The 57671-nt window shown below is 70.4% G+C and carries 49 protein-coding genes, 1 pseudogene and 1 riboswitch (2 of these 51 only partly in view); of the genes and pseudogenes, 23 read left to right on the plus strand and 27 right to left on the minus strand.

From position 1 onward, the window contains the following. From QF037_RS25940 to QF037_RS25950, 3 genes are all read right to left on the minus strand, one after another. Window positions 1–447: the start of a 1-phosphofructokinase family hexose kinase gene (locus tag QF037_RS25940; protein WP_307029092.1), read on the minus strand. It extends 483 nt beyond the left edge of the window; 447 of the gene's 930 nt are visible here — the first part of the coding sequence; the start codon lies at window positions 445–447; its stop codon lies off the left edge, out of view. A 135-nt stretch (window positions 448–582) separates the two neighbouring features. Then, window positions 583–1821, minus strand: coding sequence for an N-acetylglucosamine-6-phosphate deacetylase (gene nagA, locus QF037_RS25945; RefSeq protein ID WP_307029094.1), 1239 nt, complete (start codon window positions 1819–1821; stop codon window positions 583–585). Continuing rightward, window positions 1821–2765 (minus strand): ROK family protein, encoded by a 945-nt coding sequence (locus QF037_RS25950; RefSeq protein WP_307029095.1) that lies wholly within the window; start codon window positions 2763–2765, stop codon window positions 1821–1823. The genes nagA and QF037_RS25950 overlap by 1 nt, the downstream gene beginning before the upstream one ends. Before the next feature lie 110 nt (window positions 2766–2875). On the opposite strand from QF037_RS25950, the gene QF037_RS25955 reads away from it, so the two are divergent. The 3 genes from QF037_RS25955 to otsB all read left to right on the plus strand — a co-directional run bounded on the left by QF037_RS25955 (window position 2876) and on the right by otsB (window position 5547). Further along, window positions 2876–4144 carry an extracellular solute-binding protein gene (locus tag QF037_RS25955; RefSeq protein ID WP_444972132.1) on the plus strand — a complete coding sequence of 423 codons (1269 nt, stop codon included), beginning with the start codon at window positions 2876–2878 and terminating at the stop codon, window positions 4142–4144. Between the two features lie 33 nt (window positions 4145–4177). Next, window positions 4178–4414: a DUF3263 domain-containing protein gene (locus QF037_RS25960; RefSeq protein ID WP_046258826.1), complete on the plus strand. Its 237-nt coding sequence runs from the start codon at window positions 4178–4180 to the stop codon at window positions 4412–4414. A gap of 272 nt (window positions 4415–4686) precedes the next feature. Beyond that, window positions 4687–5547, plus strand: coding sequence for a trehalose-phosphatase (gene otsB / locus QF037_RS25965; protein WP_307029099.1), 861 nt, complete (start codon window positions 4687–4689; stop codon window positions 5545–5547). Here otsB and QF037_RS25970 read toward each other — a convergent pair. Both QF037_RS25970 and QF037_RS25975 read right to left on the minus strand, forming a co-directional pair. Beyond that, window positions 5535–6995, minus strand: a complete 1461-nt coding sequence (locus tag QF037_RS25970; protein ID WP_307029101.1) for an alpha,alpha-trehalose-phosphate synthase (UDP-forming) — start codon at window positions 6993–6995, stop codon at window positions 5535–5537. The two genes, otsB and QF037_RS25970, sit on opposite strands and share 13 nt — an antisense overlap. An 84-nt stretch (window positions 6996–7079) precedes the next feature. Next, on the minus strand, window positions 7080–8024 hold the full coding sequence (locus QF037_RS25975) for a glucosyl-3-phosphoglycerate synthase (RefSeq protein WP_307029104.1): 945 nt from the start codon (window positions 8022–8024) through the stop codon (window positions 7080–7082). Window positions 8025–8189: 165 nt separating this feature from the next. Next, window positions 8190–8330, plus strand: a riboswitch (SAM riboswitch). Window positions 8331–8348: 18 nt separating this feature from the next. Between QF037_RS25975 and thrC the strand changes: the two genes are divergently transcribed. The 6 genes from thrC to QF037_RS26005 all read left to right on the plus strand — a co-directional run bounded on the left by thrC (window position 8349) and on the right by QF037_RS26005 (window position 14918). Continuing rightward, on the plus strand, window positions 8349–9632 hold the full coding sequence (gene thrC / locus QF037_RS25980) for a threonine synthase (protein ID WP_307029106.1): 1284 nt from the start codon (window positions 8349–8351) through the stop codon (window positions 9630–9632). Window positions 9633–9662: 30 nt separating this feature from the next. After that, the gene (locus QF037_RS25985) at window positions 9663–9938 is read left to right on the plus strand and encodes a MoaD/ThiS family protein (protein ID WP_119103018.1); all 276 of its coding nucleotides are present in this window, start codon (window positions 9663–9665) and stop codon (window positions 9936–9938) included. 441 nt (window positions 9939–10379) lie between these two features. Further along, window positions 10380–10586 (plus strand): cold-shock protein, encoded by a 207-nt coding sequence (locus tag QF037_RS25990; RefSeq protein WP_007493268.1) that lies wholly within the window; start codon window positions 10380–10382, stop codon window positions 10584–10586. A gap of 366 nt (window positions 10587–10952) precedes the next feature. Continuing rightward, window positions 10953–12575 (plus strand): chaperonin GroEL, encoded by a 1623-nt coding sequence (gene groL, locus QF037_RS25995; RefSeq protein ID WP_307029108.1) that lies wholly within the window; start codon window positions 10953–10955, stop codon window positions 12573–12575. A 175-nt stretch (window positions 12576–12750) separates the two neighbouring features. Beyond that, complete coding sequence (locus QF037_RS26000) at window positions 12751–13926, plus strand: NADH:flavin oxidoreductase (protein WP_307029110.1); 1176 nt, start codon at window positions 12751–12753, stop codon at window positions 13924–13926. A 131-nt stretch (window positions 13927–14057) separates the two neighbouring features. After that, the gene (locus tag QF037_RS26005) at window positions 14058–14918 is read left to right on the plus strand and encodes a metallophosphoesterase (protein WP_307029112.1); all 861 of its coding nucleotides are present in this window, start codon (window positions 14058–14060) and stop codon (window positions 14916–14918) included. 335 nt (window positions 14919–15253) lie between these two features. Here the strand turns inward: QF037_RS26005 and QF037_RS26010 are convergent, their stop codons facing one another. The 5 genes from QF037_RS26010 to QF037_RS26030 form a co-directional block, all read right to left on the minus strand. Beyond that, window positions 15254–15820, minus strand: coding sequence for a hypothetical protein (locus tag QF037_RS26010; RefSeq protein WP_307029114.1), 567 nt, complete (start codon window positions 15818–15820; stop codon window positions 15254–15256). Between the two features lie 18 nt (window positions 15821–15838). Next, a complete protein-coding gene (locus QF037_RS26015) occupies window positions 15839–16519 on the minus strand; it encodes a Uma2 family endonuclease (protein WP_307029117.1) in 681 nt (226 codons plus the stop codon). A gap of 410 nt (window positions 16520–16929) precedes the next feature. Continuing rightward, window positions 16930–17901 carry an ankyrin repeat domain-containing protein gene (locus tag QF037_RS26020; RefSeq protein ID WP_307029119.1) on the minus strand — a complete coding sequence of 324 codons (972 nt, stop codon included), beginning with the start codon at window positions 17899–17901 and terminating at the stop codon, window positions 16930–16932. Then, a complete protein-coding gene (locus QF037_RS26025) occupies window positions 17898–18155 on the minus strand; it encodes a DUF397 domain-containing protein (protein ID WP_307029121.1) in 258 nt (85 codons plus the stop codon). The genes QF037_RS26020 and QF037_RS26025 overlap by 4 nt, the downstream gene beginning before the upstream one ends. Further along, window positions 18139–18978 (minus strand): helix-turn-helix domain-containing protein, encoded by an 840-nt coding sequence (locus tag QF037_RS26030; RefSeq protein WP_307029122.1) that lies wholly within the window; start codon window positions 18976–18978, stop codon window positions 18139–18141. Before QF037_RS26030 ends, QF037_RS26025 begins: the two co-directional genes overlap by 17 nt. Before the next feature lie 116 nt (window positions 18979–19094). Between QF037_RS26030 and QF037_RS26035 the strand changes: the two genes are divergently transcribed. Beyond that, on the plus strand, window positions 19095–19487 hold the full coding sequence (locus QF037_RS26035) for a hypothetical protein (protein ID WP_307029124.1): 393 nt from the start codon (window positions 19095–19097) through the stop codon (window positions 19485–19487). Between the two features lie 8 nt (window positions 19488–19495). Next, the gene (locus QF037_RS26040; protein ID WP_307029126.1) at window positions 19496–20149 is read left to right on the plus strand and encodes a class I SAM-dependent methyltransferase; all 654 of its coding nucleotides are present in this window, start codon (window positions 19496–19498) and stop codon (window positions 20147–20149) included. Between the two features lie 100 nt (window positions 20150–20249). Here the strand turns inward: QF037_RS26040 and QF037_RS26045 are convergent. The 3 genes and pseudogenes from QF037_RS26045 to QF037_RS26055 form a co-directional block, all read right to left on the minus strand. After that, window positions 20250–20350 (minus strand): annotated as a pseudogene (locus QF037_RS26045) (PTS transporter subunit EIIB); the annotation flags it as partial. A 16-nt stretch (window positions 20351–20366) separates the two neighbouring features. After that, the gene (gene murQ, locus QF037_RS26050) at window positions 20367–21302 is read right to left on the minus strand and encodes an N-acetylmuramic acid 6-phosphate etherase (RefSeq protein ID WP_307029130.1); all 936 of its coding nucleotides are present in this window, start codon (window positions 21300–21302) and stop codon (window positions 20367–20369) included. Window positions 21303–21347: 45 nt separating this feature from the next. After that, window positions 21348–22271, minus strand: coding sequence for a MurR/RpiR family transcriptional regulator (locus QF037_RS26055; protein WP_307029132.1), 924 nt, complete (start codon window positions 22269–22271; stop codon window positions 21348–21350). Window positions 22272–22326: 55 nt separating this feature from the next. On the opposite strand from QF037_RS26055, the gene QF037_RS26060 reads away from it, so the two are divergent. Both QF037_RS26060 and QF037_RS26065 read left to right on the plus strand, forming a co-directional pair. After that, on the plus strand, window positions 22327–22722 hold the full coding sequence (locus QF037_RS26060; protein WP_307029134.1) for a hypothetical protein: 396 nt from the start codon (window positions 22327–22329) through the stop codon (window positions 22720–22722). Next, window positions 22719–22997, plus strand: coding sequence for a DUF4031 domain-containing protein (locus QF037_RS26065; protein WP_307029135.1), 279 nt, complete (start codon window positions 22719–22721; stop codon window positions 22995–22997). Before QF037_RS26060 ends, QF037_RS26065 begins: the two co-directional genes overlap by 4 nt. A 7-nt stretch (window positions 22998–23004) precedes the next feature. Here QF037_RS26065 and QF037_RS26070 read toward each other — a convergent pair whose 3' ends face one another. Continuing rightward, window positions 23005–24072 carry a GNAT family N-acetyltransferase gene (locus QF037_RS26070; RefSeq protein ID WP_307029137.1) on the minus strand — a complete coding sequence of 356 codons (1068 nt, stop codon included), beginning with the start codon at window positions 24070–24072 and terminating at the stop codon, window positions 23005–23007. Window positions 24073–24098: 26 nt separating this feature from the next. Continuing rightward, window positions 24099–24746 (minus strand): HD domain-containing protein, encoded by a 648-nt coding sequence (locus QF037_RS26075; protein ID WP_307029139.1) that lies wholly within the window; start codon window positions 24744–24746, stop codon window positions 24099–24101. Between the two features lie 63 nt (window positions 24747–24809). Between QF037_RS26075 and QF037_RS26080 the strand changes: the two genes are divergently transcribed. Next, entirely contained in the window at window positions 24810–25475 is a 666-nt protein-coding gene (locus QF037_RS26080) for a maleylpyruvate isomerase family mycothiol-dependent enzyme (RefSeq protein ID WP_307029142.1), read from the plus strand. Window positions 25476–25597: 122 nt separating this feature from the next. Further along, window positions 25598–26308: a copper homeostasis protein CutC gene (locus QF037_RS26085; protein ID WP_307029145.1), complete on the plus strand. Its 711-nt coding sequence runs from the start codon at window positions 25598–25600 to the stop codon at window positions 26306–26308. Window positions 26309–26436: 128 nt separating this feature from the next. Here QF037_RS26085 and QF037_RS26090 read toward each other — a convergent pair whose 3' ends face one another. Further along, window positions 26437–28527 (minus strand): HelD family protein, encoded by a 2091-nt coding sequence (locus QF037_RS26090; protein WP_307029147.1) that lies wholly within the window; start codon window positions 28525–28527, stop codon window positions 26437–26439. Between the two features lie 269 nt (window positions 28528–28796). Between QF037_RS26090 and QF037_RS26095 the strand changes: the two genes are divergently transcribed. Then, entirely contained in the window at window positions 28797–28979 is a 183-nt protein-coding gene (locus QF037_RS26095; protein ID WP_307029149.1) for a hypothetical protein, read from the plus strand. Between the two features lie 15 nt (window positions 28980–28994). On the opposite strand, the gene QF037_RS26100 is transcribed toward QF037_RS26095, so the two are convergent. After that, window positions 28995–30653 (minus strand): DNA repair helicase XPB, encoded by a 1659-nt coding sequence (locus QF037_RS26100; protein WP_307029151.1) that lies wholly within the window; start codon window positions 30651–30653, stop codon window positions 28995–28997. 147 nt (window positions 30654–30800) lie between these two features. On the opposite strand from QF037_RS26100, the gene QF037_RS26105 reads away from it, so the two are divergent. Further along, the gene (locus tag QF037_RS26105) at window positions 30801–31352 is read left to right on the plus strand and encodes a hypothetical protein (RefSeq protein WP_307029153.1); all 552 of its coding nucleotides are present in this window, start codon (window positions 30801–30803) and stop codon (window positions 31350–31352) included. Between the two features lie 54 nt (window positions 31353–31406). Here the strand turns inward: QF037_RS26105 and QF037_RS26110 are convergent, their stop codons facing one another. From QF037_RS26110 to QF037_RS26150, 9 genes are all read right to left on the minus strand, one after another. After that, window positions 31407–32855 (minus strand): aminotransferase-like domain-containing protein, encoded by a 1449-nt coding sequence (locus tag QF037_RS26110; RefSeq protein WP_307029154.1) that lies wholly within the window; start codon window positions 32853–32855, stop codon window positions 31407–31409. Between the two features lie 63 nt (window positions 32856–32918). Further along, window positions 32919–34286: a serine hydroxymethyltransferase gene (gene glyA / locus QF037_RS26115; RefSeq protein WP_307029155.1), complete on the minus strand. Its 1368-nt coding sequence runs from the start codon at window positions 34284–34286 to the stop codon at window positions 32919–32921. Between the two features lie 16 nt (window positions 34287–34302). Further along, window positions 34303–35910 carry a condensation domain-containing protein gene (locus QF037_RS26120; protein ID WP_307029157.1) on the minus strand — a complete coding sequence of 536 codons (1608 nt, stop codon included), beginning with the start codon at window positions 35908–35910 and terminating at the stop codon, window positions 34303–34305. Between the two features lie 43 nt (window positions 35911–35953). Next, window positions 35954–37231: an ATP-grasp domain-containing protein gene (locus QF037_RS26125; protein ID WP_307029159.1), complete on the minus strand. Its 1278-nt coding sequence runs from the start codon at window positions 37229–37231 to the stop codon at window positions 35954–35956. Beyond that, on the minus strand, window positions 37228–37998 hold the full coding sequence (locus tag QF037_RS26130) for a thioesterase II family protein (RefSeq protein WP_307029161.1): 771 nt from the start codon (window positions 37996–37998) through the stop codon (window positions 37228–37230). Before QF037_RS26130 ends, QF037_RS26125 begins: the two co-directional genes overlap by 4 nt. Then, the gene (locus tag QF037_RS26135) at window positions 37995–38174 is read right to left on the minus strand and encodes an MbtH family protein (protein WP_171144099.1); all 180 of its coding nucleotides are present in this window, start codon (window positions 38172–38174) and stop codon (window positions 37995–37997) included. Before QF037_RS26135 ends, QF037_RS26130 begins: the two co-directional genes overlap by 4 nt. Then, on the minus strand, window positions 38171–42100 hold the full coding sequence (locus QF037_RS26140) for an amino acid adenylation domain-containing protein (protein WP_307029166.1): 3930 nt from the start codon (window positions 42098–42100) through the stop codon (window positions 38171–38173). The genes QF037_RS26135 and QF037_RS26140 overlap by 4 nt, the downstream gene beginning before the upstream one ends. Before the next feature lie 35 nt (window positions 42101–42135). Continuing rightward, the gene (locus tag QF037_RS26145) at window positions 42136–46074 is read right to left on the minus strand and encodes a condensation domain-containing protein (protein ID WP_307029167.1); all 3939 of its coding nucleotides are present in this window, start codon (window positions 46072–46074) and stop codon (window positions 42136–42138) included. 8 nt (window positions 46075–46082) lie between these two features. Next, on the minus strand, window positions 46083–47912 hold the full coding sequence (locus QF037_RS26150; RefSeq protein ID WP_307029169.1) for a non-ribosomal peptide synthetase: 1830 nt from the start codon (window positions 47910–47912) through the stop codon (window positions 46083–46085). A 741-nt stretch (window positions 47913–48653) separates the two neighbouring features. Between QF037_RS26150 and QF037_RS26155 the strand changes: the two genes are divergently transcribed. The 6 genes from QF037_RS26155 (at window position 48654) to rsgA (ending at window position 55931) form a co-directional block, all read left to right on the plus strand. After that, window positions 48654–49241 (plus strand): hypothetical protein, encoded by a 588-nt coding sequence (locus tag QF037_RS26155; RefSeq protein ID WP_307029171.1) that lies wholly within the window; start codon window positions 48654–48656, stop codon window positions 49239–49241. Window positions 49242–49331: 90 nt separating this feature from the next. Next, window positions 49332–51116, plus strand: a complete 1785-nt coding sequence (locus tag QF037_RS26160) for a non-ribosomal peptide synthetase (protein ID WP_307029173.1) — start codon at window positions 49332–49334, stop codon at window positions 51114–51116. Window positions 51117–51135: 19 nt separating this feature from the next. Next, a complete protein-coding gene (locus tag QF037_RS26165; protein ID WP_307029175.1) occupies window positions 51136–52437 on the plus strand; it encodes a cytochrome P450 in 1302 nt (433 codons plus the stop codon). A gap of 46 nt (window positions 52438–52483) precedes the next feature. Continuing rightward, a complete protein-coding gene (locus tag QF037_RS26170; RefSeq protein WP_307029177.1) occupies window positions 52484–53242 on the plus strand; it encodes a thioesterase II family protein in 759 nt (252 codons plus the stop codon). 56 nt (window positions 53243–53298) lie between these two features. Next, on the plus strand, window positions 53299–54564 hold the full coding sequence (locus QF037_RS26175) for an MFS transporter (RefSeq protein WP_307029180.1): 1266 nt from the start codon (window positions 53299–53301) through the stop codon (window positions 54562–54564). A 239-nt stretch (window positions 54565–54803) separates the two neighbouring features. Further along, window positions 54804–55931: a ribosome small subunit-dependent GTPase A gene (gene rsgA / locus QF037_RS26180; RefSeq protein WP_307029182.1), complete on the plus strand. Its 1128-nt coding sequence runs from the start codon at window positions 54804–54806 to the stop codon at window positions 55929–55931. Window positions 55932–55962: 31 nt separating this feature from the next. On the opposite strand, the gene QF037_RS26185 is transcribed toward rsgA, so the two are convergent. Next, on the minus strand, window positions 55963–57671 hold the 3' portion of the coding sequence (locus QF037_RS26185; protein WP_307029185.1) for a helicase C-terminal domain-containing protein. The gene runs 811 nt beyond the window's last position; 1709 of the gene's 2520 nt are visible here — the last part of the coding sequence; its start codon lies off the right edge, out of view; its stop codon occupies window positions 55963–55965.

Raw genomic sequence — 57671 nt, forward strand, 5'->3', positions numbered from 1 at the left:
GTACGCCCCCACCGGCACCCCCGGCGGCAGGCTGCCGCACAGGGCGACCGCGGCCATCGACGGGAGCAGATCCTCGTACGCCTCCTGGAAGGCGGACCACTCGGCGGGCGTGACGGTCGGGCCGGGCTCGTTCAACTGGGTGGTGTCGCCGCTCTGTTCGTCCACCACCGCTATCGTGCGCCGGGTCGCGCCGGTGACCGGGACGAGCGCGTCCACCACGCCGGGTGCCGCCGTGAGCTGCTCCTGGACGACCCTGCCCGTGGCGCCGCCCGCGAAGCCGGTGACCGTCACCTCGTGACCGAGGGCCGCGAGCACCCGGGCCACGTTCAGGCCCTTGCCGCCCGGGCGTTCCGTCACCTCGGAGACCCGGTGGGAGGCGTGCGGCCTGAGGTCCCGCACGCGATAGGTGATGTCGAGAGCGGTGTTCAGCGTGACCGTGAGGATCACCTGGATCGACCTCCCCCGAGGAAAGAAATTCAGAACGGGCTTGCTGTCACCGTCCGTCCGAAGAGCTGATCACGCCAAACGGACGGCGGCCCTCCCAGTCTCCCAGGACGGCCGCCGCCTCAACAGGTGGACACATCAGCCCAGTTGGGGATCGACCACCCATTCACCGCGTCGCATCACGCCTTTGAGGGCGAATTGATGGTCAAGAAGTACCAGGTCGGCGTACTTGCCCGGCTCCAGCGAGCCGATCGTGTCGTACATCCCCAGCAGCCGGGCCGGGTTGGCGGACAGCGCCGCCACGGTGTCCTCGACGGACAGCCGGTCGACCGTCACCGCCCGCTGGAACGCGCGGTCCTGGGTGAGCGTGGAGCCCGCGATCGAACCGCCCTCCACGAGCCGCGCCACGCCCTCGCTGACCTCGACCTCCAGCGGGCCGAGCATGTAGCGGCCGTCGCCGAAACCGGCCGCGTCCATCGCGTCCGTGATGAACGCGACCCGGTCCGCACCCGCGTGATGGAACGCCAGCTGGAGGGCGGCCGGGTGGAGGTGGGTGCCGTCGTTGATCAGCTCGACCGTGATGCGCTCGTCCTCCAGGAGGGCGGCGATCGGGCCCGGGGTGCGGTGGCCGAGCGTGGGCATCGCGTTGAACAGGTGCGTCGCGACGGTCGCGCCCGCGTCGATCGCCTGCACCGTCTGCTCGTACGTCGCGTCCGTGTGGCCGATCGCCGCGATGACGCCGTGTTCGGCGAGCAGGCGTACGGAGTCGATGCCGCCGGGAAGTTCGGTGGCGAGGGTGACCATCTTGGCCTTGCCGCGCGCCGCGTCGATCAGCTTGCGGACCTCCGCCGGGTCCGGGTCGCGCAGCAGTTCCTCGGAGTGGGCGCCCTTGCGGCAGGGGGAGATGAAGGGGCCCTCGAAGTGGATGCCGGCGATGTCGCCCTGCTCGGCGAGCTCGGACAGCAGGCCCGCCCGCTGGGCCAGGAAGTCCATGTCGCCGGTGACGGTGGAGGCGACGAGGGTGGTGGTGCCGTGGAGGCGGTGGGTGTGGATGCCGTGGAGTACGTCATCGGTGGCGCCCGAGGTGAACGAGGCACCGCCGCCGCCGTGGTTGTGGAGGTCCACGAAGCCGGGGACCAGGGTGTAGCCGGTGACGTCGATGACCTGGGCGTTGTCCGGGGCGCTGCCGGCGATCCGGACGCCGTCGATGATCACTCGGCCGTCTGTGACGGTTCCGGTGGGGAGGACGACCGTTGCGCCGGACAGGACGAGGGGGGACTTGTCCGTCGCGGGGTGCGGGCTCGTCGTGGCTGGTCGCGCCCGCGCGGCGGTAGCCGCAAATTCAGCGCTGTCCCGAGCCCCTAGCGGCGTTGCCATCAGGGGGTTACCTCCGTACGGTCCGTTGTGTCGAGGAGATCCCAGGCCAGCAGGCCTGCGCCCAGGCAACCCGCCGTGTCGCCCAGGGCAGCCGGGACGATCGTCGGCAGCTTCTGGAAAGTGATCCGCCGCCGGACGGCGTCCCGCAGTGGTGTGAACAAGGTTTCCCCCGCCTCGGCCAGGCCGCCACCGATGATCAGGGTGCGGGGGTCCAGGAGGGTGAGGGCGGTGACCAGGCCGTCGGCGAGGGCGTCGACCGCGTTCTGCCAGACCTGTGCGGCTCGGGGGTCCCCGGAGCGCACCGCCTTCGCGCAGTCCGCCGCGTCCGCGTCCGGGTCCCCGCAGGCGGCGGCCCATGCCTCGCTGACGGCCGCCGCGGAGGCGTACCGCTCCAGACAGCCGTGCTGGCCGCAGGGGCAGGGGGTGCCGCCGGGGCGTACGACGATGTGGCCGATCTCGCCCGCGAAGCCGTGCGCACCCGCCTCCACCCGGCCGGCGATGCCGATGGCGCCCGCGATGCCGGTGCCCAGGGGGACGAAGAGGAAGCGGTCGGCGCCCCGGCCGGCGCCGATGCGGCCCTCGGCGAGACCGCCGGTGCGGACGTCGTGGCCGAGGGCGACGGGGACGCCCGCGAGCCTTTGGGTGAGCAGCGCGCGCAGCGGTACGTCGCGCCAGCCGAGGTTGGCGGCGTAGGCGGCGATGCCGTGCTCGGCGTCGACGATGCCGGGGACGGCGACGCCGGCGGCGGACGCGGGCTCGCCGAGGTGCTCGGCGCCGTACGCGCGCAGCTCGGCGGCGAAGTCGAGGATGCCCTCGACGACCGCGTCCGGGCCGCGCTCACGGCCGGTCGCCCGGCGGGCCTGGTGGAGCAGCTCGCCGGAGGCGCCGACGAGGGCGGCCTTCATTCCGGTGCCGCCCACATCGAGGGCGATGACATGTCTCACGGGGGTAGTGTGGCCCGGCGACCCGTGAGAGGTCTAGTCCACTTACGTGGTGTAGACCTTATGTCTGACCTTTCGAAAGTTTCGACGATCACGATGTGGGGTTCTCGGCAGTGCAGCGGCGTAGGACAGGAACGATCGCGGTGGTGTCCGCACTGGGCATGACGGCGGTACTCGGCGGCTGCGGAGCCGGGGCGGACTCCGACGAGGTGACGCTGAGGCTGGTCGCCGCCGACTACGGAGACAGCGAGGCCAACAGCTCGCAGAAGTACTGGGACGGGCTCGTCGAGCAGTACGAGAAGAAGCACCCGAACGTGACGGTCGACGTCAGCGTCTACTCCTGGAACGACGTCGACCGCAAGGTCAAGGAGATGGTCGCCGCCGGGGACGCGCCCGACATGGCGCAGATCGGCGCGTACGCCGACTACGCCGCCGACGACCTCCTCTACTCGGCCGACGAACTGCTCTCCATCTCCACGCAGGCCGACTTCGCCGCGCAGTTCGCCTCCGCGGGGGAGGTGGACGGGACGCAGTACGGCATGCCGTTCGCGGCCTCCACCCGGCTGCTCTTCTACAACAAGACCCTCTTCGCCGAGGCCGGCCTCAGCGCGCCCAAGACCTGGGACCAGCTCGCCGCGGACGCCGCCGCGCTCAAGGCGGACGGGGTGAAGTACCCGTACGCCCTCCCGCTCGGGTCGGAGGAGGCGCAGGCCGAGACCATGCAGTGGCTGCTGAGCGGCGGGGGCGGCTACACCGAGAACCTCGGCACGTCGTACGGCATCGACTCCGCCGAGAACGTCGCCACCCTCACCTGGCTCAAGGACGACCTCGTCGGCAAGGGACTGACCGGGCCCGTCGCGCCGGGGAAGCTGAACCGGGCCGACGCGTTCGCCGCGTTCGCGAACGGGCAGGTCGGGATGCTCAACGGACATCCCACCCTGATGCAGATGGCCGCCAAGAAGGGCGTGAAGTTCGGCATGGTGCCGATGCCCGGGGTCGACGGCCAGACCAAGGTCTCCATGGGGGTCGCCGACTGGATGACGGCCTTCAAACAGAACGGCCACGCCGAGCAGGTCGGGGACTTCCTCGACTTCGTCTACGACGAGAAGAACGTCCTCGCCTTCTCGCGCGAGTACGACCTGCTGCCGGTCACCGCGTCCGCGTCCGACGTCATGAGCACGGCCGCGCGGGACAAGGACCTGCGGCCGTTCCTGGAGGAGCTTCCGCTGTCCGAGCTGTATCCGGTCGGGCGGACGTCCTGGGCCACGGTGAGCGCGGCGGTGAAGAAGCGGATCGGGGGCGCGGTGGTGTCCGGCGGCAGCCCTACGGCGGTCCTCGCCGGGCTTCAGTCGACGGCGTTGCGGGCGGAGAGCGGGGAGTAGGCGTTGTCGGTGGCGGCGGCTACCGTGCGGGGCATGGACGACCAGGACGGGCTCGGGGCCCGGGAGCGGGCGATCCTCGTCCTCGAGCGGCGGGGGTTCGCCGGGCCGGGGGCGAAGGAGCGGGCGATACGGGAGGAACTGGGCCTGGTGCCGGTTCGCTACTACCAGCTCCTGAACGCCCTGCTCGACGACCCACGAGCCCTCGCCTTCGACCCGGTCACGGTGAACCGCCTGCGCCGCGTAAGGGACTCCCGCAGATCGGAGAGGTGACCCTCGGGTTTCCTCGCCCCCGCCGCCCCTACCCGTTCCCATCCCCAGGGGCATGCCGCCCCTTCGACCCCGCTCCCAGGGGGCGCCGCCCCCTGGACCCCCGCTCCTCAAACGCCGGAGGGGCTGAATTCACTGACGCCGGTCCGTACAACTCAGCCCGTCCGGCGTTTGAGGACGAGGCCCTTTCGGGGCCGAAGCGGGGGTCTGGGGGCGGCAGCCCCCAGGGGCGGGACGGGTAGGGGCGGCGGGGGCGAAGACATTAGGGTCGGCGTATGGGCAGCCCTACGCACGTCATGGACGAGTCAATGCCGACGCCGGTCACTCAGGTCGGGCGGGACGGACTGGACGCCATCGTCAGCCGGCCCGGCAGAGCCGTTGTCGCGTTCGACTTCGACGGGACGCTCGCGCCGATCGTGGCGGACCCCGAGCAGGCCCGCGCGCACCCGGAGGCCGCGGCCGCGCTCGCCGCACTCGCCCCGAAGGTCGCCTCCGTCGCGGTGATCACCGGACGCCCACCCGGCGTGGCCGTACGGCTCGGCGGGTTCGACGGGACGCCGGGACTCGACCACCTCGTCGTCCTCGGCCACTACGGCGCCGAACGCTGGGACGCCGCCACCGGCGACATCACCGCCCCGCCGCCCCACCCCGGCGTCGCCCACGCCCGCGCCGAGCTGCCCGGGTTCCTCGATCGGATCGGCGCCTGGCAGGGCACGTGGATCGAGGAGAAGGGCCGCGCCCTCGCCGTCCACACCCGCCGCGCCGTAGACCCCCAGGCCGCCTTCGAGGCACTGCGCGCACCCCTCACCGACCTCGCCACCCGCCACGGCCTCATCGTCGAACCCGGCCGGCTGGTGCTGGAACTGCGGCCGCCCGGCATGGACAAGGGCGTGGCCCTGACGGAGTACGTCCGTGAACTGGGCGCCGAGGCCGTGCTGTACGCGGGCGACGACCTGGGCGACCTCCCCGCCTACTCCGCCGTCGACAAGCTCCGCTCCGACGGCGTGCCCGGCCTGCTGGTGTGCAGCGCCGGCAGCGAGGAGGTTCCCGAGCTGAAGGACCGGGCCGATCTCGTCGTCGACGGTCCGCAGGGTGTCGTAGGGCTGCTGAGGGCGCTCGCCGCTCAGCTGGGCTGATCGGCGTCGAGCGCGTGCAGCTGGTCCAGGAACCACTGGGCCGGCGGCAGCGCCGTCGCCGCCGCGGCCAGCCTCTTGGTCCGCGCGGCCCGCTCCTCCACCGGCAGGGTCAAGGCCTCGTGCAGGGCTGCCGCCGTACCGACCACGTCGTACGGGTTGACCACGATCGCGTCCTCGCCGAGTTCCTCGTACGCCCCCGCCTCCCGCGACAGCACCAGCACGCATCCTTCGTCCGACACGACCGGCACCTCCTTCGCGACCAGGTTCATACCGTCCCGGATCGGGTTCACCAGCGCCACGTCGGCCAGCCGGTACGCCGCCAGCGAGCGCGCGAAGTCGTCCTTCACATGCAGGACGACCGGCGTCCAGCCGGGCGTGCCGTACACCGAGTTGATCTCCTCCGCGACCCGCTGGACCTCCGCCGTGTACTCCCGGTACACCGCGAGGTCCTGCCGCGATGGGTAGGCGAACGCCACGTGGACGACCCGCTCCCGCCACTCGGGGTGGTCGTCGAGCAGCTGCCGGTACGCCAGCAGGCCCCGGACGATGTTCTTGGACAGTTCGGTCCGGTCGACCCGGACGATCGTCCTGCGGCCCTCGCCGACCTCCGCCCGCAGCGCCGCCAGCCGTTCGTCCACGTCCGCCTCGTGCGAGCGCTTGCGCAGGAAGTCCGCGTCCGCCCCGAGCCCGTGCACACCGATCCGGGTGTCCCCGAGGCCACCGACGAGCTGCGCCGCGCACGCCTCGAACGCCGACGCCCACCGCCGGGTCAAAAACCCCAGCCGGTCCGCGCCCAGCATGCCCCGCAGCACCTGTTCGGCGATGTCGTCCGGGAGCATCCGGAAGTACTCCGGGGGCGCCCACGGAGTGTGCGAGAAGTGGCCGATCCGGAGGTCGGGGCGCAGCTCGCGCAGCATCCCGGGCACCAGCGTCAGGTGGTAGTCCTGCACCACGACCGCCGCGCCCTGCCCCGCCTCCTCGGCCAGTGCTTCGGCGAAGGCGCGGTTGTACGTCTCGTACGACGCCCACTGGCGCCGGAACTCCGCGTCGAAGACCGGCTCCAGCGGGGTCTGGTACAGCATGTGGTGGACGAACCACAGCGCCGAGTTCGCGATGCCGTTGTACGCGTCCGCGTGCACGTCCGCCGGGATGTCGAGCATCCGTACGCCTTGCTCTCCCTCCCGTCGCCCGCCACCACCCCTCTGCGGAGGGGCCTCCGGCCCCGCCCCTACGATTCCGCGCCGCACGGCCTCGCGGTCGCCGTCGGAGAGTGCCGAGCACACCCACAGCGAGTCCGCGTCCGACCCGATCGCGGAGAGGCCGGAGACCAGCCCGCCGCCACCGCGCTTCGCGGACAGCGAGCCGTTCTCCTGCACCTCGTACGAGACCGGGCCGCGGTTGGACGCGACGAGCACCCGGGCACCCTGGTCAGACTGCGTGGAAGCCATACGCCTCAACTTAGCCCGACCCGGAAACGCTCAAACGTGCGGTTCGCTGTATACGGGCTTGTGGGCGCCGTAATACGGCCTTCCTCAGGCGACCTTCCGGGACGCGTACTCCACGATCTCCACCATCGGCGGCCGCTCCTCCGTGTCCACCGAGTACGTCCGCGGCTCGAAGCCGTCCGCGCCCCGCTCGAACTGGGTGAGAGAGGGGCGGATGAGGTGGCCGCGGGCCAGCCGCAGCTGGGCCGTGCGGTAGATCGCGGCGGACATCCGGCCCAGGGCCTGCCCGTCCTGGTGGCGGTGCTTGCGGACGCCCACGTCGACCTGGGCCAGCGCGTCCAGGCCCACCAGATGCAGCGCGTCGACCAGCATCCCGAGCTCGACGCCGTAGCCCACCGGGAACGGCAGCTGTTCCAGCAGGGAGCGGCGGGCCGCGTACTCGCCGCCCAGCGGCTGGACGAAGCCGGCCAGCTGGGGCCAGTGCATGTTCAGCAGCGGGCGCGCCATCAGCTCGGTCACCCGGCCGCCCTGGCCCGCCGCACCGCCGAGCGGACGGTCGTACATGCCCTTGACGAGGTCGACGCCGGGGTCGGTGAGCAGCGGGCCCACGATCCCGGAGACGAAGTCGGAGGAGAACTCCTTCAGGTCGGCGTCGATGAAGCAGACGATGTCACCGCGGGTCACCAGCAGCGAGCGCCACAGCACCTCGCCCTTGCCGGGCACGGCAGGGAGACGGGGCAGGATGTCGTCGCGGTGGACGACGGTCGCCCCGGCCGCGGCGGCGACCTGCGATGTACCGTCGGTGGAGCCCGAGTCGACGACGACTATCTCGTCGACGAGGGGGACCTGCTGCATGAGGTCGTGACGGATCACGGAGACGATGTCACCGACCGTCTCCTCCTCGTTGAGTGCGGGCAGTACGACGCTGACCGACTGGTTCGTGCGTTGCTTGGCGGCCAGGAGCTGGTGGAGCGGGCGATCGGTCAGGGACCAGGACCGGGTGGCCAGCCAGCGCTCGACTTCGTTCAGCACAGTGCGCGGCTCCTCTGCGTTCTTCGGCGAGTATGCGTATCAGCATGTGATCCATCTCGCGGACCGGACGACTATCTCAACTGTCCTGGTCGTCGGTTACAGTCTTGAACAACGCGGATGACCATCGCATGTCGAGGGTGGCCCGCCGTTCACACAACTTCATACCGCTCATCCAGAGGGGCAGAGGGATACGGCCCGATGAAGCCCCGGCAACCCTCCAGTCGGTTTCTCACGCGCGTGAGGCTCCCGACTCGGGAAGGTGCCAAATCCGTCTCACGGCGAGATGCGTCGTGAGGAAGATGAGGAGAAAGGGCCTCGCCTCTCATGGCTGCGCAGACTGTTGCAAGCACCACCGAAACCACCGTAGACCTCGGCCCGGCCGCGGCGCTCAGCTGCCGCGAGTGCGGTCACCGCGTCCCCCTCGGCCCGGTCTTCGCGTGCGAGGAGTGTTTCGGCCCGCTCGAGATCGCCTATGACTTCTCGGCCTACGACACCGAAGAGCTCCGTAAGCAGATCGAGGCGGGACCCGCGAACATCTGGCGCTACGCGCCGTTGCTGCCCGTCCCCGCGGACGTGGCCGACAAGCCCAACATCAACCCGGGCTGGACCCAGCTCGTCAAGGCCGACAACCTGGCCCGCGAACTCGGTGTCACCGGCGGTCTGTATGTGAAGGACGACTCCGGCAACCCGACGCACTCCTTCAAGGACCGCGTCGTCGCCCAGGCCCTGGAGGCCGCGCGCGCCTTCGGCTTCACGACCCTCTCCTGCTCCTCCACGGGCAACCTGGCCGGTGCCGTCGGCGCCGCCGCCGCCCGCGCCGGCTTCCGGTCCTGCGTGTTCATCCCGCACGACCTGGAGCAGGGCAAGATCGTCATGGCCGCGATCTACGGCGGCGAGCTCGTCGGCATCGAGGGCAACTACGACGACGTGAACCGCTTCTGCTCCGAGCTGATCGGCGACCCGGCCGGCGAGGGCTGGGGCTTCGTCAACGTCAACCTGCGGCCCTACTACGCCGAGGGCTCCAAGACCCTGGCGTACGAGATCTGCGAGCAGCTCGGCTGGCGGCTCCCCGATCAGCTGGTCGTGCCGATCGCCTCCGGCTCGCAGCTCACGAAGATCGACAAGGGGCTCCAGGAGCTGATCAGGCTCGGGCTCGTCGAGGACAGGCCGTACCGGATCTTCGGCGCCCAGGCCGAGGGCTGCTCGCCGGTCTCCGTCGCCTACAAGGCGGGCCACGACGTGGTGCGGCCGCAGAAGCCGAACACCATCGCCAAGTCCCTCGCCATCGGCAACCCGGCGGACGGGCCGTACGTCCTGGACATCGCGCGCCGTACCGGCGGTGCGGTGGAGGACGTCAACGACGAGCAGGTCGTGGACGCGATCAAGCTGCTGGCGCGGACCGAAGGCATCTTCGCGGAGACCGCGGGCGGTGTGACGGTCGGTGTCACCAAGAAGCTGATCGAGAACGGCCTGCTGGACCCGACACTGACCACCGTTGTGCTGAACACGGGCGACGGACTGAAGACTCTGGATGCGGTGGCGGGTACGGGGCTCACCGCGACCATCCGCCCCAATCTCGACTCGTTCCGCGAGGCCGGCCTCGTCTAGGCCCCCGCAACCCCGACCGGAGGTTCAACCGTGAGCGTCAACGTCCGCATCCCCACCATCCTGCGCACCTACACCGGCGGACAGGCCGAGGTCGCCGCCGAGGGCGCGACCCTCGCCGAGGTCATCGCCGACCTCGAGAAGAACCACACCGGTATCGCGGCCCGCGTTCTGGACGACCAGGGCAAGCTGCGCCGCTTCGTCAACGTGTACGTCAACGACGACGACGTCCGCTTCGAGCAGGGCCTGGAAACGGCCACTCCGGACGGGGCCGGAGTCTCGATCATTCCGGCCGTCGCCGGAGGCTGACAGAGCCCCGGTCGTTACCCTCGGTAAGGCCGATTACCAAGAGTTCATCGAATTGCCCCCTCCGTGAGAGAAGCGGAGGGGGCAATTCTCTATGGTTGAGCGCGGTACAGTTGGGGAACCCGCTTCACCCTTCATGCCACCCGCATATGAGTTCTTGCTCCGGATGCGGCGAGAAGTAGCCAAAGTGTGCGGTTCTTTTGTGAACTTTGCTCCTTTTGTGGAGCCCGACTTGCCCACAATTCGGGCGAATTCTCACTACATTCCGGACCCTTCGCGTCCAGAATTCTCGTCCGATTGACCTGTTGCAGACGGCAGTTGGACAGATACATTCAGCCGCGGTCGACGCGTTCCGGCGCACGCCCCCAATCCGTGGGGGGTGAGGTCTGACCCGGATCCGCGAAGTGTGGATCCGTGCAAGGGCCAGTAATAGGGGAGTTAGGCATGGCTCAGGGCACCGTCAAGTGGTTCAACGCGGAGAAGGGGTACGGCTTCATCGCGGTCGACGGTGGTGCGGATGTATTCGTCCACTACAGCGCGATTCAGATGGACGGCTACCGCACCCTCGAGGAAGGTCAGCGGGTCGATTTCGAGATCTCGCAGGGCCAGAAGGGGCCGCAGGCGGACATGGTTCGCCTTGCGACAGGCTGAAGCACGCGCCGGGTAACTGCAGCGTCGTTCTTCGTTCTTTTTCGGAGGGCTCGTACCCCATGGGGAGTCATGGGTACGGGCCCTCCGGCATGTCCCGGACCCCCTCCGGCACCTGCTCGGAGCCCGTGCGGGACCTGCCCGGAACCCGTGCGGGACCTGGACGATCCCGGAGAGGCGCTTGCACTCGCAGGGGTCGAGTGCTAATCATTGGCGTTAGCACTCTGAAGGTGAGAGTGACAAGAAGGACCGGGTCGGTGAGGCCCGCAGGCCAGGTGGGGCAAGGAACCACGAGGTGTGCGAGCCGTCCGTCGCGGGCGCGGGCGCGGTCCGAAGGAATCACCCCCAGTCCTGGAGGGACCACTTCACATGGCCAAGATCATCGCGTTCGACGAGGAGGCGCGGCGCGGCCTCGAGCGCGGCATGAACCAGCTCGCGGACGCCGTCAAGGTGACGCTCGGCCCCAAGGGCCGCAACGTCGTCCTCGAGAAGAAGTGGGGCGCCCCCACGATCACCAACGATGGTGTCTCCATCGCCAAGGAGATCGAGCTCGAGGACCCGTACGAGAAGATCGGCGCCGAGCTGGTCAAGGAAGTCGCGAAGAAGACGGACGACGTAGCCGGCGACGGCACGACGACCGCGACCGTCCTGGCCCAGGCCCTGGTGCGCGAGGGTCTGCGCAACGTGGCCGCCGGTGCCAACCCGATGGCTCTCAAGCGCGGTATCGAGAAGGCCGTCGAGGCCGTTTCCGGTGCTCTGCTCGAGCAGGCGAAGGATGTCGAGACCAAGGAGCAGATCGCTTCGACGGCCTCCATCTCCGCCGCCGACACCCAGATCGGCGAGCTCATCGCCGAGGCGATGGACAAGGTCGGCAAGGAAGGCGTCATCACCGTCGAGGAGTCCCAGACCTTCGGTCTGGAGCTCGAGCTCACCGAGGGTATGCGCTTCGACAAGGGCTACATCTCGGCGTACTTCGCCACCGACATGGAGCGGATGGAGGCGTCGCTCGACGACCCCTACATCCTCATCGCCAACTCCAAGATCGGCTCCGTCAAGGACCTGCTCCCGCTCCTGGAGAAGGTCATGCAGTCGGGCAAGCCGCTGCTGATCATCGCCGAGGACGTCGAGGGCGAGGCCCTGTCGACCCTGGTCGTCAACAAGATCCGCGGCACCTTCAAGTCCGTCGCCGTCAAGGCTCCGGGCTTCGGTGACCGTCGCAAGGCCATGCTCGGCGACATCGCCATCCTCACCGGCGGCGAGGTCATCTCCGAGGAGGTCGGCCTCAAGCTGGAGAACGCGACCCTGGACCTCCTGGGCCGCGCCCGCAAGGTCGTCATCACCAAGGACGAGACCACGATCGTGGACGGCGCCGGCTCCGCCGACCAGGTCCAGGGCCGGGTCAACCAGATCCGCGCCGAGATCGAGAACAGCGACTCGGACTACGACCGCGAGAAGCTCCAGGAGCGCCTGGCCAAGCTCGCCGGTGGCGTCGCCGTCATCAAGGCCGGTGCCGCGACCGAGGTCGAGCTCAAGGAGCGCAAGCACCGCATCGAGGACGCCGTGCGCAACGCCAAGGCGGCCGTCGAGGAGGGCATCGTCGCCGGTGGTGGCGTGGCCCTGCTCCAGGCCTCCGCGGTGTTCGAGAAGCTCGAGCTGACGGGTGACGAGGCGACCGGCGCCAACGCCGTGAAGCTCGCCCTGGAGGCCCCGCTCAAGCAGATCGCCGTCAACGGTGGTCTCGAGGGCGGCGTCGTGGTCGAGAAGGTCCGCAACCTGACCGTGGGCTGGGGCCTCAACGCGGCCACCGGTGAGTACGTCGACATGATCGCCGAGGGCATCATCGACCCGGCGAAGGTCACGCGCTCTGCCCTGCAGAACGCCGCGTCCATCGCCGCGCTCTTCCTCACCACCGAGGCCGTCATCGCCGACAAGCCGGAGAAGGCCGCCGCGCCTGCCGGTGGCGGCATGCCGGGCGGTGACATGGACTTCTGATCGACCTGACGGTTGATCAACGTCCTTACCGTGGGCGGCACTCCCTGCACAGGGGGTGCCGCCCACGGGCTTTTTGCCGAGGTGCGGGCCTTGCCCCGCGTGTCCGGGATCACAGGGCTCGCGGAATGTCTGCGGCGAACGAGGTGGTTGACTCCTACATGCGTATCCCATGCGCATGCACATACCGACCGGTACCGGTGCCGGACGGACCGTCCCCGAGGAGTGCCCCCACGTGACCGCCCCCGCCTCCCGCGCCGCCGAGGTCCTCTCGCGGCCGATCACGATCAACGGCCTGACCGTCCCGAATCGCATCGTCATGGCGCCGATGACCCGCAACTTCTCCCCGGGCGGCATCCCGGGCGCGGACGTGGCGTCGTACTACGCGCGCCGCGCGGCCGCGGGCGTCGGTCTGATCGTCACCGAGGGCACCTACGTCGGCCACGAGTCGGCGGGGGAGAGCACCCGCGTCCCGCGCTTCCACGGCGAGGAGCAGCTCGCCGGCTGGGCGAAGGTCGCCGCGGACGTGCACGCGGCGGGCGGCACCATCGTCCCGCAGCTCTGGCACATCGGCATGACCCGTACGCCGGGCAAGGGCCCCGTCCCGGACGCCCCCGTCGTCGGCCCCTCCGGTCTGCGCCCCGGCGCCGACGAGCCCACCGGCGTGACGATGACCCAGCGCGACCTGGACGACGTCATCGGCGCCTTCGCCGAGGCCGCGGCCGCCGCCGAGCGCATCGGCTTCGACGGTGTGGAGATCCACGGCGCCCACGGCTATCTCGTCGACCAGTTCCTGTGGTCGGGGACCAACCGCCGCAGCGACGCCTACGGCGGTGACCTCGTCGCCCGCACGAAGTTCGCGGCCGAGATCGTGGCGGCCGTACGGGAGACGGTCTCCGCGGAGTTCCCGATCATCTTCCGCTACTCGCAGTGGAAGCAGGAGGCCTACGACGCCCGCCTCGCCGAGACCCCGGAGGAGCTGGAGGCCATCCTGAGCCCGCTCGCCGCCGCCGGTGTCGACGCCTTCCACGCCTCCACCCGCCGCTACTGGCTCCCCGAGTTCGCGGACTCCGACCTCAACCTCGCCGGCTGGACCAAGAAGCTCACCGGCAAGCAGGTCATCACGGTCGGCTCGGTCGGTCTCGACGGCGACTTCATCAAGGGCTTCATGGGCGAGGGCTCCCCGCTCCGCGGCATCGACGACCTCCTCGACCGCCTCGAGCGCGAGGAGTACGACCTCGTCGCCGTCGGCCGCGCGCTGCTCCAGGACCCGGAGTGGGCGGCGAAGGTGCTGGCGGGCCGCACGGACGAGCTGAAGGCCTACGACGCGGTGGCGCTGCGCTCGCTGAGCTGAGTCTGCTGCGGGCCGGTGGGGGTGCACGTCCCTGGGGGCTGCGCCCCCAGACCCCCATCGGCCCGAAGGGCCTCGTCCTCAAACGCCGGACAGGCTGAAACACTCCCTCAACTCGCGCTAGCTTGCGAGAGATGAGGATCCTTCATCTGTCCGACACCCATCTCGAACGCACCGACGCCCCCAACAAGCACGGCGTCAACGCCCACGACTCCCTGCGTCTGATGCTCGCCGAACTCCGGCACGTACAGGGCGTCGACGTGATCGTCGTCACCGGTGACCTCGCCGACGACGGAACGGTGGAGGCGTATACGGCCGTCAGGGAAATGTTCGGGGAGTTCGCGCAAAGGCTCGGCGGGGCGCCTGTCTTCTACACGACCGGCAATCACGACGAGCGCGAGGCCTTCGCCGAGGTGCTGGGCAGCGGGCATCCCGAGCCCGGCCGGGTGCTGGAGTCCCCGGAGGGGGAGCGGGCCGCGGTGAGCGTGGTGGCGGGGTGGCGGTTCGTGACGCTGGACTCGCTGGTGCCGGGGAAAGTGCACGGGCAGCTCGGCGCTGCCCAACTCGACTGGCTGCGGGGCGTGTTGGCGACCCCGTCCCCGAACGGCACGGTCCTCGCCTTCCATCACCCGCCCGTCGCGCTGGACAACCCCCTCCAGCAGCTCTTCGGTCTGCGCAACCCCGCCGACCTGGCGGCGGCGGTCCGCGGCACCGACGTCAAGGTGATCCTCACCGGCCACTTCCACCTCCAGCTCTGCGGCCTCCTGGAGTCCGTCCCGGTGTGGGTCACCCCCGGCGTGGTCAACCGCATCGACCTGACGACCGCGCCGGGGACCGAGCGCGCGGTGCGCGGCGCCTCCGCTTCCCTGATCGTCCTCGGGGGAGCCGCCGGCCCGCTCTTCCACACCTTCCACGCACGCGACCCCCGGGCCCACGAGACGGTCTACGAGCTGGACGAGGGGACGGTCCGGTCCTTCGTGGAGCGCCACGGCTGACCTGCTGCTCTTGGTTAAGTCAAGCAACTGACTTAATGTATTGACCGAAAGTTGCCTAGGTCAATCACCAGCGCATCGCTACGGAGGCCCCGCCTGGCGCCGTCCCCGCCTCGGAGACGGCCGCGGCGAACAGCCTCAACACCCGGTCCTGGCGGTGGGCGCCGGGGCGGCACTGCGTTCGCGGTGGCCTCGTTCATCCCGCGCCAGAAGCCGGCGGGGGAGACGGCGGCGCCGGTGTCCCAGGACGCCTCCGAGGGGGCCGAGGCCGCGGCCAAGTCGTAGACCCGGTGCGCCGGTCGGGCCCGTCACCGTGGAGGTGGCGGGCCCTTCGCCGGTTACAGGTTGCCGAGGGGCTCGATGTCGACTTTGACGGGGGTGCCCCACACCCGCAGCACCTCGTAGTCGGTGAACTCATGGACGAGCCGGTACGCCATGGCGGCCCGGGGGGCGCGCCGCTGGGCGGCGAGATACAGCTCGGCCTCCCTTCGGTCCCGCCTCGGTGTGCCGCACAGCTGCCACTCCTGCCCGTTCCACATCTCGGGCAGCCAGCGCTGCTGCGGCTGCGGGCGGTCCTCGCGCACGCCGTAGCGGGAGGGGGCGGAGGCGGCCTGCGCCGGTGCGGAGGGGCCGTTGATCTGGGAGCGCCGGGCGGTACGGCGGCGGGTCTCGCACAGCAGACACAGGTCAGGCGCGTTCTCGTCGACCGGACCGTTGGGATGTTCGGCGCAGCGGGTGCTGGGAGCGGCGGCGTTGGTGCTGTCGTCCAGCAGGTCCAGGGCCCGCTTGATGTCGGCCTTGACCTCGTACAGCTTGGTGTCCGGGGCGTCGCCGGTCAGGGCCTCGCCATGCTCGCCGAGAAGGCGCAGGGCTCGGCCCAGGGCGGTGAGCTGGGCGTGGTTCATGGTTACCAGTGTGTGCTATCAGTCCGTGTAGTCCTTGAGCTTCTCGGTATCCAGGGTGACGTTCACGGGGGAGGGGATCTCGACGGTGGCGCCCCAGGGATAGGACGGGGACCGGTGGTAGCGGCCGTCCTTCGGTTCGCTGTAGACGGTGATGGTGTTGTTGTCGCGGTCGATGAGGAGATAGACGGGGATGTCGGCTTCGGCATAGCCGATGGGCTCGTCGACGCGGTCGCGTTGGTCGGTATCGCGGTCGTGGGAGGTGATCTCTACGGCCATGAGGGAGCCGTCGGCGTCGGACCACTCGCCGTCTCCCTTGAAGTGGTCCACAGGGACGAGGGTGCCGTCCGTGCGGGCACGGCCTTTGCGGTAGGCCTCGGCCTTGACTCCCGATTCGGGTACGAGGTCCAGATCCGGCCGGTGCTGCATGCACTGGCGCAGCAGCCACATGAAGATCGACCGGTGGTTGCCGTCCGGCATGGCCTTGACTACTACCTTTCCGTTGATGTACTCGAGCCGCACGGTTTCCGGAGCTACGGCGGCCAGCTCCTCGAATTCGTCGACGTCGAGCGGGCCATGCCGGATGCAGAGCCTTCCGCCGAGGAACTCCAGCCGGTTCTTCAGCTCCCTCGGGGCCCTGCGGACGAGTTCGTCGAAGTCCTCGACGGACATCTGCGGGCGTTCAGTGGTGTCAGGGGTCATGGCGTCGCCTCCTTCCTCCCATCGTGTCCCGGGGTGGTGTCGGCGGACCGTAGGAGCGGTCATACGAGTGTCCTCTCTTGTCGCTTCAGGAACATGGCAGCGCGGATCTCCGCCGCGCGGGCGTGGATCACCGGGGCGGGCGGGAGCGCGGTGGGGCGTGCGGAGGCGCGTTCGCCCCGACAACCGCCGCACACGCCGCCCGGCAGCGCCTCCGGATGGCCCAGGACCCCGCACTCCGCGCACTCCAGGATCCGAAGGGCCGGACGTGGAGCGGGCCGTTCCGGTGGGAGTTTGCTGGTCAGGCGGTTGTGGACCAGGGCGGCCGGGCTGTGGACGGGGACGGGAAGACCGATTCCTTGAAAAGAGGGCTCGGGGCTGAGGACTTGAGCTTCGGAAAGCCTTCGGAGCCCTCACATCGCCCAGTAGTCCCTCTCCGGCAACTCCACCCACGCGTCCGGCGGGCCCGTCACGGCCCTGGCGTCTGTCGGGCGCAGTCCCACGTACGCGATCGAGAAGGTGACCGCGCTGTAGTGGTGGACGTACGAGAACAGGGTCTCTTCCGGGGTGTCCTCCTCGTACGGGCCGCCGCCCGGGTGGAGGTCCCAGCCCTCGTTCGTGGCGTCGCGGTAGACGCTGCCCTGGTTGCCGCTCTTGGGGTTGGCATAGAGGCCGTAGCAGACCGTGCCGGGGGAGAGGAGCTTCTCTACGCCCGGGCGGCTCAGGGCGTAGCCCCAGGGCTGGGTGAGGATGCAGCCGCCCGGCACCGTCGTGACGCCGACGAGGTGGAGGATCTCGTCCACGTCGTAGTCGTACGGGTCCTCCAGGATCTCGGCTGTCCGCTCCGGGTCCGCCGGTGTCGCCGACAGACGGCGGATCGCCTCCTCTGCGTCGATTCCGGCCACGCAGGCCAGGCTGTAGCCGTCGTGGTCGAGGGTGCCGAGTGCCTCGTGAAGACGTCGGGCCTCGTCGGCCACCGCCCGTTCCGCCGGGGTCAGTTCGGGGACGCCCTCCGGCAGCGGGCGGAACAGGTCCGGGTCCGGTCCGGCGAGGCTGAGTCTGCCCGGGGACCAGCCGCCGAAGCCGGTCCGCCAGGGGTCGGCGCCGGCGGCGGCCAGGGTGCGGGCGTTGTCCGTACGGTCCGACACCACCGCGTCCCACAACGCCGTCGTGCCGTTCTCCAGCGCGTCGACGTCCGCGACCCGCCGGGCCAGTTCCGCGACGACCTCCGGTGAACCGGACAGCGCCGCTCGGTGCAGGGGACGTGACCCGCCCACCCCCCAACGCTCGGGATCGGCACCCGCGTCGAGACGCCGCCGTACGTCGTCGTAGTCCTGCCAGCCCCGGTAGTCCATGCCGGTCCAGCCGCCACCCCGAGCAGTCACGCCTTCATGCCCTCGATGAAGGCGGTCCAACTCGACGCCCGGAACGCGAGCTTCGGGCCGTGGGGGTTCTTGGAGTCGCGGACGGGGACGGTGGTGGGGTGGCCGTCGGCTACTTCGAGGCAGTCGCCGCCGTCACCGCCGCTGTACGTGGACTTGCGCCAGCGGGCGACTTCCAGGCAGTCGCTGCCACCCTGGCTGTAGCTGGACTTGTGCCAGGCGGCCGTGTTCAGGTCGTAGTCAGGGATGTTCCTCATGGGCGTAATCCTGCGCCAACGCGTCGATCAGGGCCAGGGACTTCTCCTGCGAGAGCGCAGAGGCCACGAGGAGATCGAACATGAACCTCAGTTGGGCGACCGTGGCCGGGTCGTCCTCCAGACGCCCGATGCCGACCCCCTCGAAGTAGACCAGTGGAGGCGCGTCCTCGAGCTCCATCAGCTTCAGGGCGCCCTGCATCGCCGAGTGCGCTCCCGCACTTAGCGGCAGTACCTGCACGATGGCCCGGTTCCGGCGGGCCAGACCCGCGATGTGGCGCAGGGCCTCCTCCATGACCGCCCGGCCGCCGGTCTCCCGGCGCAGCGCCGCCTCGTCAAGTACCACCCACAACACCGGCTTTGTTGGGTTGTCGAGCAGCCGGATCCGCTCCAGTCGGCCGTGCACCCATTTGTCGACGGTTTCCTTCGGTGTCGTCGGGTCGTACGCGCGGATCACGGCCCGTGCATACGCAGGTGTCTGAAGGAGTCCTGGGATCAAGAGCGGCGCGTACTGCCTGATCGCCGTGGCCTGAGCCTCCGCCTCCGCAGCCTCCGCGAAGTGCTCCGGATACTTCGACTTGGCCGCCGCCCCGCAGTTCCGCTGGAAGAAGCCCCCCGTCCCCAGCACCTCATCCAGCAGCCGCGCGTAATCCGGCTGCATCCGCCGCGTCCCCGCCTCCAGCTGCCCGATGAACGACCCGCTCACGAACAGCCGTTGGCCCAGTTCCTCCTGGCTGAGCCCCGCCTTCTCTCTCGAGTGCCGTAACTCCGCACCCAGCAGCGCGCGCGGCGACGACGACGGATCGAGGTCCTTCGGTCCCGACATGTGCGACTCCCTGTCCACCAACGGAGATTGTTGGGGCGTCCCGTATAGCCAGGCTAGAGGCCTGACGGACACGCTGTGTTGCGAATTGCAAACTCAGCGTGCAAGTGGAGGCAAGCGTGCGGTCGACCGAGGAAATCGTGGCGTCCCTGCAGGAGGCGCTCGTGGGCGCCGGGGTCGTGCTGCCGTCCCTGTGTGTGGACCCCGTGACCGCCGCCACCGGCGAACCCTTCGCCCTCGTGGAGCTCGGCCGCTGCAATGTCCGTACGGCGGAACGGCTGGCGTCGGTGCTGCGAGGGGAGGAGCCGGCCGTCGGGACGTACGTGCTCGACGGCCGGGACGGGCGGATCGGCGAGGTCGTGGGACATGTGGGCGGTGTGGTGCGGTTGCGCCCCGTCGGCGGCGGCCGGGAGTGGGACTGTCCGCCGGGGTCGGTGGGGTCCGCGCCGCAGGAGGAGGTGCTGCGGGCGCGGGTGCGCGGGATCAACAGGCAGGGCCGGCTGCCCTGTTGACTGGGCCCATGCAGATCCTCACCCCTCGGGTCCTCGAAGCCCTGGAACGCTTCAACTCCGCCCACCCCTGGGACCACAACGCCCACTACCACCCTTGGCTCCTACGGCGGCTGCCCCGACGTTTCGATCGCGCCCTGGATGTCGGGTGCGGGAGCGGTGACCTGGCCCGGTTGCTCGCATCGCGCGCGAGGGAGGTGCACGGGATCGACTCGGACCGGGAGATCGTGCAGCGGGCACGGGAGTCGACCCCGCCGAGAGCCCCCGTCACCTTCGCCGTCACCGACGCGTCCGACCGGCTGCCCCCAGGTCCGTACGACGTCATCACCTGTGCCGCCGTACTCCACCACCTCCCCCTCAGTGAGACCCTCGCCGCCTTCCGGCAGCGGCTCGCCGCCGGCGGCACCCTGGTCGTGATCGGGCTCGCCCGTGAAGAGACCCTCGTCGAGCGTCTGCTCGGCTCTGTGTCCATTCCTCTCAACGCCGCCACGGGCTGGGTCAAGAACAGGGGCCGTACGGCGTCCCGGCCGGTTTCCATGACCGCCGTCACCCGGGTTCCGGGAGCTACGTTCGCCGAGATCGTTCGCGAAGCCCGCCGCATCCTTCCCGGCGCCCGGATCCGGCGGCGGCTCTTCTGGCGGTACACACTCGTCTGGCGTGCATGAGGACTCGGGGTGCGGGCGCAACGGGTGAGTCTGTTCCACTGGCGGGCCGTAAAAGCGCAGGTGGCTGTAGGCCTGGGTGAAGCAGATCCACCAATTGTCATCCCAGGCGGAGGCGCGTCACGCAGTGGGCGACGGAGGTGATGTTCCCGGGGCCGCCACGAGGGGGAGGATCGCCGCGGCGGTGTCGCAGGAGGTGTTCACGCACCGAGCGTGCTGGTCAGCCGCCCGCCGCCGCCAGCGCGGCGCGCAGATGGCCGCCGGACTCCTCCAGAAGGCGGCCGGCCGTGGGGCCGTCCACGCCGGTGAGGAGCGTCAGGACGGCGTTCTTCACCTCGCCGCCGGTGGCCGCCAGGGCCCGCTCGATCTCCTCGTCCGTCGCGCCGGTGGCCAGGGCGACGATCCGGTGGGAGCGGGCGCGCAGTTTCTCGTTGGAGGCGCGTACGTCGACCATGAGGTTCCCGTACGTCTTGCCCAGGCGGATCATCGTGATCGTCGAGAGCATGTTGAGGACCAGCTTCTGGGCGGTGCCGGCCTTGAGACGGGTGGAGCCGGTGAGCAGCTCCGGTCCCACGACGATCTCGATGCCGTGGTCGGCGGCGGCCGCCAGCGCGCTGTGCGCGTTGCAGGACAGGCCGACCGTCAACGCGCCCCGGGCGCGCGCGTGTTCCACGGCGCCGACCGCGTACGGGGTGCGGCCGGAGGCCGAGACTCCGACCACCGTGTCGGAGGCCCGCAGCTCCAGTGCGTCGAGGTCCGCCCGCGCCAGCTCCCTGGAGTCCTCGGCGCCCTCGACCGAGGTGACCATGGCCTCGGGGCCGCCCGCGATGAGGCCGACGACCTGCGCGGGGTCGGTGTTGAAGGTGGGCGGGCACTCGGAGGCGTCCAGCACACCGAGGCGCCCCGCGGTACCGGCACCGGCGTAGACGAGACGGCCGCCGCGGCTCATCCGGGCGGCGATGTCCTCGATGGCGGCGGCGATGGCGGGCAGTCCCGCGGCGACGGCGGCGGCCACGGTGGCGTCCTCCGCGTTCATCAGCCGCGCGATGTCGAGGGTGGGGAGCCGGTCGATCTCGGCCAGCTCGGGGCGGAAGGCCTCGGTGGTCAGGGTCTCCAACTCGGCGCGGACGGCCCGGGGGCGGGAGGTGGAAGTCATGGGGGGTGGCTCTTTCAGGTGGCGATCCGATGGCGTGCCTACGGCTTATGGCTTACCGCGGTGTCGATGTGCCAATGCCTCGTACGACGCGGCGAGCGCGGGAGCCGCGGTCTCGTAGGTCCTCTGCGCCACCCCCACGAACAGACAGTCCACCACCAGCAGCTGGCTGGTCCGTGACGACATGGCCGCGGGCCGCAGTTCACTCTCGCGCGCCGTCGACGTCGTCAGTACGTGGTCGGCGTACTGCGTGACCGGGCTGTTCGGCCGGCCCGTGATCGCCACCGTCGTCGCCCCGTGCTCGAAGGCGGCCCGCAGTGGCTCGATGACATCGCCCGTGGCGCCCGAGTGCGTGATCGCGATCGCCACGTCGCCCGCCCGCAACTGCACCGCGTTGGTCACGGCGAGGTGGGGGTCGTTGTGGGCGTGGGCTATGAGGCCTATGCGCAGCAGTTTCTGGGTGAGGTCCTGGGCGACGAGACCGGAGGCGCCGACGCCGTACACGTCGATGCGGCGGGCGGTCGCGGCCGCCGTCACCGCCGCGGCCAGCTGGACCGTGTCGAGACCGGCCGCGGTGTCCGCGAGGGTCTGCTGCTCGTCGTAGGCGAGTTTGGCGACGACGTCCGCGAGGGGATCGTCCACCGCGATGTCCGTCGTGATCGCGGGCGCGCGCCCCGACTGCTGCTGGGCGGCGAGGCCGGCGAGGGCGAGGCGCAGGTCGCGGTAGCCCGGGTAGCCGAGAATGCGGGCGGTGCGCACGACCGTCGCCTCGCTGGTGCCGGTGAGTTCGGCGAGGCCGGTGACCGTGAGGGCCGCGCAGCCCGCGGGGTCGCCGGCGACCGCCTCGGCGACGCGCTGCATGGAGCGGGTCATGGAAGGGGCGAGGGTGCGCACCTTGGCGGCGAGCGCGGCGGGGGCCGGCGGTGCGCCTCCCGAACCGCTCCCGAAAATTTCCTTCACTTCCTGGGTCACCCATGAAAGATATTTTCGGCTCGGTGTTGCGGTCAAGAGTGCGCACAATGGGTGCATGGATCCCTCCGGCCACCCCATCAGCCCCCTGGAGCAGGCGTTGCACGCGGCACGCGCCCTCGTGCTCGCCGATCTGGTCGCGGGCGAGGTCGCCGAGGCGGACGTCGTGTCGCTGGTCGAGGACTCCGTCGTACAGCGGCGCTGGTGGGTGGAGCAGTGGCCGGACGGGGTGGAGTTCGTGGCCGGGCTGATCGCGCAGGACGTCCAGGACGCGCTGCTGGAGCGGTACGGACGGTGGCCGCTGTGCCCGGTGTGCGAGGCGGGCGATCCGCATGCCCTCGACGTCGAGCCGGAACTGGGGCCCGATCCGCACTGGGTGTGTCACCAGGCGGGGGTGAAGGTCGCCGCGGTGGGCTCGCTGCGTCCCGCGACGGGCGGGGCGGCGTCCTCGTGACCGTCTACATCGACCCGCCCGACTGGCCCGGGCACGGCCGCATGTGGTCGCACCTCGTGAGCGATGTGTCCTACGACGAACTGCACACGTTCGCCGACGGGTTGGGCGTTCCGCGGCGGGCCTTCGAGCGGGACCACTACGACATCCCCTCGCACCGGTACGCCGACGTCGTGGCAGCCGGGGCCGTGGAGGTCAGCAGCCGTGAGGTGGTACGGCTGCTGACGGCGTCGGGTCTGCGCAGGCCCAAGGGGCGGGCACCGCAGTCCGGTTCGTGACCGGGACTCAGCGGCCCAGTTCGTAGGCGAGGACCTCCGCGTCCTCGCTCGCCCTGGTGAACCCCGCGCGGGAGACCACCCCTTGGGAGGGCACGTTGGCCCGCTCGACCGTCGCGAAAAGGGTGTTCACGTCGTCCCGCGCCAGCGACCACCGCGCCAGCTCGCGCAGCGCCTCCGTCGCATACCCCCTGCCGCGGGCCCCCTCCACGAGGTCGTAGCCGATCTCCACTCGGCCCTCCTCGTCGGGCGCGCCGTGGAAGCCCATGCCGCCGATCGCGAGGTCGTCCTCCCGGCGCACGAGGACGAACAGGCCGAACTCCGGCCGGTGCACGCCCGCTTCATACGCCTTCAGTACCATCCCGGCCGCCTCCCGCGTCCCCTGGAACGGCCCGCCCACGACCCAGTCGAACCCGCCGGAACCCCCCGCGGCCAGGTCGGCGGCGGCGGCCGGCGAGACGCCCTCCAGGGTGAGCCGGTCCGTGTCGAGGACGAGGTTGTTGTTCCAGCGCCACGCGGTGACCGGGGCACGCCCGGGCAGGTCCCCGCGACCGGTGGCCCACAGCAGGGTGCGCCAGTGGTCGGGGCCGGGCTGGACGTGCGGGAAGATCCGCGTCAGGACGTACTCGGGGAGATGCGCGGGCGGCTCGTACGCCAGTCCCAGGCCCTCCGCGATGTCGTGCGCGTGCAGCAGCGCCTCGGCGATGCCCATCGCGGCGAAGCCCTCGCGCCCCGCGCTGCGGAAGGGGTAGGGGTGGAAGGCGCGGACCTCGCGCGGGGTGGTGCGCAGGGTGGTCGCGAAGAGCGCGCCGGTCGTCTCGATGACCTGGATGACGCCGGCGTTGTCGGTGCCCTCTTCGAGGGTGATCTCGAAGGGCACGTAGGCGTCCTTCGCCCGGCCCGCCAACTGCCCCGCGTACGCGATGAGATCCTCCGCGATGTGTGTCGCCGTCGTCCGGCAGCTCCACTCCACCCGGCCGGCCGGCACCCCCTCCCAGTCCCGGTCCACCGCCGTCCGCAGCAGCGCCACGGCGCTCTCGACGGCCTCGGTCACGCGTTCCCCACCCATGTCGGTCATGCGGGCAGGCTAAGCGGCCGGACCCGTCAGGGCGACAGCATTTCCAGCTCCGCGGCGAGGTTGTAGCGGGCCGTGGCCTCCCACTCCGCCTGTCCGTACGGCGTCCTGAACAGCCGCGGCAGCTCCAGGAGTTGCCGCAGCACCGCGGCCCGGCCCGCGCGGAAGGCGTCGCTCGGCACGAAGCCGTACTCCTCACGTACGGCGGCCGTGTAGGCGGCGTAGGTCCTCGGCGGTGCCGCCAGGATCGCGAGGTCCGCGTCGCACAGCACCTGGCCGTCGCGGTCGCCGTCGGCCGGGTCGTGGGTGACGGTGAGACGGACGAGCCGGGCGACCTCGGCGGTCCGCGTCGGCGGCAAACCGGCCTCGGACAGGGCGCGTTCGGCGATCCGGGCCGACCGCTCCTCGTTCTCCGAGCGCTCGGGCAGATACACCGCGTCGTGGAACCAGGCCGCGAGCCGGACCACGTCCGGGTCCTCGGCGTACTTCTCCAGTACGTCGATGTGGTCGAGGACCGCGGTGAGGTGCGCGAGCGTGTGGTACCGCCGCTGCGGCTCCTGCCAGCGGGCGAGGAGGTCGTCGGCGTACGGGGCGGGGTCGGGTCCGGTGGATCCGGCGCCCCTGGCTGTTTCCAGGGCGTGGACGAAACGGGTGCGCAGGGCGTCGAGATCGGCCATGGGTCCATTCTCTCCCGCCCGTCCCCTGCGCGGCCGGGACGTCGGCGTCTAGCGTGTGGGGTCATGACTTCTGCTGACGTACGCGACCCCGAACTGCCCGGACTCCTCCTCACCACCGAGCGCGACGCGCTGATCCCGCTGCTGCGGTCCCGGCCCGACAAGGACTTCGCCCTGCCGACCGCCGGGTGTCCGGGCTGGACCGTGCGGGACGTGCTCGCGCACTGTTCGTCCGCGCTGATGCGGGTGGTGGAGAGCCGGTTCGAGAAGGGCGTGTTCTCGCCCGAGTGCAACGACCGGGACATCGCCGAGCGCGCCGACTGGACCAACGCGCGGGTCGTCGACGAGCTGGAGCGCGGCATGACCGAGGCGGGCCCGGCGATCGCGAAGGCGGGCGGGGTGCTGGACCTGGTCGCCGTGGGCGAGTGGGTGCACGGCGGGGACGTACGGGACGTCCTCGGGGAGCTGGGCGCGTACGCCGGCCCCGGGCTGCCGCACGCCCTCACGCTGCTCACCCGGATCACCCGGGAGCAGGGGCGGCTGCCGCTGCACGCCGACCTCGACGACGTGGACGAGCCGCTCACGCTGGGAGCGGTGTCGGGGGAGCGGACGCCGGCGCGGTTCATCGGGGACGCGGCCACGCTCGTACGGCTGTACGCGGGGCGGCCGGTGGCGGGGAGGACGTTCGAGCTGGCCGGGGCGGAGGCGGCGGAGCTGAACATCTTCGGCTGAGTTCTCCCCCGGGCGGGGCCGATCTTGTCGCGGGCGCGGCGGCCGCGGGCGTAGTCTGAGATTGGACTAGACCTGTAGCCGCCGTTTTTTCCTGCCCTGCCACCGCCGACGAATGGGGTCCCATGAGCAAGCGTGCAGTCCTGGAGGTGATCGCCCTCGACGTCGAGGACGCCGTCGCCGCCCAGGCCGGAGGCGCGGACCGCCTTGAGCTGGTCACCGACATGGCGGCCGACGGGCTGACCCCGCCGGCCGGGACGTTCGCCGGGATCCGCGGGGCTGTCGACATCGCGCTGCGGGTGATGCTGCGGCTCGCGGACGGCTTCGACGCGGGGGACGTCTCCCGGGTGGTCCGGGCCGCGCGCGAGCTGCGGGAGGCCGGGGCGCAGGAGTTCGTCCTCGGCTTCCTCGACGCCGACGGCGGTGTGGACCTGGGGGCCGTGGAGCGCGTGGTCGCCGAGCTGGGCGGGTGCCGCTGGACCTTCCACCGCGCCATCGACCACGCCACCGACCGGGACGCCCTGCGCAAACAGCTGGCGGATCTCCCCGGCCTGGACACCTACCTCACGGCCGGGTCCGCGTCCGGCGTGGACACCGGACTCCCCACGCTGCTCGCCGAGGCGCAGCGCCGCGGGGAGCCCGGATACGAGCAGCGACTCCTGGTCGGCGGCGGCCTGACCCTCCACCACGTACCGACCCTCCGCACCGCCGGCATCGACGCCTTCCACATCGGCGGAGCGGCAAGACCGGACGGCTGGCAGCACCCGGTGTCGACGGAGGCGGTGGCGGAGTGGCGCCGGGCGGTGGACGGCGAGGCCGGCCAGGACCGCCTCTGAGCGGGCACCGACGCGAACTGTTGAACGAACGCTGCCGACACCCGCCTAGGGGCGCGGGGAACTGCGCGACAAGCCCCCACGCACCCGCACCCGGCGACGCACCCCGAGCGGCACCCGGTACCCCGTGATCACCCCGCGAGCTCCCGCGGCAGCGGCCCCGCATGGGTCACGATCAGCCCCGACACCGCTCGCGTGAGCCCGACGTACAGGCGTCGCAGACCCGTGCGCTCGTCCGGCTCGCCGTCGACCACCGCCTGCGGCTCGTCCAGGACCACGTAGTCGTACTCCAGACCCTTGGCGAGGGAGGCGGGGACCAGGGTGAGGCGGGTCTCCTCGGTCGTCTCCTCGCCCGGCGCCAGATATCCGATGCCCGCCGCCGCCAGCGCCTCCGCCAGCACCGGGATCCGGGCATCCGCCGCGATCAGACCGGTCGAGCCCTCGTTGGCCAGCAACTCCTCGCAGGCGGCGACGACCTCGCAGGCGGCGACGACTTCCGCCGTGCCCCCGATCTCACGCACCTCGAAGAACCCCGGGTTCTCACGCACCGACGCCACCGGAGTCAGCCCCGGCGCGATGTGCGGGAGCAGCCGGGAGGCGTACGTGATGACGTCCGTCGGCACCCGGAAACCGGCCGTCAGCTCCTCGATGACCCCGTCCGCCTTCCCCAGATGCGCGAGCGCCTCGTCCCAACTCCGGGTCGCCCAGGGCGTGGTGCCCTGCGCGAGATCGCCGAGGACCGTCGCGGAGCCGGTGGTGCAGCGGCGGCCGACCGCCCGGTACTGCATCGGGGAGAGGTCCTGTGCCTCGTCCAGCACCACATGGCCGAGCGAGTGCGTGCGCTCGACGACGTCCGTCGCCTCGTCGATCAGCACCGCGTCGGCGGCCGACCACTTGGCCGACTTCACGGACCGGGCGGCCCTTTTACCAGATCCAGGCAGTGCCGCGAGGATCGTCTTCTGCTCGTCCTCGTCGAGGACCCCGTCCGCGTGTACGGCGAGGAAGTCCGCGTCCGTCAGCAGCCGCAGCACCAGCCTGGCCGGGTCGACGGGCGGCCAGATCTCCTTCACGGCCGCCTTCACCGCGCTGTTGCGGGCCACCGCGTCCTGCACCCGGTCGTCCGGGGCCTCCCCGGAACGCTCCATCTGCACCAGCACGGCGTGCGCGATGCGCTGCGGGAGGGCGTCGCGGGCGGCGCCGTAGCGGATGTCGCGGTCCAGCAGCTCACGGACGATGTCCTCGAGTTCGTACGCCGGGACCCGCCACCGCCGCGACCCGCGCACGACGACGACCGGCTCGGTGGGCAGGGTGACGTGCGAGTACACGGCCCGCCGGAGCACTTCCGCCATCCGGGCGTCGCCCTTGATGACCGCCGCGGCCGCCTCGTCGGTGCCCCGCACCTCGACCTTTCCGGCGACCAGGTCGTCGACGGTGGCCTGCTTGACCGCCAGCTCGCCGAGCGCCGGCAGGACCTGCTCGATGTAGTGCAGGAAGGACCGGTTCGGCCCGATGACGAGGGTGCCGGTACGGGCCAGCCGCTCGCGATGGGCGTAGAGGAGATAGGCGACCCGGTGCAGTCCGACGGCGGTCTTCCCGGTCCCCGGACCCCCCTGCACGCACACGGTCCCGCCGAGCCCGGACCGCACGATCTCGTCCTGCTCGGGCTGGATCGTGGCGACGATGTCGCGCATCGGGCCGACGCGGGGCCGCTCGATCTCCTGCTGGAGGAGCTTGCTGGTGGTGGCGGCCCCCGACGGCTCCGTGGGGTCGGAGAGGTGCTCGTCCTCGTACGCGGTGATGTCGCCGCGGGTGTACCCGAAGCGGCGGCGCAGCGCGATGTCCATCGGGTCCTTCTTGGACGCCCGGTAGAACGGCTGCGAGACCGGCGCCCGCCAGTCGATCACCATGGGGTCGCCGCCCTGGTCGTGCACATGGCGGCGCCCGATGTAGAAGCGCTCGCCCTCCGCGCCCTCGGCCAGATCGACACCGGGCGCGTGCAGATAGTCGAGGCGGCCGAAGAACAGGGGGGTGTCACTGAGATCGGCCAGCGCCTTGATGCGCTCCCCGATCTGGCGCTCCAGGATCTGGGCGTTGACCCAGTTCGCGGTCACGTCGCTGATGTCGAGGGACTCGGCGTCCTCACGCATGGCGCGCAGGGCGGCTCGGGACTGGGCGAGGTGGGAGCGTTCGCGGCCGAGGGGGTCGTCGACGGGCGTGGACAAGGGGGTGCCTCCGAAGGTGCTGCGGGCTGAGATGCTGCGGCATGCCGACCGGTTTCCGTCCGGTCGGCGGCACTCCGGGTGGGAGGCGGGCAAGAGCGGGGATTCTAGAGGGACGGCGGGTGCGAGGGCCAACCGTTTTCCGCGCCCCCTAGGGGATCGCCCCTCGGTCCGCTGGGGGAGACTCCACCCCCAGGGTGTACCCAGGTAGCACGGGAAGTGGGGACTTGGGGCCGATGCCCTCCCTATGCCCCGGGAGCCACCATGGGGACATGAGTGCAGCGACCTTCACCCCAGCCCCCGGTCGCCCTTCCGGAGCGACCTCCCTTTCCGACGGCCACGCCGGCCACCGCCTCGGCGACGCCCTGCGCGCGATCCGCGTCTTCGCGGGCGCCGCCTTCGACGTGGTCATACTCGGCGAGTACGCCGAGGAGGCGGGCGTCCGCCGCAGGTAGGACGCCCGGCGTCCGTCAGTCCTCGGTGCCCTTGTCCCCCGCCAGCAGCTCGTCCGCGTCCACGATCCGGTAGGCGTACCCCTGCTCAGCCAGGAACCGCTGCCGGTGCGCCGCGAAGTCCTGGTCGATGGTGTCCCGGGCGACGACGGAGTAGAAATGCGCCTGGTGGCCGTCCGCCTTCGGCCGCAGCACCCGGCCCAGACGCTGTGCCTCCTCCTGCCGGGACCCGAAGGTGCCCGACACCTGGATGGCGACCGTCGCCTCCGGCAGGTCGATCGAGAAGTTCGCGACCTTCGACACCACCAGCACGCTGATCTCGCCCTGCCGGAAGGAGTCGAAGAGCTTCTCGCGCTGGGCGTTGGAGGTCTCGCCCTTGATGACGGGCGCGTTCAGATGCTCGCCGAGCTCGTCGAGCTGGTCGATGTACTGGCCGATCACCAGGGTCTGCTGCCCCGCGAAGCGCTTGACCAGCGCCTCCGTGACCTTCCGCTTCGTCGCGGTCGTCGCACAGAAGCGGTACTTCTCCTCCTGCTCGGCGGTGGCGTACGCGAGCCGCTCGGAGTCGGTGAGATTGACCCGGACCTCGACACAGTCGGCGGGCGCGATGTACCCCTGCGCCTCGATCTCCTTCCAGGGCGCGTCGAAGCGCTTGGGCCCGATGAGCGAGAAGACATCCGACTCCCGCCCGTCCTCCCGCACCAGCGTCGCGGTCAGCCCGAGCCGCCGCCGCGCCTGCAGATCCGCCGTGAACTTGAAGACGGGAGCCGGCAGCAGATGCACCTCGTCGTAGAGGATCAGCCCCCAGTCCCGGGAGTCGAAGAGCTCCAGGTGCGGATAGACACCCTTCCGTCTGGTGGTGAGCACCTGGTACGTGGCGATGGTGACGGGCCGGATCTCCTTGCGCGTCCCGCTGTACTCGCCGATCTCCTCCTCGGTCAGCGAGGTCCGCTTCACCAGCTCGTGCTTCCACTGCCGGGCCGAGACGGTGTTGGTGACGAGGATGAGGGTGGTGGACTTCGCCTGCGCCATGGCCCCGGCACCGACGAGGGTCTTGCCCGCGCCACAGGGCAGGACGACGACCCCGCTGCCGCCGTGCCAGAAGTTCTCCACGGCCTGCTTCTGGTAGGGCCGCAGCGCCCATCCGTCCTCGTCCAGCTCGATCGCGTGCGCCTCGCCGTCGACGTACCCCGCGAGGTCCTCGGCCGGCCAGCCCAGCTTCAGCAGGGTCTGCTTGATCTGCCCGCGCTCGGAGGGGTGTACGGCGACGGTGTCGGGGTCGAGCCGCGCACCGACGAGCGGGGCGATCCGCTTCGAGCGCAGGATCTCCTCCAGCACCGGCCGGTCGGTGGTCGTGAGCACCAGCCCGTGCGCGGGGTGCTTGCTGAGCGTCAGCCGCCCGTACCGGTCCATGGTCTCGGCGACGTCGACGAGCAGCGCGTGCGGCACCGGATACCGGCTGTACTGCACCAGAGCGTCGACGACCTGCTCGGCGTCATGCCCGGCGGCCCGGGCGTTCCACAGCCCCAGCGGCGTCACCCGGTAGGTGTGGATGTGCTCCGGCGCCCGCTCCAGCTCCGCGAACGGCGCGATGGCCCGACGGCACTCGTCGGCCTGCTCGTGGTCGACCTCCAGGAGCAGAGTCTTGTCGGACTGGACGATCAGCGGTCCGTTCACCTACGCACTTCCCTTCGGCACGGCCAAACCTCCAGTGTGCCGTACCGCGCGCCGATGCGGCGGGCCCGTCCGGGGCAACCCTGGGCCACCGTCGACCGTCTGACCGGGCGAGCAGCGCACCGGGCGCGATGTGCGGAGGGTGGGGGCATGACGGGGTTGTCGGTGCGCGGCTGGGCGACCGGGGTGGGGGCCGTGCTGGTGCTGGTGGGCACGGGTGTCTGGGCGATGGGGCGGCCGGCCGAGGTGGACGGCCGGCTGTGGGGCGAGGTGCGGCCGGTGATAGAGGCGCGGCTCGCGGCGGACTCGCGGGGCAGCGGGTACGGGGAGGCCGAGCCGGGGCTCGGGGCGCGCTGGTTCTGCCAGGCGGAGGCGCTGGAGCTCGCCGAGCGGGACGGACGGGTCCGGGCCGGCGTCAACACCCTGTGCATGGAGTACGGGGTGCGGGGCCGGGCCCTGGTGGAGTGCAGCGGCGGATCGTATCCGCAGGTGGTGCTGCTGGAGCGGCGTGCGGGTGCCGGCTACCGGGTCGTGTCCCGGCAGGAGCCGCCGGACGGGGCGGGGTACGCGCAGTGGACGGAGAGCCACTTCGGTCTGTTCGCCGAGCGCGGGGCCCAGGACCCGATGTCGTCCACGGGCTTGGAGGCAGCGGCCCGCACCCACTTCGGCCTCTCGAAGGACGCCCCGATCAGCCCTTGCTGAAGCCGCCCTCCGGCACCGCGTCCGACGGACGGCCAGGCTATGGCGAGATCACCGTCAGGCGATCGACGTGATTGCCTTCAAGTACCGCGACCGGCTGCCCGTGGATGGAGCTGCCCGCAGAGTTAGGTCGTCGATCAATCTGTTCAGGCGGTCCAGGCCCAGCGAGATCTCCTCGGGTGAGAGCACGCTGAAAGACAAGCGGATCTGCTGTAAGCCCCCGGATCCCGCGTAAAAGTGGTGCATTGGGGTCCACAGGACGCCGAACTTCGAGGCTGAATATTCGAGTACTTCGTCGTCCGCACGGAACGGCAGCGACAGGACGACGAACATCCCGCCCTGCGGGGCGTTCCAGGAGACCGCGCCATGATGAGGCTGTGCCGACCCGAAGCGACTCTCCAGGCCCTCCAAGACGGCTCGGAGGTTGCGCCGGTAGACATCGACCTCGCGCACGGTGGCACGCTCAAGGCTGCATTGGTTCTCGACAAGGTATCCGCCGATGACGGCCTGAGCCACAGTCGAAGTGTTGAGCGTGACCATGCTCTTCAATTTCGCCAGCTGATCGGCGAGCAGGCTCTCGCGCCGGTCGTCATCGACGACCAGCTGATCTGCGATCACATACCCGACACGGGCCCCAGCGAACACGGTCTTTGCGAACGAGCCCAGATAGATGACCCTGCTGTCTGTATCCATGGATTTCAATGTGGGTGGTTTAGTACCACCGAGCTGGAATAAGGAGTAAGGGTTGTCCTCCAACACCAGCAAGTCCTCGCGCGCAGCCAGCTCCAGGAGCGCAGCCCTGTCGGCAACTGTCATGCTCACGCCGCTGGGATTCGCGAAGTCAGGGACGACATAGCAGGCTCGCGGCCGCAGTCCCTCGGCTCGGGCGGCGTCAATTTGCCGCTGCAGGTCCGCCAGGTCAATGCCGCTCGCGCCCTCGTTGACCGCACGCACCGGCATGCCGACAACCCGGGCCGCGCCGATGAATCCGACATACGACGGCATCGCGGCGAGGACCACGTCGCGGGTATCGCGGTGGAGCGCGCGCAGGACCAGGACCATGGCCTCCTGACAGCCTGTTGTCACGACAACGGACTCGGGATCCACGGTCAGGCCTTCGTCCAGCTGCAGGTGGCTGGCGATCAAGTCGTGAATGAGGCCCTTCGTCCGGCCGTACTGGAAGAAGGTCCGGCGCACCTGTGCCGGTGTCAGCGTGCGCTTCCCTGCGAGGTGCTTCTCGAATGCCGACAGATACCGCGGCAGGTCATCGAGATCATAGAAACCCTCATAGGGGCGACCTGCTGCGAACGAAACCGCGTCGGGGAAGCGGCCCGCGATCTCGTTCAGCAACGTCATCGAGGTCAGCGCCGGGTCATCGACGGACTCGTGCAGATCAGACATTGATATGCGCACCCGCGACTCAGCGGCCGTGCCCAGGGGCTGCTTCGGGTCCGCCGAACCGTCGCCAGAAACGTCCAGGACAGCAAATGGTGCTTCTTCGTACATCTTCCTTCACCATTTCACTTGATTCCGAATCGAACGTGTCCAAACCTGTGCCGGCCAAAGGGATCAACGGCGGGTCACCTCGAGGGGCTGAGCGAGCCCCAGGTGCGAGAGGGGGTGGAGTGCGCACAGTTCGGCGACCTCTGCCCTGACGCGGGCCCGAATGGCGTCGTCCAGGTGCCACTCGCAGGTGCCGGTTGCCTGTACGGACGACAAGACGCGGTCGACGAGGGCTGCGCACCGGCGGATGGCGTCGCCCTCCATGCTCCGGGCGGCCAGGATGTTGGTGCCCAGCCGTAGACCGCTGGTGACTCCGGGTCCGTGCGGGTCGTCGGGGATCTTGTTCTTGTTCACGATGATTCCGCAGGACTCGAGCGCCTGCTCGGCGATGATGCCGGTCAAGCCCCTGCGGCTGACATCGATGAGCACCATGTGGTTGTCCGTGCCGCCGGTGAGGACGTGGTAGCCCGCGGCAGACAGCGCCGCGGCCAGGGTGGCGGCTCCGTTGAGGACGCGCCCGGCCAGCTCCCTGAACCCGGGCTCAGCCGCCAGCGCCAGAGCCCGGCCCTTGGCTGCGATCGCCTGGAGCTGCGGGGTGCCCTGGAGAAAAGGGAAGACCGCGCTCTGGAAGGTTTCGGCGAAGGTCTTGCGAGAGCCGGGTACCGGCATGTCGGCGTCCTTGCCCATCAGGATGAGGCCGCCGCGAGGTCCGTAGAGCTGCTTGTACGTGCTCGTCGTGGTCACATGGGCGATGTCGATGGGGCTCGGGTGCAGTCCGGCTGCCACCAGGCCGGAGATATGGGAGATGTCGGCGAGCAGGACAGCTCCCACCTCGTCCGCCACCGCACGGAAGCGGGCGAAGTCGATCGTGCGGGGATACGCGCTCGCCCCGCAGACGATCAGCTTCGGCCGGTGCTCCTTGGCGAGACGCTCGACCTCAGCGAAATCGATCAGCCCCGACGCGTCGGTGCCGTACCCCACCGAGGTGAAGTAGCGCCCGGAGACCGAGGCGCGGGAACCGTGGGTGAGGTGGCCGCCCGCGCTCAGTTCCATCCCGAGCAGCACATCGCCGGGACCGAGGAGGCTGAAGAGGACGGCCTGGTTAGCCGTACTGCCCGAGTGAGGCTGGACGTTGGCGTACTGGGCACCGAAGGCGGCCTTGGCCCGTCGCACCGTCAGCCGCTCCACCTCGTCCACCACCTCGCAGCCCGCGTGGAACCGGGCGCCGGGATATCCCTCGGTCGTGACATTGCCGAGAACCGTGCCCTCGCAGGCGGCCACGGAAGGGGGCGCGACACTGGAGGCTGCGATCATGGCGAGCGTCTCGGACTGGCGCCGGTGCTCACGATCCAGCAGGGCGTACAACTCGGGGTCTTGGTCGTGCAATTGACGCACACCGAGCTGCGCGTAGGAGGCCAGAGGGCTGGAAGGCATGATGGTCATCGGCTTTCTACGCGTTCTGGAGGCCGGTGAGGGCCGGTTCTTCGGGGCCTTCGGCCATCAGATGCAGCGCGGACAGCACATACCGCAGCAGCTTTTCGGCCGTCCCCACGCCGTACTTGGCCTCGTCGACCGTGATCTCCAGGAGGTGGCCGACGCCCCGCGGGTCGTTGATCACCTCGACGCGGACAGGGAAGCTGGAGGTGTCGCGCAGGTCCTCGTCGGCGGTGATCAGCCCGGTGTCCAGGAGCCGGTCGCGGGCGTGGAAGTGCACGTAGTTGAAGACGGTGGTGAAGGGCGTACCGCCGAGCAGGGAGCGCACTTCGGCGTCGGGGAACCGGCGGTGGGCCAGCAGCGCGCTCTCCGTCTCGAAGGCGCGCCGGGCCGCGGTGTGCCAGGACACTCCGGTCACGTCCAGGCGGAAGGGCAGGGTGTTCAGGAACAGCCCGAGCGTCAGCTCGCTGCCCACCCGCTCCGTCCGGCCGCTCACGGTCAGCCCGATCGTGACCGAGGAGCTCTCGGCCAGGGCCGCCTGCGCCGTACAATTCGCCGCCAGCAGCAGGCTCTTGACCGGAATGCCCCAGTCGGCGCTGAGCCGGTGGATCCGCTCGATGTCCGCTGCCGGTATCTGGGCGCTGATCTTCTTCAACGGGTCGCCCGAGCCGTCGCCCCGCTCCGGCAGTACCGCCCCCGTGTCGGTGCCCAGGCTCTCGAAGTAGCGCTGTGATTCCTCGTCGCGCAGGGCCGCGCGTTCCAGGCGTACGTACTCCTCCGCAGGTGCGGGCTCGGCGAGTCCGAGTGTCTCGCCGCGCAGCAGGGCCGCGTACATGCGGATCAGCTCGCTGCTGAGGACCGACTCGCTCCAGCCGTCGAGCGCGGCGTGGTGGAAGGCGTAGGAGAGCTGGAAACGCGAGTCGCCGGTGACCGCGGCGTGCACGCGCCAGAGGGGGGTTTGCTCGGGGTCGAAGGGCGCCAGTAGATCCCGCATGGTCTTCTCGTACTGCTCGGCTTCGGTGGCCTCGTCCAGACCGGACCGGTCCACTGTCTCCAGCGGTACGGCGACGTCCCGCTCGACCACCTGCATGGCCTCACTGAAGGTCGTGAGGTCGAAGCGGGAGCGCAGTACCGGGTGGCGGCGGGCGATGCGGTCGAGTGCCTGCCGCAGTACGGACGTGTCGAGGGGGAGGGTGACCGTACGGGACACGGCGTCGATGTAGAGGTTGCCGCCGCTGAGCAAGTTCTCGTAGATCAGGCCGAGTTGGAGACGGGTCGCGGGATGGACCGCCTCGGCGCCCGCGGGGATCAGGGCCCGGTCCGCCGGAGAGAGCAGGTCGTCGCCGCAGTCCTCCTCCTCGGGATCGGCCGGCCCGGCGGAGGAGGCACAAGTGCCCCGCGGGGTGGGGTTCTTGAACAGGTCCAGGAGGCTCAGGCACAGGCCCTGTTCCTTGGCCGCGCCGATGACCTGTACCGCGAGGAGCGAGTCCCCGCCCAGGGAGAAGAAGTCGTCGTCGGGGCCGACACGGGGGACGCCGAGGACCTCTTCCCAGATGCGGGCCAGTGTGTTCTCGTCGGTCGGCCGCTCCTGCTGGGCCGGCCCCTCGGTGATGGTCTCGCTCATGTGTCTGCTGACCTTTCGTGGTGTCGTGGCATCCGGGCCGGCGTCACAGCCGGCCGAGTTCGGCCGCGGTGACCGTCCGGAGGCCGGGCCGGCCGGGGAAGGCAAAGGTGAACCGCAGCCGCGACTCCACTTCCTCGAAAACCGCGGCGAGTTCCTTCAGGCCGGTGGTCTCACCGATGACGACATCGAGGTCCTGGGTCTGCACGCCGCCCGCCAGCTGGGCGCCCCGTCTGGCGTACGGGCGGTGCAAGGTCACCTCGGGCAGCGCGCGGATCTCGTCGCTGCCCGTCACCTCGACCAGTTCGCACGCGTCGCGGGGCGCGGGGTGCGTGATCTGGTAGACGACCCGGTCGGCCGGGAGCGCGGGCACGGTGACGCGTTCGCCGAGGGCGATCCGGCCGGCCAACTCGATCAGGTTCCTGCCGATGGCCCGGCCGGCGAGCTCGTTGATACCGCCGCCCAGCCGCCCGTTGACCTCGATGAACCGGGGCCCGTCGGGGGTGAGTTTGGCCTCGGTGTGCGTCAGACCGGTGGTGATGCCCAGCGCCGCCACGGCACGCCGGGCCAGGGTGAAGACCTGCTCGGTCTCCTCGGGATCCAGCGGCGAGGGCCAGAACCTTCCGGTCTCGCGAAAGGGCGGCACCATGGGGAACTTGCCGGTGACGGCGATATCGGCGATTTCGCCGTCCTGCACGAGCTGTTCGATCGAGACGTAGTCCCCGAACGGCGCGCAGTCCCGCCCCACCAGGTACTCCTCCAGCACCAGGGCCCCGTCCGGGTCGTACCCGGGGGTGCCGGTTGACAGCAGGCGCTCGACGGTGCGCAGCCCCGCCGCCTCGTCGTCGATGAGGAAGGTGTTGCGGCTGGCGCCTCCGAAGGCGGGTTTGAGCACCGCGGGCAGCCGTACGTGGGCGACGGCGTCCGCCCAGTCGGCGACGGAGTCCACGCGATGGAAACGTACGGAGTCGACCCCGGCCGCGCGCAGCGCGCTGCGCTGCTTCCACTTGTCCGTCAGCATCGCGGTGGTGGCCGGGCTGTGCTGGGTCAGTCCCAGCCGGTCCGCCAGTTCACCGGTGAGCCGCAGGGCCTTCTCACTGAAGGTCACGATGCCGCCCGGGTCGTGGCCCTGTAACTCCTGCACCGCCTGGTCGAGCGAGTCGATCCACACGAGGGGGGCGAACTGCTCCAGCAGCGGCGCCATGTGCCGTGTGTGGTCGTTGCGCTCGGCGGCGAAGACCCAGGTCGCCCAGTCGCCCAGGCCCACCGCGATGTCGCCGGGTTGGGCGGCACCGAAGTCGTACACCACGATCAGTGGTTTCACCGGGACACCTCTCGTGCGTGGTTGCCGTCCAGGGCGCCGTGGATCAACCCGGTCAGGGTCGGCAGATCGTCCCGGTAGTAGAAGTGGCCGCCGGGCAGGGTGCGGGTGGTGAGAGCAGCCGTGGTCCACTCGCCCCAGGCGTCCAGGTGATTGCCGGTCACCCAGATGTCGTCGACGCCGCCGACGGCCAGCACCGGGCAGCGGACCGGACGGTTCTCGGGGACGTGCCGGGCGAGCATCAGGTAGTCGGCCCGCAGGACCGGCACGATCAGATCCAGCAAGTCGGGGTCCTCGATCAGCTGGGGGTCGTAGTCGCCGTACCGGGTGATCTCCTTGATCCACTCTTCGTCCGTCATGGCGAGGACCTGGTCGGCGTCCAGGCGTGCCGCGGACGGTGGCCGTGCCGCGGAGGCGACCAGCAGTTCGACCGGGCGTCCGGCGTCCGCCAGACGCAGGGCCAGGGTGTGACCGAGGACCCCGCCGAGGCTGTGGCCGACCAGGACCACGGGGCCGGTGGAGTGTTCCAGGACCGCATCCGCGGCCTCGTCGGCGAGGGCGGTGATGCTCGTCGCCTGCGGCTCCGCGGCGCGCGGTCCGCGCCCGGGGTACTGGAGCACCAGAGCGGCCTCGTCCTCGCGCAGCAGTAGCCGGGGCCAGTTGCCCATGGCGTACGCGCTGCCGCCGGCGAAGGGGGCCAGGACGTAGACGCGGGTCTCCTCAAAAGAGCCGTAGCGCCACAGCGTGGGAGTGGGTTCGGTGCGCTTCACGAGGCGCCGTCGACCACGGACTTTGGGCGGATGTCGGTCCACACCCGCGCGATGTGGGCCAGGCACTCATCCCTGGACCCGGCGAATCCGGTGGCCTCCCAGCCGTTCGGCAGGGCCTTGGCCTCGGGCCAGACCGAGTACTGGGCTTCGGCGTTCACCACGACGGCGTGGGTCATCGGGCCATCTCCTTCGAGTCGGACGATTTCGAGTCGGACGATTCGGATACGGGAACCGTGGTGCGCAGCGCCGTGGCATAGGCGTCCACCAGCGCGTGCATCCGGGGCGCGGTGAAGACCTCACCGCTGAAGCGCCACAGGATCGTCAGCCGGCCGTCGACGATGCTGGGGTAGATCTCGATCGGGAACGGGCGGGGCATGTCCGCGGGCCGGTCGTCGCCCGAGATGTCGATCCGGACATCGCCGAGCGGGCCCGGGGTGCCGCCCGTACCGGCGCCCGCCGCCCCGTCCGCGTGCAGATAGGCGGGCTCGCCCCAGTAGTTGAAGAGCACCTGGGGGACCGGGACAGCGGCGAGCCGGGCGCGCGTCCCGGGGTCGGGGTGGAGGTGGCGCAGCAGGTCGTGATCGAGGCCACGGCCCGGTATGTCCCTGATCAAGCCGGCCACGGCTTGCGCCTGTCCGGCGTCGGCGGGGTCGGCGAGCATCGGCAGGGCGAAGGGATAGGCGGTGTTGAAGAAGCCGACCGTGCGGCTGAGATCGACGTCGTCGAACAGATCCTCCCGGCCGTGTCCGCCGAGCTGGACCTGCAGGGTGCCTCCGTCGACACCGAGCCAGTTCTTGAACCCGGTGCCGAGGGCGGCCAACAGGCCTTCGTACACGGTCAGTCCGGCGCCGGTCGACGCGTCGGTGAACCGACGGGTCCAATCCCGGTCGAAGACGAACGTGATCTCCTGGGTGTTTCCCTCGACGCCCTGCGGCTCGGTGTCCGCCACCGGCACACACGCGTCCCAGTCGCGGGTCAGCCAGTAGTCCGCGTTCAGTCGCTCCGGCCGTTCGCGTACGAGTTCACCGAGGCGGCGGGCCCATTCGGTGTAGGAGGTGCCAACCGGATCCAGCGACCCGGCGTCGCCGTCGCGCAGGATCGCCGAGAGCTCCTCGGTGATCACGTTCCAGGAGTAGAGGTCCACCACCGTGTGGTGGACGATCATGACCAGCCGGTCCTCCAGCCCGTCCGCGAGCCGGAACAGCCCGGCGCGGCAGACCGGTCCGGTACGCAGATCGAGGGCCGCGTGGAGTGCGGTCGCCGAGTCGTGGATCCGGCCCTCCACCTCGCTCGCCGCCACCTCCCGCAGGTCGAACTCGGTGACGGGCGGGGCCTCTTCGTCGATCATCTGGGTCGAATCGGCGCCCGCCACGTTGATCCGGGCTCGCAGCATGGGGTGCCGCTCGGCCAGCAGACGCACGGCTCGTGCGGCCTGCTCGGTGGTCACCGAACCGCGCACGGCGTAGAGCACACCGTGGTTCCAGTAGTCCGGGCGCGGCACCTCGCGTGCGAAGAAGGCCAGTTGGGCCGGGGTGAGCGGGGCGGACCCGCGGTCGGCCTCCGATGAAGGGGATACGGCGGCGGGCCGGCCGGCCTCGGCCGTGCGCCATCGGGCGACCCTCGCCAGCGCCTCGACGGTGCGGTGCTCCAGCAGGTGCCGGGGACGCAACTCGACGCCGCGGCGGCCGGCCGCCTGGGTGATTCGGATACCGGTGATGGAATCGCCGCCGAGCGAGAAGAAGTCGTCCGTGACGCCGACGCGCTCGAGCCGCAGACAGCTCGCCCACAGCTCGCACAGCACGGCTTCGAGAGGGGTGCGCGGCGCGGTGTACGCGATGGTGTCCACGCTGCGTTCGGCGGCGAGTGCGCGCAGCGCCTTGCGGTCCACCTTGCCGTTTCGGTTGCGCGGCAGTTCGCCGAGCAGCAGCACCTCGTTGGGGACCATGTAGGCGGGCAGCCGGCCGGCGACGGATTCCTTGACCGCGGCGACAGTCGGAGCGCCGCCGGGCTGCGTGGTGACGAAGGCGACGAGCCTTTCCAAGCCGTCGTCCTTGAGCAGTTCGACGACACCGCGCGCCACCTCGGGATGGCTCTCGACGGCGTGCTCGATCTCGCCGAGTTCCACCCGGCGGCCCCGAAGCTTGATCTGGTTGTCGGCCCGGCCGAGCAGTTCGACACTGCCGTCCGCCCGCCACCGGCCGAGGTCACCGGTCCGGTACATGCGCCGGCCGGGCTCGGGGGCGAACGGGTCGGGCACAAACGCCGCGGCGGTCAGTGCGGGCTGCCCGATGTAGCCGCGGCCCACGCTCTCGCCGCCGATGTGGACCTGCCCGACGACACCCGGTGGCAAGGGCTGAAGATCAGTGTCCAGAACATGGACGCGGACGTTGGGCAGCACCTTTCCGATGGAGGTGTACATCCCCTCGTGGGCGGTGACCGGCCCACCCGTACTGTCGTCGGCCACCTCCGCGGGGCCGTAGGCGTTGAGCAATTCCACCCCGGACATGACGGTGTGCCAGCGCCGGGCCAGTTCGCCGCTGAGCGGCTCACCCGTGGCGATCATGCGCGGCAGGGTCGCGCGAACGGCCGCCGCGGAGCCGGGCTCGTCCTCGAAGTGACTGAGGAGGACGGCGATGAAGGTGGGGACCAGAGCGAGGCAGCCGAAGCGGTGGCCGACCGCCATCGAGGCGAGCGCCGCGGGGTCGCGCACCACGTCATCGGGGACCACACAGATCGTCGAGCCCGCGGTGAGGCCCGCGAACATCTGCCAGATGGACAGGTCGAAGGTGAGAGGCGCGGTCTGCGGGACCTCCACGCCGGGGCGCAGGCCGTAGTCCGGTACCCGGGTCGCGAGCAGGTTGAGGAACGAGTGGTGCTCCACACCGGCGCCTTTGGGCGTGCCCGTCGAGCCCGAGGTGAAGATGACGTAGGCGAGATCGGCGGGCGCGGCCGGGGGACCGAGCAGCTTGCGGATCGTCTCGGGGGCGTACGTCCCGGCGGCCGACTCGGCCTCCTCGCGCAGGTTCTCGGGGCTCAGCCGGGTCGCGTCCGGATTCTGCGGCACCTCCACCTCGTCCCCCGCCACTACGACGCGGGCGCCGCTCAGTAGCCGGTCGCGGCGTTCGGCGGGCATCTCGGGGTCCACCGGTACATACGCGCCGCCGGCGAACAGGACCCCGACGGCCATGACGAGGAACCAGGCGCTGCGCGGTGCGACCAGTGCCACCTGGCTCTCGCGGGTGACTCCCGCGCTCCTCAGCCGTAGCGCGACGGCCGTGGCGTCCGAGCACAGCCGGCGGTAGGTGAACGACTCGTCGCCGTCGTGGACGGCGATCTCGTCCGGACGTGACTCGGCCTGGGCGAGCAGCAGTTCGCGGTACGGTGTGCCGCTCTTCAGTTCCGCCGTCTCGTTGAAGGCGACCAGTACCCGGTGGCGGGTGGCGTCGTCGAGACCGCTGATGTCCGCGAGGCGGCGATCCGGGTCGGCCAGGCCCTGCTCCAGCACCGTGGCCACACCGGACGCCAGCGCCCGGAGCCGTGCGGTGGGCAGCAGCGAGGAGGTCACCGTGATCTCCTCGGCGTCGATGCCGAGGGACACGGCCTCGTCGCCGTCCTGCTGGGCAGAGGTCCCTGGGCGAACTCCGATGCTGAGCGCCAGGTCCCCTTCCCGCAGGTCCTTGAGGGGGACCTCGTCGACGGCGCCGTGGGGGAGGGTCTCGGCGACCGCGGACCGGACGCTGCCCAGCCACTCGCGGAAGGTCGCACCGGGCTTCGGCTGAAGGTGTACGGGATGGCCGTGGCCCAGGGGAGCACCGGCCAGCAGGGTGACCGCGCCGTCGGCGCCGAACCGGCGCAGCACGAGGGCGGCGGCAGCCGCGGCGGCGGTCCAGTACAGCAGGGGTTCGCCGCCGGTGATCCGGGTCAGGTGGGCGCGGGTGGCGGGTGTGAGGGCCGCCCGGGCGGTTCCTGGACCGCCGGGGAGGGGGTCGTGCGAGCCGCCCAGGGCTTCCGCCGTGGCGAGCGCTCCCTCGCGTAGCCCGTCCCGGCGCTGCAGCCAGAACTCGCGAGAGGCGAGGCTGGTCGAATCGGTGGTGGTGTCCACGTGCGGGTTTCTCCTCTTCGCGGGCCTGCGGGTGCTCAGAACGTGAAGTCCGGCATCGCCGGCGAGTCGACGCCTGCGGGCGGCGAGTCGAACAGGTCGAACAGGGTGGCGCCGGGGCCGAGGTCGGCCAGTCGCAGCAGGAGCGTGCGGTACTCCTCCAGCCAGGAGGCGGCCGTGTCCTGACGGAACAGGTCCGTGGCGTACTTCAGCCGCGCCCACAAGGCGTCGCCGTACTCCAGGACCGAGACGCTGAGCGTGAACGTGGGTGCTTCGGAGTCGACGTCGAGCAGCTCGACACCGGGACCGCCGGGGCCGAGACCGGTGATCGGCGCGACCTCGTTCTGGAAGCCGAAGTTGGTCGTGGCCGCGGGTTCGGCCGTGTGCGGCCGGGCGATGCGGATGATCCGGTCCGCGGGCAGGTCGCCGTGCGACAGCGCCGACAACTGGGCGTCGCGGACGGCCGCGAGCAGCACGGCAAAGGGTTCACCGGGCACCAGGGCGGCCCTGACCACGATGGTGTTGGCGTAGCAGCCGATCACCTCGTCATGGCCCGGAACACGGCCGGGAACCGGCCCGGCGACGGCCAGATCACGGTGGCCCCCGAGCTTCCACAGCAGCGCCATCCACCCGGCGAGCAGCACCATGTTGAGAGTGCCGCGCTCTCGGCGGGCGATCTCCCGCAGCGCAGCCGCCAGTTCGGCCTCGATGATCAGGGGCAGGTCCGCGCCGCGGCTGGGCGGTTCGGAGAAGTCGGCGTCCGGGACGTCGGCGGGCAGTGCCACGGTCGGCACCCCGTCGAGCCGTTCGGTCCAGAACTCGACCAGCCGCCGTCCGCGTGCCCCGTCCAGCATCTCCCGCTGGTCGCGGACGAAGTCCAGATATGTCTTCCGGGGTGCCGGACGAACGTCGGCCTGGCTCAGGTCGTCCATCAGGACGCGCCAGGACCAGCCGTCGAAGAAGAGATGGTGGAAGGTGAGGACGAGGACGTACTGGTCGCCGTCGGCGAAGCGGGCGCGAACGAGCTGATAACGGGCCGGAGTTGAGGAGTACAGGTCCAATGGCCGGCTGACCAGGTCCTTGAGCCGGGCGAGCAGGGGCGCGCGGCCCTCGGCCACGGTGTGCGGCCGGAGGTCGACGTCGAGGTTCTCCAGGGTGACCCGGGCCTCTTCGGGCGGGGCGACCACCTGGACGGGGCCGTCCTGGCCGTCGCGCAGGCCGACCCGGAGCATCGGGTGGCGGTGGACGACCGTTTCGAGACGCCGGATGAGCCAGCCGGAGTCCACCGGGCCGTCCAGGAGGAAGGCGCCCGGCACGTTGTACGCGGCGGATTCGGGGGCGAGTTGGACGGCGGCCCAGATCGCGCTCTGCTGTCCGGAGAGGGGGCCTTCGACCGGGCCGGCCGCTTCCTCCGCCTCGGCCGTTGCCACCGCTGGGGTTGGGGCAGGCGCCTGGGACCTCGCGGTTTCGAGCGATGCCGCGAGGTCGCGGAGGGATCCGAAGTCGAAGAGCTCCAGTACGTCGAGTTCGGTGCCCAGGAGCTGGTTCAGCCTGGTGACCAACTGGACGCCGTTGAGGGAGTTCCCGCCCTGCTCGAAGAAGTCGTCGTCAAGGCCGAGCCTGGGCTCTTTGAGTACGTCCCTGGCTGCCTCGAGCACCGCGGCCTCCGGGGTCGGTGCGTCGGTGCCGGCGGTCCGCGCCTCGCCTGTGGGTGCCGCACCTGGCGCCGTCTGCGTCGCGGGCACGGTGAGAACGGTGCTCGGCCAGCAGCACTCCTCGGCGAACGGGGCGAGGGGGAGCTCCACGCGCCGCCGGGGCCGGGACCCCAGAGCCGTACGCCAGTCCAGGGGGAAGCCGTGGCGGTGGCATGCGACGAGCAGGTCGGCGGGCGAAAGAGCGGTGACGGTCGTGAAACGAGGGTCGCGCCACTCATGTCGCAGGGCCGCCAGCGCGCTGCCGGGCGCCAGGTCGAGAAGGACAGTCCCGTCGGCGAACCCGGCGAGCGCCGCCCGCAGTCGGTCCGCGTCGGGTGCCGCGGCCCGCGCCTCGGCATCCGCCTGCTCCAGGGCGGTCGGCAGATCCACCGCGCCGCGCGTGTACCGCGCCGCGACCGCGCCCACACCGTGCGCCAGGACGAGATCCGGAGTGACGCCGAGATCGGCGAGGAGTGCCTGCAGGCCGGCGATCCGGAGCAACTGCCGCTGCACAGGGGTCCAGAGCTCGACGGGGAGATGCCGCCGGGCCGCCTCCAGCACACGGGCGAAGCCGGGATACGAACCGGCCAGTTCCAGCAGGTGCGCGGCCTCCGGCGCCGGATCCGCGTCCGTGGACGAGCCGAGGAGCAGGACGAGGGAGCCGCGAGCGGGGGCCGCACGGCGGACCGTGGGCGTGGCGGACAGGAACGCGTTCAGACCGTCGAGGAGCCCGGCCGTGTCGCGCACTTTCCACGCCTGCCGGTGGAAGAAGAACTCCGGGTGTACGCGGCCCAGGGCCAGGACATCGGCCGCGGCGGCGAGCGGGAAGCTGTCGGGGGCGGCGGTGACGGTGTCCCGCAGCCGCGTGGCGTACTGGCGCAGGCCCTCTTCGTCGCGCGCGGAGATCACGACGACGTACTCGGCCGGTTCTGCCGAACAGCCTGTGCCCCGGAGCGGCTGCGGCTGTGGTTGCCCGGAGGCGCGGTGCTCCTCAAGGATCATGTGGGCGTTGGTGCTGCTGAGCCCGAAGCTGCTCAGCGCGGCGCGCCGAGGGGTGTCGCCGGCATGCCACGGCTCGCACCGGTCGGCGATGCGCAGTGTGCCTCGATCCATGTCGAGCAAGGGGTTGGGAGCGCTGTAGTGGGCGGTGGGGAAGATCTCACCGGCCCGGAACTGGGCGATGACCCGGACCAGACCCGCGAAGCCCGCCATGCTGTCCAGATGGCCGAAGTTGCCCTTCACCGAGGACAGGGGACACGCCGTGACGGGAGAGCGACCGGCCGGGAAGGCGGACAGTGCGTCGGTCAGCCCCTGGACCTCGATCGGATCGCCGATGCGGGTGCCGGTGCCATGGGCCTCGACATAACCGAGGGTGGCCGGGTCCACGGCCGCGTCCCGCAAGGCGGCTGCGACCACCTGGCTCTGGCCCGCGGGGCTGGGCGCCGTCAGTCCGTTGCTGCGCCCGGCGTCCTGGTTGACGGCGCTGCCCCGGATCACCGCGTGCACGGTGTCCCCGTCGCGCAACGCGTCGGCGAGCCGTTTGACCAGGACGAATCCGCCGCCCTCACCGAAGGTCGCGCCGTCCGACTTCTCGTCGAACGGGCGGCAGCGGCCGGTGGCGGAGAGCACCCCCAGACCGTCGGTGCCGTCCGGGCGACGCGGGGGGCGGCCCAGAATGAGTTCGTAGCCGCCGACCAGGGCTGCTTCGCCTTCGCCGCGCGCCAGTTTCCAGCGCGCCTCGTGGAGCGCGACCAGGAACGACGAGCAGGCTGTGTCGACGACCAGTGCGGTGCCGCGCAGATCCAGGTGGTAGGCGATCCGTCCGGCCGCGAAAGCGCGGATGCTGCCGGTGATGGCCGCGCCCTCGCGCCGGTCGGCCTCGGGCAGCAGATCGTGCAGGGTCGGTTCGATCCCGCCGTACCCGGCGGTGTAGACACAGACATCACGGCCGCTCAGTTCCGAAGGTGCGTAACCGGCGTTGCCGATCGCCCGTACCGCGAGTTGGAGCATCTTGCGCTGGCGGGGGTCGATCAACTCCGCCTCGGCGCGGGAGAGACCGAAGTACCGGTGGTCGAAGCTCGTGATGTCCTCGATCCAGCCGCCCTCCTGGTCGTCGTCGGAGCGGGTGGTGCCGGTGGCTTCGGCGCGGGCGGTGGGCATCGGCCCCATGCAGTCGCGCCCGGTGCGCAGGATCTCGGTCAGCGAGTCCCAGTCGTCGCACTGGGGGAAGTCGAAGGCCAGGCCCACCACGGCCACCGCGGTGCTGTCATTCGCCGTGTCCATGACGTCCCTCACAGTTCGACGGTTGCCGCAGACCGGTCGGTGTGCGCGGGATCTGCGCCGTCGAGGGCGGCGGCCAGCGCGGCGACCGTCGGGTACTCGAAGAGCTGTCCGATGGTCAGGCCGGGAGAATGGCGGCGCAGGCCGGCGAAGACCCGCAGGGCCTTGAAGGAGTCCCCGCCGATCTCCATGAACCGCTCGTCGCGGCCGACTTCGGACCGTCCGAGCACCGAGCACCACAGATCGGCCACGAACCGCTCGGTGTCGGTGCGCGGCGCAGGGGCCGTTGGGCCGCTGGGCACGGCACCGTCCTGGGCCAGGGTGCGCAGCGCGGTCAGGTCCGCTTTGCCGTTCGCCGTGACGGGGATGGCCGCGACGACGACGATGCGGCTCGGGACCAGCGCCTGGGCCAGGACGGTGCGCAGCTGCCGGGAGATCTCCTCCGGCGTGAGGGGCGGGGACGCGACCACGTAGGCGACGAGTTCGGTCGGCAAGTCGGGCGCCGGGCTCTCCCCGACGACCAGAGCCTGCTCGATTCCGGCCACGGAGAGCAGCGCCGACTCGATCTCGCCAGGCTCCACGCGGTTGCCGCGGACCTTGAGCTGCCGGTCAGCCCGCCCCAGGTACTCGTAGACGCCGTCGCTGTCGCGGATCATGAGGTCGTCGGTGCGGTAGAAGCGTTCGCCGGCGTCGTCGTGGGTGAACTTTCGCCCGGTGAGGGCCTGGTCGCCGAAGTAGCCGTGGGCGAGGCAGACGCCGCCGATGTGGAGGACACCCGGGGTGCCGTCGGGTACCGGTCGGCCGTCGTCGCCGAGCAACCGCAGGTCGACCCCGTCGATGGCCTTTCCGACCGGGATGCGTGCGCGCCGGATGTCCGGCTCCGTCACACGGTGGAGCATCATCGCGACGGTCGCCTCGGAGGGACCGTACATGTTGACGGCATGCAGGCCGGGGCGGGCTTCGAGGATGGCGGCGGCCAGTCGTGGGGGGAACGCCTCGCCCGCGACGACGACCATCCGGCCGGGTAACAGCGCACCGATGTCATGCTGTGCTGCTAGCGCCTCGAGCAAGGAGGGTGTGTACGTCAGCGCCTCCACCGGGTGCTTCTTGAGCTCCGCCGCAAGGGCCACGGGGTCGAGCGTGGTGTCTCGGTCGTAGATGTCCAGCCGGGCGCCACTGAACAGGGCGCCGAACACGGAGATGAGACCGAGGTCGGCGGCGAAGGTGGTGGCGATGCCGAAGCTGTCCACGGTCGTGATCGGATCCAGGTATCGCCAGAACCCGAAGTGGTAGTTGAGTACGGCCCGGTGCGGGACGTCCACGGCCTTGGGAACGCCCGTGGAGCCGGAGGTGAAGACGAGATACGCCGTGTCCTGCGGATCGGTTTCTTCACAGGGCTCGTACGGTGCGGTCGCCGACGAGGCGTCCAACAGCCGTACGGGTGGAGTCTGTTCGGGCAGTCGCGGCCGGTTGCGCGCATCGGTCAGCACCGCTCGCGCCCCGGTCGCGGTCAGCAGTGCCGCGATGCGAGTCTCGGGGTCCGAGGACTCCAGGTGGACATGGGCCGCGCCGACCGACCACGCGCCCAGGACGGACACCACGGACCACACCGAGCGGTCCACCACGGTGGCCACCACATCCCCGCGCCCGATGCCCGCCTCGCGCAGCCAGCGGGCGAGTCCGCCGGCCGCCGACGCCAGTTCTGTGTAGCTCAGTTCGGTGTCGCCATGACGTACGGCCGCGCGCGCTCCGTTGTGCGCGGCCACATCGCGGAACAGAGCGGCGGTCGATCGGTATGCGGACGAGGACACGGACGAACCCTTGGATGGTGCTGCGTACACGAGCACTCCTTAACTGTCCTTGCTGACCGACGTAATTCTGCGCGGGCGCGGACGGCATCCCGCCAAGGGGAAACAGTGCAGCCGAAATCGGAAGGAAATAGCTTTACAAGGGGGCGGTAGAATACCGATGGATTCTCGATGGATTCCCGATGGAGATTGCGGGCGAGAGGCACTGATGATCGAAATCCCTCGCCACTGTCGTCGGAATTAAAGCACGGCCTGTCCCGTTCGCGCCAGACCGTTTGAGGTTCACCGAACAGCCCCTCCTTTTCTCGTTATAAGCACTCTTGATCAGGCATGAACTGAGCCACGAAAGCCTGGTTCCAGACATCTGTCGCCGACTCTTGCGGCGGACGTCATAGGAATTCCCAAGGCAGCCTCGAGCCGTTTTCGAGGGGGCGCGCAGGATTCGGGCGGGCACGCGTCCTCGCCCTAGCGAGAGTCGAGAAAAGTCCATTGCCCTGCGCGGAACGGTTGGGCTATTCTTCAAATCCGATCAAGGAGTCGAGAGCATCATCCGGTGCAGTGCGAAAGCATATAAATCCTGCCGTTCTTTGGCGCGGTACACAGCTGAGGGGGATTGTGCGCGTCGTGTCGGATCTGGGTATCCCCATCATCGAGTCTCAATTCAACGGGCCGCCGCATTCTGCACAGGGCGGTTATGCGTGTGGCCTCTTTGCCGGTCTGATCACGCCCGGCGAGCGTGCTGCCGCAGCCGTGACGCTCCTGTCCCCACCGCCGATGGACACTCCTCTCGAGTTCCACCGAGGAGAGCGCAGGTCCCAGATCCGGCTGGCCGGAGAACTCATTGCCACGGTTACTGAGGTGGCCGGTGAGCCGACTGGAACCGATCCCCTCTCCCCCGCCGAGGCCGAGCAGGCCGCTCGCGGCTTCCGGGGGTTCACCGGGCATCCCTTCCCGACGTGCTTCGTCTGCGGCCATGCGCGCCCGGCCGCCGACGGACTCGCGCTGACCCCCGGTCCGGTGGAAGGGCGGCCGGGGACCGTCGCCTGTCTGTGGACTCCCGCGGACGACCAGGCGGATGCCAACGGCCGTGTCCGCGATGAGATCGTCTGGAGCGTGCTGGACTGTCCCGGCGGGTGGACAGGCGATCCGGTCCACGAGCCCATGGTGCTCAGCAGGATGACCGCGGTGATCACCCGGCCACCGACCCCGGGTCATACCTATGTCGTGGTCGGCACGCTGCGGCGTAAGAACGCCAGAACCTCCTCCGTCGACACCGCCGTCTTCGACGCGTCACAACAGCTTCTCGGCAAGGCGTCAGCGGTCTGGACCGCCGTGCCCGATGGGCTGCCCTCGGCCGACTGACCGCCGGCACGGATGAACTCACAGAACGGATGGAGAATGTCGACGAGAACCGCATGGGACGGGTCGGTTGGCACTGTGACCGCAGCATCGGTGCACTCCCTCTTAGCGAGGCAGGCCGCTCTCAACCCGGACGGCGTGGCGCTCAGCGCACACGACGAGGACCTGACCTTCGCCGAACTGGACACCCGCTCCAACCAATTGGCCAACCAGCTGCACGGCCTGGGGATCGGCATCGAGGACAGCGTGGGAATCTGCCTGGACCGCTCGGCAGGACTGATAGTCGCCCTGCTCGCCGTTCTCAAATCCGGTGGCGGCTACGTCGCGCTGGACCCCAGACAGCCCCGGGAGCGCCACGCCACTCTTCTGGAGGACTCCGGCGCCAAGGTCGTCATCACCACGGCCGACTTCGCCGAGCGGCTCGGCCGGACGGCCGCCACAATCCTTCTCGACGCTTCCCCCGCACCCTTCGCGTCCTTTCCCGCGACACTGCCCACCGTACCTTCGGCGCCGAAGAACACCGCGTACATCGCGTACACCTCGGGGTCGACAGGAAAACCCAAGGGTGTGCGCGTGCCCCATCAGGCGGTTGTACGCCTGGTGATCGACGCCGACTTCCTGCCGATACGGCCCGACGATGTCTTCCTGCACTTCGCACCCGTGGCCTTCGACGCCTCCACCCTCGAGATCTGGGGCGCGCTGCTCAATGGCTGCCGTCTGGTCGTGGCTCCCCCCGGCGAGCTCACCCCCGCCGACCTCACCGCGATCATCGCGAAGAACAAGGTCACCGTCGCCTGGCTGACCGCGGGGCTGTTCCACGCCGTGATCGAGTCCGGCACCCAGGACCTCCGCGAGCTGCGTTACCTGATCGCCGGCGGTGATGTGCTCTCCGCCGCACATATCGACCGCGCGCTGCGTGAGCTGCCGAACACCACCCTGGTCAACGGCTACGGGCCCACGGAGAACACCACGTTCACCACCTGTCACACCTTCGACGGCGCCGTGGCGGACGGTCCGGTCCCCATCGGGCGGCCCATCCACGGCACCAGCGTCCACCTCCTCGACGAGAGCCTCGAACGAGTCATGGACGGTGAGATCGGGGAGCTGTACGCGGCGGGCCTCGGCCTGGCCCATGGATACCTCAACAACCCCGCACTGACCGCGGACCGGTTCGTACCGAACCCGTACTCGGACACGCCGGGCGAGCGGATGTACCGCACCGGCGACCTGGCCCGCCGCCGCCCCGACGGCGCGCTCGAATTCCACGGCAGGGCCGACGACCAGGTCAAGATCCGTGGCTTCCGGATAGAGCCCGGCGAGGTCGAGACCGTCCTGCGCGCCCACCCCGAGATCGCCGATGTCGCGGTCGTCGCGCAGGGGGAGCCGGGCGTGGACCGCCACCTGACGGCCTGCTACGTCAGCGAAGCGGCCGTCCCCACCGCCGAGTTGCGCCGGCACCTGGCGCAGAGCCTGCCCGCCTTCATGCTTCCCGCCGTCTTCCTCCGGATCGACGCCCTGCCGCTCAACTCCAACGGCAAGGTGGACCGGGCGCGGCTGGCCGCGACGCCGAAGCCCGAACGCCCCGAGCTGAGTGCCGACTACCGGGCCCCCGACACCGAGGTGGCGGCGTGGCTCGCCGAACTCTGGGCCGATTTCATGGAGTTCTCCCCGGTCGGCATCGACGACGACTTCTTCGAGCTCGGTGGCCACTCCCTGATGGCCGTCCGTATCACCGGTGAGATCAGCGCCGAGTACGACGTGAACGTGCCGCCGGTGGCCTTCTACGAGAACCCGACGATCGACGAACTGTCGGCGTACATCACCGGATTGCTGGCCAAGGGCGAGAGCGACGGCCCCCCGGCCGGGCGACCGGCCTGAACAGGAGACGGCGAAACCGATGAAGATATCCATCCCGAACCCCGGCAGCACCGACATCGACCTGAACACGGTGGACCTGTTCGACCCCGCGCTCTACGCCGGTGGTGACCCCCACGCCATCTGGTCGCTCATGCGCGAGCGGTCCCCCGTGCACCGTCAGACCCTCGCCGACGGCCGCTCATTCTGGTCGGTGACCAAGTACCACGACGTCAATGACGTCCTGCGCGACCACACACGGTTCACCTCACACCGCGGCACCCTGCTGTCCATCCTGGGCGGTACGGACCCGGCCGGCGGCAAGATGATGGCGGCGAGTGATCCGCCCGTGCACACCGCCATGCGCGAGCCGATGAACAAGGTGCTCTCCCACCGCGCCCTCAAGTCCCGCCAGCCGCAGATCCGCAGGGTGGTGCACCGGCTGCTCGCCCCGCTGCTGGACGGCGGCATCTGGGACGTCGCCGCGGTCGGCGCGGGCTTCCCGATGGCGTTCACCGGCACCCTGATGGGGCTGCCCGAGGCCGACTGGCCCCGGCTCACCCGTCTGACGACGATGGCCGTCGCCCCCGACGACCCCGAGTACCGTCAGTCAGAAGGCGAGGGCACCCTTTCCGCCGCACACCACGAACTCTTCGCGTACTTCTCCGGCCAGGTCAAGCGGCGTGTCAGGCACGGATTCGCCGACGACGATCTGATCGGCTTCCTGACGGAGCTGAAGGTCGACGGCAGAAAGCTGCGGCATGACGAGATCGTCTACAACTGCTACAGCCTTCTCCTGGGCGCCAACGTCACCACACCGCACGCGATCGCGGGCACCGTGCTGGCGCTGATCGAGCACCCGCAGGAGTATCGGCGGCTGCTGGCCGATCCGTCCCTGATCTCCGGCGCCGTCGAGGAGGGGCTGCGCTGGGCCTCCCCCGCCAACCACTTCATGCGCTACGTCACCCAGGACATCACCCTGCGCGACCAGGAGCTGAAGGCCGGAGACGCGGTCGTGGCCTGGCTGGGCTCGGCCAACCGCGACGAAGAGGTCTTCGCCGACCCGTTCCGCTTCGATGTGAGCCGTTCCCCCAACCGCCATGTGGCCTTCGGGTTCGGGCCCCACTACTGCATCGGGGCCCCCTTGGCCCGGATAGCGCTGCGGCTGCTGTTCGAAGAGATCGTCGCCACCGTCGACACCTTCACCCCCGCCGGTCCCGTCGAGCACCTGACCTCCAACTTCGTGGCGGGCTTCAAGAGCATGCCACTCACCGCGCGGCTGCACGAAGCCGCCGCCCAGGTTCTCGACGAAGCCGTCACCGTGGACGGCCCCGTACCGGCCTGAGGCCGCCACGGTCTTCGACTCACTCACCGAGAAAGTGGGGTGGCCCATGCCCTCGACCCGTCGCCCGAACAAGATGCTGCTGCGGCCCCCGAAGCAGGACAGCACGGCGAGGCTCTTCTGCTTCCCGTACTCCGGCCTCGGCGCATCGATGTACAACAAGTGGCCCGACCGCGTCGGCGACATCGAGATCTGCCGCATTCAGCCACCGGGCCGCGAGAACCGCATCCGCGAGCCCCACTACGGCACCTACGAAGAGCTCGCCGAGCAGACGGTCGAGGCGCTGCTGCCGCACTTCGACCGGCCCTTCGCCTTCTTCGGCCACTGCGGCGGTGCTCTGCCCGGCTTCGCCACCGCGCTGCACCTTGCGAACTCCGGACTGCCCACCCCCCGTACGCTGTTCGTCTCCTCCCAAGTCGCCCCGCATATAGGCCCCTTCGGGCGTTTTCTGGAGATGACCAATACCGAACTGGCTGTGGAGCTGGCCGAACTGACCAGGTCAATGGGCGGCACTCCCACCCCGGACATGATCCAGATGAGCCTACGGGTCCTGCGCGCCGATGTGACCGCCAACCAGAAGTACCACCTGGCGGCACCGGTGCCGCTGCCCTGCGAGATCCGGGTGATCGGCTGGCGCGAGGACCAGGAGATCCGCCCCGATCAGATGACGGAATGGAGCGCGTACACGGACGCCGGAAAATACACCGACACCCTCCTGGAGGGCGGCCACCACGCCTTCCTCGATGCTCCGGCCGAGTTGCTCGCCGAACTGACGCGGACGCTGCGGACCACGGAGTCACAGCGCTGACCCGCCACCACCCTCGAATGCCCCCCACGCCCCTATGAATGGCGGACTCTGACCCCATGCGAGCCCCTGCTGCCCCGTCAACCCCCATCGCGGGTTTCCGGCGATTGCTGGCCGGCCGGACGCTGTCCGTGCTGGCCACCTGTCTGGTACCCACCGCCTTGACCCTGGCGGTCATCCATGCCACCGGCTCGGCCACCGACCTCGGTCTGGTGCTGGCCTGTGAACTGATCCCGCAGCTGGTGTTGTTGCCGGTAGGCGGGGTGCTCGCCGACCGGCTCCCGCCTCAACGCGTGGCATTCGCCGCCGACTTGGTACGTGGCCTTATCCAACTGATCATTGGTGTGGAGCTGTTGCTCGGCACCGTCAACATCCTCCATCTCTCCGTCCTGTCCGCGATCACCGGCGCCGCCGTCGCCATCGGCACGCCCACGGTGTCGCCGCTGGTGACCGCGGTGGTGCCCCCGGAGGCCCGGCTCCGCGCCAACAGCCACCTCGGTACGGCACGCGGCATCGCCCTTGTCGCCGGGCCCGGCATCGTCGGCGTCATGGTGATCACCATCGGCGTCGGCTGGTCGTTCGTGCTCACCGCGGCGCTGTTCATCGTGGCCGCCGCCACACTGGGCGGTCTGAAGGTGACGCGACACGAGCGTCCGGCGGGCAACAGCACTTTCATGAAGGACCTGGCCGAGGGGTGGCAGGTGGTCCGCTCGCACCGCTGGTTCTGGACCAATCTGATCGGCCACGGCATCTCCAACCTGACCGCGGGCGTCCTGATGACGCTCGGGCCGCTCATCGCGCTCCGCGAACTGGGCGGTGACGTCTCCTGGGTGATCACCTACCAGTGCGGCATGGTCGGCCTGCTGCTCGGTGCCTATCTGGCCCCGCGGCTTCCCATCCCGCGCCCGCTCGTCGCGACCTCGCTCGGCGGTGCCGTCTTCGCCCTGCCGCTGCTGACGTTCGCGGTGCCCGCGCCGACGGCGGTGAACGCGGCCGCGTACTTCGTGGCGATGCTCGGGCTGGGCGTGCTCAACACCGTGTGGCAGACCGTGATGCAGCAGCGGTTCGAGTCGCACACCCTGGCCCGGGCCGACTCCTACGACGCGCTGCTCTCCTTCGCCGCGCGTCCGCTCGGCCTCGCCCTGGCAGCCCCGGTCGCCGCCACGACCGGCAACGCCGCAGTGCTGGTCTTCGCCGCCGTCCTCGTGGGAGGCAGCAGCCTCGGGCTGCTGACGCTGCGTGAGGTACGCACCATGGGCTTTGTCACCGGGGAGGTGCCCCCGCAGAAGTCGGCACCGGAAGCGGCGGCCGAGCACCGTAAATAGTGGGCTGGCGCGGCCCTTCGGGGCTGGGCTAGGCTCGGCATGTTCGAGATGTCCTTGTCGGACTGTCAGCGTTGGCTGTTGAGGGAGGTGTGTATCGATGACTCTCATTGCGATGAGTGCTGCCCGCATCCAGAAGATCGTCAATTCCGCCTCCGTGGTCTCCGGCTAACGCAACTCCTCCCTTTTTTCGTGCCGTTGGCGCGCATGGCCGGGACCTCTCCTTCCTGAAGGGCCTCCCGTTGTTCAGTCTCGACATTTCCTCCGCACACCCCCTGACCGCCTACGGCTGGGACGAGGCGTTCGCGGACAGTTTCGCCACGCATGCCGGGCAGGATCTCCTGCCCGGCCGGATCGTCCGTGTGCATCGCGGGCGCGTGGACGCAGTGGTGCCCGACGGGGACGACGTCCGTACGGTGTCGGCGGACACGGCACTGGTGGCGACCGGTGACCCGATGCGGGTGCCGTGCACGGGCGACTGGGCCGTGATCGATCTCGAGAACGGTGCGACCGACGACGCGGACGGCGTGGTGCGGTCCTTGCTGCCCCGCCGAACGGCGATCGTACGGTCCTCTTCCTCGAAGCGCTCCGAGGCGCAGATCCTCGCCGCCAACGTGAACCACGCGGTCATCGCCGTCTCGCTCGCCGCCGAACTCGACCTGGGGCGTATCGAGCGCTTTCTGTCCCTGGCGTGGGAGAGCGGCGCCGAGCCGCTGGTGGTGCTCACCAAAGCGGACCTGGTGGACAACCCGGCCGTGCTGTCCTATCTGCTCTCCGAGGCGGAGGCCGCGGCACCCGGTGTCCAGGTGCTGGCCGTCAGCTCCGAGACGGGTGACGGGATCGAGGTGCTGTCCGCGATCCTCGCGGACAGCACCTCCGTGCTGCTCGGCCAGTCCGGCGCGGGCAAGTCCACCCTCGCCAACGCGCTGCTCGGCGAGAGCGTCCAGGACGTCCAGGCCACTCGTGACCAGGACGGCAAGGGCCGGCACACCACGACGACCCGTGATCTGCTGCGGCTGCCCTGGGGTGGGGTGCTCATCGACACTCCAGGACTACGGGGTGTCGGTATCTGGGACGCGGAGTCCGGGCTCGCGCAGACCTTCTCGGACATCGAATCGCTGGCCGGGGAATGCCGTTTCCTCGACTGCGCGCATCTCTCGGAGCCGGGGTGCGCCGTTCTGGAAGCGATCGAGCGGGGGGCGCTGCCGGAGCGGCGGCTGGAGAGCTACCGCAAGCTCATGCGGGAGAACCAGTGGATGTTGGCCAAGACCGATGCCCGGCTGCACTCGGAGATGCGTAAGGACTGGAAGCAGATGAGGGCCACCCACCACCACATGCTGGAGCGCAAGCGCGGCGGCCCCCAGCGCTGACGCTCTCGTTGATCCGCAGACCACGCGCGCCCTAGTCCTCCGCCAACTCCGCCACCCCCGTGATCCGATGCAACGGATACGTCCGTACCTCGTCCGCCGTGTGGTCGTACGCCGTCACGAAGCCGCCCTCGACGCGGATCGGGGCGATGACGCGCTGGCTGGCGGAGCCCTCCGCGTTGACGTAGCCGATCCACAGGGCCTCGTTGGTGAGGACGGCGGCCTGCATGGTGGCGAGGGTCTCGGCGGCGCTGGTGCGGGGGAGCTCGCCGGTGGTGCCGTGGTCGGGGCTCTCCTTGCGCGGGGTCGTGGAGGCCAGGTCGCCCGCGCGGATCGCGCGGATCGCCGCCGACAGGAGTGTGGCGTCCGGCACCGGCGGGCCGTCCGGGACCGGCTCCGGCGCCGTGCGCGGCGGGGTGCGGTGGGCGTGGGCGCGGGCGATCAGGACGTCGCCCTCGGCGGACTCGGCGGCCGGCGCGAAGCCCATCTGACGCAGCCCCTCCAGGAGCACGGTCGGCTCGGCCTGGGCGGCCAGGACTGTGGGGGCCAGCCGGCGCAGGCCCAGGCCAGCGGCGCGCTTGTCGGCGACGATCTCGTTCAGCAGGGCGTCGTCGTCGCAGCGGACGTAGGCCGAGGCCGCGCCGACGCGCAGATGGCCGTGTCTGCGGGCCACGTCGTCGATCAGATACGTCAGCGGCTGCGGGACCGGGGTGCGGGAGTGCGCGGCGAGGAACGCGTGCAGGTCGGAGGCGGCCTGCCCGGCGTCCAGCGCCCGGCGTACCGAGCCCGGCGTGAACCGGTACACCGTCGCCCCGCCCTTCGACTCCACGTCCGCCAGCACGTCGAGCACGTCCGCCAGGTGGCGCTGCAACGGGCCCGGGGCCACGGCGGTGAGGTCGGCCTGGAGCAGGACATGGTCCAGGGGTTCGGGCAGCAGCGGGGCGAGGAGACGGGCGGCCGCGGCGGAGGCCACGGCCTGCTCGGTCGGGGAGAGGGGCTCCACCGGGGACGCGGCGTGGTGGTGGACGGGCAGCTTGTCCCCGGGGCCCGACGGCTCCTCGCGGGGCGTCCTCGCCGGTGCCGCGCCCCACAGTGCCCGTCCCTGGGCCGACAGCGCTCCGCGTCCCGTGACTCCCAGCAGTTCCGCCTCGCTCAGCGTCCACTCGGTGAGCCGTGACCGCAGGTCGTCGTCCCGCTGGGGGCCTCGCAGCGGCCGTTCCCAGCGCAGCCGCGCCTGCACGGACTCCACGGACGGCGAGGCACCCTCCGGGAGACCGGCCAGCAGGGTCAGCACCCGGTGCCGTACCTCCGGGGCGGCGCTGCGGTCCAGGCCCGGGCCCAGCGCGGACAGGGTGCGGTCCTTCGCGTCCCGGCCGCCGACCAGGCCGGCCGTCCGGGTCGCCGTCAGCCAGGCCTCCGCGAGCCGCACCCAGCGTTCGGCCGAGGGCCGCTCCAGCCACTCGTCGTAGGCCGGGGTCGCCGCGTACCGCTCGTCGGCCTCCCCGTCGGAGGCGATCAGGCCGGCCGCGTAGGCGAGCTCGACCCAGAACGCGGCGACCGGCTCGGACACGTCCAGGGCGACGGCGGTCCGCTTGAGGTCGCGGACGCTCAGACCGCCGGCCCGCAGCACCACCGGGCCGCCCTCGTCCCAGTCCTTCAGCAGCTCCTCCACCGTCGCCAGCGCGGTGTACGCCTGTCCGGCCGCCGTCGCGTCCACCACCTGTGGACGGTGCGTGGCGATGG

The organism is Streptomyces canus, assembly GCF_030815415.1.
Taxonomy (GTDB): Bacteria; Actinomycetota; Actinomycetes; order Streptomycetales; family Streptomycetaceae; genus Streptomyces; species Streptomyces canus_F.

Coding starts and splice junctions, on each gene's coding strand:
- nagA (WP_307029094.1), bottom strand. CDS start 1,821: ATGGCAACGCCGCTAGGGGCTCGGGACAGCGCTGAATTTGCGGCTACC.
- QF037_RS25960 (WP_046258826.1), top strand. CDS start 4,178: ATGGACGACCAGGACGGGCTCGGGGCCCGGGAGCGGGCGATCCTCGTC.
- otsB (WP_307029099.1), top strand. CDS start 4,687: ATGGGCAGCCCTACGCACGTCATGGACGAGTCAATGCCGACGCCGGTC.
- QF037_RS25970 (WP_307029101.1), bottom strand. CDS start 6,995: ATGGCTTCCACGCAGTCTGACCAGGGTGCCCGGGTGCTCGTCGCGTCC.
- thrC (WP_307029106.1), top strand. CDS start 8,349: ATGGCTGCGCAGACTGTTGCAAGCACCACCGAAACCACCGTAGACCTC.
- QF037_RS25990 (WP_007493268.1), top strand. CDS start 10,380: ATGGCTCAGGGCACCGTCAAGTGGTTCAACGCGGAGAAGGGGTACGGC.
- groL (WP_307029108.1), top strand. CDS start 10,953: ATGGCCAAGATCATCGCGTTCGACGAGGAGGCGCGGCGCGGCCTCGAG.
- QF037_RS26000 (WP_307029110.1), top strand. CDS start 12,751: ATGCACATACCGACCGGTACCGGTGCCGGACGGACCGTCCCCGAGGAG.
- QF037_RS26005 (WP_307029112.1), top strand. CDS start 14,058: ATGAGGATCCTTCATCTGTCCGACACCCATCTCGAACGCACCGACGCC.
- QF037_RS26010 (WP_307029114.1), bottom strand. CDS start 15,820: ATGAACCACGCCCAGCTCACCGCCCTGGGCCGAGCCCTGCGCCTTCTC.
- QF037_RS26015 (WP_307029117.1), bottom strand. CDS start 16,519: ATGACCCCTGACACCACTGAACGCCCGCAGATGTCCGTCGAGGACTTC.
- QF037_RS26025 (WP_307029121.1), bottom strand. CDS start 18,155: ATGAGGAACATCCCTGACTACGACCTGAACACGGCCGCCTGGCACAAG.
- QF037_RS26030 (WP_307029122.1), bottom strand. CDS start 18,978: ATGTCGGGACCGAAGGACCTCGATCCGTCGTCGTCGCCGCGCGCGCTG.
- QF037_RS26040 (WP_307029126.1), top strand. CDS start 19,496: ATGCAGATCCTCACCCCTCGGGTCCTCGAAGCCCTGGAACGCTTCAAC.
- murQ (WP_307029130.1), bottom strand. CDS start 21,302: ATGACTTCCACCTCCCGCCCCCGGGCCGTCCGCGCCGAGTTGGAGACC.
- QF037_RS26060 (WP_307029134.1), top strand. CDS start 22,327: ATGGATCCCTCCGGCCACCCCATCAGCCCCCTGGAGCAGGCGTTGCAC.
- QF037_RS26070 (WP_307029137.1), bottom strand. CDS start 24,072: ATGACCGACATGGGTGGGGAACGCGTGACCGAGGCCGTCGAGAGCGCC.
- QF037_RS26075 (WP_307029139.1), bottom strand. CDS start 24,746: ATGGCCGATCTCGACGCCCTGCGCACCCGTTTCGTCCACGCCCTGGAA.
- QF037_RS26080 (WP_307029142.1), top strand. CDS start 24,810: ATGACTTCTGCTGACGTACGCGACCCCGAACTGCCCGGACTCCTCCTC.
- QF037_RS26085 (WP_307029145.1), top strand. CDS start 25,598: ATGAGCAAGCGTGCAGTCCTGGAGGTGATCGCCCTCGACGTCGAGGAC.
- QF037_RS26095 (WP_307029149.1), top strand. CDS start 28,797: ATGAGTGCAGCGACCTTCACCCCAGCCCCCGGTCGCCCTTCCGGAGCG.
- QF037_RS26105 (WP_307029153.1), top strand. CDS start 30,801: ATGACGGGGTTGTCGGTGCGCGGCTGGGCGACCGGGGTGGGGGCCGTG.
- QF037_RS26110 (WP_307029154.1), bottom strand. CDS start 32,855: ATGTACGAAGAAGCACCATTTGCTGTCCTGGACGTTTCTGGCGACGGT.
- glyA (WP_307029155.1), bottom strand. CDS start 34,286: ATGCCTTCCAGCCCTCTGGCCTCCTACGCGCAGCTCGGTGTGCGTCAA.
- QF037_RS26120 (WP_307029157.1), bottom strand. CDS start 35,910: ATGAGCGAGACCATCACCGAGGGGCCGGCCCAGCAGGAGCGGCCGACC.
- QF037_RS26135 (WP_171144099.1), bottom strand. CDS start 38,174: ATGACCCACGCCGTCGTGGTGAACGCCGAAGCCCAGTACTCGGTCTGG.
- QF037_RS26145 (WP_307029167.1), bottom strand. CDS start 46,074: ATGGACACGGCGAATGACAGCACCGCGGTGGCCGTGGTGGGCCTGGCC.
- QF037_RS26155 (WP_307029171.1), top strand. CDS start 48,654: ATGGACACTCCTCTCGAGTTCCACCGAGGAGAGCGCAGGTCCCAGATC.
- QF037_RS26165 (WP_307029175.1), top strand. CDS start 51,136: ATGAAGATATCCATCCCGAACCCCGGCAGCACCGACATCGACCTGAAC.
- QF037_RS26170 (WP_307029177.1), top strand. CDS start 52,484: ATGCCCTCGACCCGTCGCCCGAACAAGATGCTGCTGCGGCCCCCGAAG.
- QF037_RS26175 (WP_307029180.1), top strand. CDS start 53,299: ATGCGAGCCCCTGCTGCCCCGTCAACCCCCATCGCGGGTTTCCGGCGA.